Raw genomic sequence first — 51734 nt, forward strand, 5'->3', positions numbered from 1 at the left:
ACGTCCCGAATGGAGCGGCCGCGCCGCGCCGGATCCTCGATCACCGTCATGCCGATCGAGGTGGTGTTGACGCGCAGCGCCTTCGGCAGCAGCACGGTCTCGATCGGATAAGGCAGATGATAGTTCAGACCCGGCTGCACGGTGCGGACGTGCTTGCCGAAACGCATCACCACGCCGAGCTCTTCGGACTGCACGCGGAAGAAGCCCGACAGCAGCCAGAATGCGACGATCAGCAGGATGATCAGCGTGATGCCGATGCCGGAGAAATAACCGCCCGGCATGATCTGTTGGAGGCGGTCCTGGCCGCGCCGCAGAAGGTCTTCCAGATCCGGCGGCCTCGGCCCGACCGGTTGCGGGCCTGAGCCCCACGGTCCCTTTGGACCCGAGCCCCACGGGCCACCGCCCTGATTCTTCCACGGCATTCGACGTTCTCCTCGGCAGGGTGGAATTGCCACCGCCCGCTTTGTCCGGTCCGGCTTTATAGGGGACAGGCAAGTCCCTTACAACGCAGCCCTGACCGTCTTCCGAGCTATGCTCGGGCACGAAAAAGTCAATGTAAACATTGGCAAAAGCGGTTAATGGCCGCGCCGCCGACGATATGTCACATAGGACAGGTCGGCGCTGTCGTCGGGGCCGGCCGGATGGCGGATGCGTTCGACCTCGTTCCATTCCGCCTTGTCGATGTCGAAACGCGTGTCCCCTTCGGGGCGCGCGTGCACTTCGGTGATCTCGAGACGATCGGCACGACCGAGCCATTGCCGGTAGATCTCGGCGCCGCCGATCACCGCGATCTCAGTGATCGAACGCCGCAGAGCGTCGCCGCGCGCGACTGCCTCCGCATCCGCTGGCGATGTCGTGACGATGGCGCCATTGGCGCGATAGGCCGGATCGCGCGTGACCACGATATTGGTGCGGCCCGGCAGCGGCCGGCGCAGGGTCTCGAAGGTCTTGCGGCCCATGATCACAGGCTTGCCGATCGTCAGCGCCTTGAAGCGCGCCATATCGGACTTCAATCGCCACGGCATCGCATTGCCCGCGCCGATGACGCCATTCTCCGCGATGGCGACGACGAAGACGATCTCCATCAGGCAGAGCTCCCGGCAAGCTGGGTCAGCGCAGGCCCGGTGACCCGGCACAGCGTCCAGTCGTCCATCATGACCGCGCCGATCGATTTGTAGAACGCGATCGAGGGTGCGTTCCAGTCGAGGACCGCCCATTGCAGGCGCGACCAGCCGCTGTCGACGCATTCCCTGGCGAGATAGGCCAGCAGCGCCTTGCCGAGGCCCTTGCCCCGATGCGACGGCCGCACATAGAGATCTTCGAGATAGATGCCGTGACGGCCGCTGAAGGTGGAGAAATTGAGAAACCACACCGCGAAGCCGACCGGCTCACGGTTCCACTCCGCGATCGCGCAATAGAGCTGCGGCCTCTCGCCGAACAGCGCGTCGGCGATGTCAGCCTCGGTCGCTTCGACCTCGTGCGACAGCTTTTCGTACTCGGCGAGCTCGCGGATGAAGGAGAGAACGAGCCCGGCTTCCTCGGGCCGTGCACGGCGGATGGTGAGCGACATAGGGCGCTAGACCGCCACTTCCGCCTTGATGTGCGGATGCGGATCGTAGCCGACGAGCTCGAAGTCTTCGTAGCGGAAAGAGAAGATGTCCTTTACCTCAGGATTGATCCGCATCACCGGCAGCGCGCGCGGCGCGCGGCTGAGCTGCAGCCTCGCCTGCACCAGATGGTTGGAATAGAGATGAGTGTCGCCGAGCGAGTGCACGAAGTCGCCGGGCTTCAGGCCTGTGACCTGCGCGACCATCATGGTGAGCAGCGCGTAAGAGGCGATGTTGAAGGGCACGCCGAGAAACACGTCGGCCGACCGCTGATAGAGCTGGCAGGACAGCTTGCCGTTCGCGACATAGAACTGGAACAGCAGGTGGCAGGGCGGCAGCGCCATCTTCTCGACGTCGGCCGGATTCCAGGCGGTGACGATCAGGCGGCGGGAATCAGGCGTGCGCTTGATCATGTCGATGACATTGGCGATCTGGTCGATGCTGCGCCCGTCGGCCGTGGGCCAGGAGCGCCATTGATGGCCGTAGACCGGGCCGAGATCGCCATTGGCGTCCGCCCACTCGTCCCAAATGGTGACGCCGTTGTCGCGCAGATATTTGATGTTGGTGTCGCCCTTCAGGAACCAGAGCAGTTCATGCACGATCGCCTTCAGCGGCAGCCGCTTGGTCGTCAGCATCGGGAAGCCGGCCGACAAATTGAAGCGCATCTGGTGGCCGAACACCGAGAGCGTGCCGGTGCCGGTCCGGTCGGTCTTCTCGGCGCCGTCGGAAAGAATCCGCTCGAGCAGGTCCTGATACTGGTGCATGTTGCGACTGAGCCTTTGGGGAGGCGGCGAACTTAACGACACCCCCCGCGCTACGACAGCGGCGATTCGCTGTCGCCGTCGATTATACCCGGAAAAGTGAGTGTTCCCGGCACAAACAGCAAGGGGCGGAACTCAGCGTTCCGCCCCTCGCCTAGCGCCTTGATCGCCTTCGCTTAATTCGCCGGCTTGAGCACCGGGCTCCACTTCGCGATCTCGCTCTTGACGAGGGTCGCCAGCGCCTCCTGGGTTCGGTCCTTCGGCGCGGGGATGACGCTGCCGAGCTCGAGCAGGCGCTTCTTCACCGTCTCGTCGTCGAGCGCCTTGACGGCGGCGGCGTTCACGCTTGCCACGATCGCGGGCGAGGTTCCCTTGGGCGCGAACATCGCGTTCCAAGCCTGAGCCTGGAATGCCGGCAGGCCGGCTTCCGCCGTGGTCGGCACGTTCGGCAGCGACGGGTTTCGTTCGGCCGTGGCGATCGCATAGGCCTTGATGGTGCCGGCATTGATCTGCGGGACGGCGTTGACGATCTGGTCGCACATGTAGTCGACCTGACCCGCCACCAGCGCGTTCATCGCAGGTCCCGTGCCGTTGAACGGCACGCCGACGGGCTTGATGTCGAGGATGGAGTGGAGGAGTTCGCACGAGACGTGCGAAACCGAACCGACGCCTGCATGCGCGGCATTCACCTTCTCGGCATTCGCCTTCACATAGGTGACGAACTCCTTGAGATCCTTCGGCGGAAAGTCCTTGCGCGCCAGGATCAGAATCGGCGTGCCGGCCAGCAATGCGATCGGCTCGAAGTCCTTCTCGGGGTGATAGGCCAGCTTCGGATAGAGCGGCACGGAGGCGGCATGCGTGCCCATATGCCCGGTGATCAGCGTATAGCCATCGTTGGCCGCACGCGCGGCACGCGTCGTGGCGGTGGTGCCGCCGGCACCGACCACGTTCTCGATGATGATGCTCTGCCCCAGCGTTTGCGCCATGTGCCCGGTGACGATGCGTGAGATCACGTCAGTCGGCCCGCCGGCTGCGAACGGGACGATCACGGTAATGTTGCGCGTCGGATAGGTCTGCGCCTCAGCCGCTGCGATGAAGGCGCCCAGCGATGCTATCGCTGCTGCACATGCGCCTGTAAGCGCGCGAATGAACGTCATGGCGATCCTCCCTTTGGACACAATAAAATGCCGGCCCAAAGGCCGGCATTTCCATTTCACAAAGCCGTAACACAAGTCGATTCGACTTCCGAATGCGGCGCGCCGACGCAGGACCGAGCCGACTCGGCGCGCACGACCTCAGTTCTCGGACTCGGTGAACACCTCGTCGCGCTTGGCGCGCAATACAGGTAGCACCGTAAGGACGAGCAGGCTTGCCGCGACCGCAAGCAGCACCGCCGACAACGGGCGCGTCAGGAACACGCTCCAGTCGCCACGCGAGATCAGCAGCGCCCGGCGCAGGTTCTCCTCCATCAGCGGTCCTAGCACCATGCCGAGCAGCAACGGCGCCGGCTCGAAATCGTGCTTGATCAGCCAATAGCCGACGAGACCGAAGACGCCCGCGAGGATGACGTCGACCGGCGCGTTGTTCACCGAATAGATGCCGATCGCGCAGAAGATCACGATCGAGGGGAACATCAGCCGATAGGGCACGCGCAACAGCCGCACCCAGATTCCGACCAGCGGCAGGTTGATGATGATCAGCATCAGATTGCCGATCCACATCGAAGCGATCATGCCCCAGACCAGATCCGGCTGCTTCTGCATCACCTGCGGACCGGGCACGATGCCGTGGATGGTCATCGCGCCCACCATCAGCGCCATCACAGCGTTCGGCGGGATGCCGAGGGTGAGCAGCGGAATGAACGAGGTCTGTGCCGCGGCATTGTTGGCACTCTCCGGCCCCGCCACGCCCTCGATCGCGCCGCGGCCGAACCGGGACGGGGTCTTTGAGAGCTTCTTCTCGAGCGTGTAGGCCGCGAAGGACGCGATCACCGCGCCGCCGCCGGGCAGGATGCCGAGGATCGAGCCGAGCACGGTGCCGCGCAGGATCGGCGGCGTCGCATCGCCGAGGTCCTTCCTGGTGGGCATCAGTCCGGTGATCTTCTGCTGCACCAGATCGCGGTTCATCTCGGCGCCGTGGTCAAGGTTGCGGATGATCTCGGCAAAGCCGAATACGCCCATCGCCACGGTCGCAAAGCCGAGACCGTCGGCGAGCTCGGGAATGTTAAAGGCCATGCGCGAGGCGCCGGTCTCGATGTCCGAACCGACCATTGAGAGCAGCAGTCCGAACACGATCATCGCAATCGCCTTCAGCACCGAGCCCTTGGCCAGCACCACCGCGAAGATCAGGCCGAGCACCATCAGCGAGAAATATTCGGCCGGGCCGAACGCCAGCGCGAGTTTCGTCAGCGGTGCGCCGAGCAGTGCGATCAGGATGGTCGCAACGCAGCCGGCGAAGAACGAGCCGATCGCGGCGATCGCGAGCGCCGGACCGGCGCGGCCCTGCTTGGCCATCTGGTGACCGTCGATGGCGGTCACGACCGATGTCGCCTCACCGGGTATGTTGACCAGGATCGACGTGGTCGAGCCGCCATATTGCGCGCCGTAATAGATGCCGGCGAGCATGATCAGCGCGCCGACCGGCGGCAGCCCGAAAGTGATCGGCAGCAGCATCGCGACGGTGGCGATGGTGCCGATGCCAGGGAGAACGCCGACCAGCGTTCCGACCAGGGCGCCGATCAGGCACATCAACAGGTTGATCGGGGTGAACGCGACGGCGAAGCCGTGAGCAAGATTGGCAAAGATATCCATCACGCCCTCACTGGATCAGGAAACGCGGATACATCGGCATCGGCAGCCCGAGCACATAGGGAAACAGGATTGCGCAGCCGACCGTCAGGCAGGCGCCGACGATCACCGCTTCCAGCCAGCGCGTCTCGTGCGAGCCCGTCGCCGCGATCATGAAGCTCGAGAAGGCCGTGACAACGAGACCGAGGGACCGGATCGACAGGGCGAAGAACAGGATCGCCGCCACCACGAACAGCGGCCCGCGCCAGGAATAATGCGCAAGCGCCGGTCCCGCCGTGATCAGGCCGGTCAAGGCGATGCCGGCAGACAGGGCAACCAGCAGCCCGCCGAACATACGTGGCGCAGTGCCCGCACCGAAGGAGAAGCCACGCATGCCCTGCAAATCGCTCGATGCCCACAGCGCAAACAGGGCAACGGCCATCAGCACGACGCCGCCGACATAATCTTGCGCCGAGCGGATGGTCATAAACAGCGTGAGGATCGCCACCGCAAACAGCGGATAGGAATAGATCAGCGCCAGCAGCACCTCGGACGACATCTTCTTTGCGCCGCCGCCGAATGATCCGAAGAGGGCGCTCGGCGCGCCGGCCAGCAGCGCCGTCGCATGACCGGTGACGACCGCCGCCGGACCGCGGCCGGTCCCCCAGCCGAAAATCGTCCCGATCGACCAGATCAATTCGAAAATCTGCGGCGCAATCGCCAGCAGACAAAAGCCGAGCGCCACCCGGGTGTTTCGGGTGGCCGTCGCTGAGTGGCCCATCGTGTCGGCCATGCCTGTCTCCTCCGCGACCTGTAAGTCACGAGCACTGTTGTTCTAAATCGGCTGGAACTGGATACCCGCCCGGATCACTGCCTAGCGATTTTCATCAGACAATGCCAGCAAAACCCAACACGCCGCGGCAAGCAAAAGCCAGAGGGGATTGATGCGCGAGATGGACGCGACCACTGCAACCATCGCGGTCAGACGCAGTGCAGCAATTGCTGGATCGGCCCGATTAACGTCACGATAAGCGTTCGGACCTGGCAAGTCCTGCGAGGTCGGACCGGTGTCCTGGTCGGCCTCTGGTGCTTCGCCTCAACCGCGGTGCAGTGGGTCTCGCGCACTGCCGGCGCAGCGGCGACGGCGAAGAGCGAGATCGGGCCGAAGTGGAGATCAGCGCCTAGTCGGCTTGCGGCTCGTCACGCTGCTACTTTCCGCCGCAGGAAATTGAACGTCGCTGAGACTGACATTGTCCGTTCGCTGGAGCAGCAGCGTCATCATGCGCATGGCCGCAACGATCGGGACTGCCGGGCAGGAGATGCGCAAGGATTCGGCACATCGGGCTGGCGACCTCTGGCAAAGGCCAGAGCCGCGATAGGCCCGGCACTCCGAAGCCTATCCAAAGGGAACCGCGGGATCGCGCCTCCAACCCTCTGTTTTTCGAAAGCTTTGCCCCCTATATTGGGGGTGCCGGTTCGCCGGCTATGGAAATAAACGGTCGTCGCAATAAACCATTCGGACCCGGGGGCGGTACCCGGCGCCTCCACCAAAGCCCACCATCGGGCGTGCCCCGAAGCTGGGCTTTGGCGGGGGCGAAATAGGATCGACGAGGGCGTAAAGGGCGTACTTTTTCCCGGTATTGTTCCGCCGTTATCGGGCTACTGCAATAGTTGCCAACGACAACTTTGCTCCGGTTGCTCAGGCTGCGTAACGCAGTTTGAAAGACCACTCTAAAGTCCTAGCGGGTTAAGCTCCGCTAGGCGGGGTTCGGAGGCACCTGGCAACAGAAGCCTCCACTTTACTCTTTGATTCTTCCCCGGCGGGGACTCCTGCTCGCCCGTCAGGCGCGGTACTATTGCGACTTGGCGAGTCGGATCGGCAGGGTTCGGCTGCTTGGATGCAACAGGACCACCATGGCGACCGATCATATCCGATACGATGTGCTGGCCCGCGATGCGCTGCGCGGCGTGCTGCGGAAGGTGCTGACCGATGCCGCAGCCCATGGCCTGCCGGGCGAGCATCATTTCTTCATCACCTTCGTGTCCAAGGCCGAAGGCGTGAAGCTGTCGCCGCGGCTGCTCGCACAATATCCGGAGGAGATGACGATCATCCTCCAGCACCAGTTCTGGGACCTGACCGTGCTCGAGGACCGTTTCGAGGTCGGCCTGTCCTTTGGCGGCATTCCGGAGCGGCTCGTGGTGCCGTTCAGTGCCATCAAGAGCTTCCTCGATCCGTCCGTGAAGTTCGGCCTCCAGTTCGACACCTCCGACGTCGCCGAGGTCGCGCCGGACAATCTGCCGGCAGCGCCCGCGCCATCGGCCGTATCGGTCCCGACACCTGCCGCGGAGAAGCCGGAAGCTGCCGACGAGCCGCCGCCGCCGAGCCAGGGCGGCGCCGAGGTCGTGCGGCTCGATCGTTTCCGCAAGAAATGATCTAGGTTGGGCGCAGAGCCATCGCGCCCGGCCAACTGTCTATATAGAAGAGCACATGAACAGGCCGCGCGGCGTTTCGCGCGGCAGAATGGATGTGCTCATGGCCAAAGCGTCCCGCTCGAAGACTGACCACCCCGCAACCCGCACCGAGACCGACAGCTTCGGTCCCATCGAGGTCGCCGCCGACCGCTATTGGGGGGCGCAGACCGAGCGCTCGCGCCAGAATTTCCGCATCGGCACCGACCGCATGCCGATCTCACTCGTGCATGCACTCGGCATGGTCAAGCTCGCCGCCGCGCAGTCCAATCTCGAGCTCGGCCTGCTCGATCGGCGCCGTGCCAACGCCATCATCCGCGCTGCGCGCGAGGTGATCGAAGGCAGACTTGACGACCATTTTCCGCTTGTCGTGTGGCAGACCGGCTCGGGCACCCAGAGCAACATGAACCTCAACGAGGTGATTGCCAACCGCGCCAACGAGCTGCTCGGCGGCGAGCTCGGCGCCAAGAAGCCGGTGCATCCCAACGATCACGTCAACATGAGCCAGTCGTCGAACGACTCCTTCCCGACCGCAATGCACATCGCGGCGGCAAGCCGCATCAATGCCGATCTCGTCCCTGCCCTCGGCGAGCTGCTGCGCGCTCTGCGCAAGAAGGAGAGGGAGTTTTCGAAGATCGTGAAGATCGGCCGCACCCATACCCAGGATGCGACGCCGCTGACGCTCGGTCAGGAATTCTCCGGCTATGCCGCGCAGGTCGAAAGCGGCATCGCCCGGCTCAAGATCGCGGTGAAGGACCTCTATCCGCTGGCGCAGGGCGGCACAGCCGTCGGCACCGGCCTCAACTCGAAGCCGCGCTTTGCCAAGCTGTTCGCAAAGCACGTTGCCGGGATTACGAAGCTCCCCTTCACCAGCGCCGCCAACAAATTCGAGGCGCTGGCCTCGAACGATGCCTATGTGCTGGCGCACGGCGCCATCAATTCGGTCGCGACCGGCCTGTTCAAGATCGCCAATGACATCCGCCTGCTCGGCTCCGGCCCGCGCTCGGGCCTCGGCGAATTGATCCTGCCGGAGAACGAGCCCGGCTCCTCGATCATGCCGGGCAAGGTCAACCCGACCCAGTGCGAGGCGATGACTATGGTGTGCTGCCAAGTGTTCGGCAATCACACCGCGATCACGGTCGCCGGCAGCCAGGGTCATTTCGAGCTCAACGTCTACAAGCCGGTGCTGGCCTACAACATGCTGCATTCGATCCGCCTGATGGCGGATGCCGCGCGCTCCTTCACCGAGCATTGCGTCAGCGGCATCCGCGCCGACGAGAAGCGCATCAAGGAGCTGATGCAGCGCTCGCTGATGCTGGTGACGGCGCTGGCTCCGAAGATCGGCTACGACAACGCCGCCAAGGTGGCCAAGACGGCGCACGCCAACGGCACCACGCTGAAGGAGGAGGCGCTGCGGCTCGGCTTCGTCTCGGCCGACGAGTTCGACCGCCTGGTGCGCGCTGAGAAGATGATCAGCCCGGGATGATTCCGAATTCCGATAGCCATCCGTAATGATACGGACGCTCGGCGCCCAAAAATATGCGGTTTTGGGGGCGGGATTTGATTACCGTCAATGTTGCGGCGGGGCGGCGTGTTACGCAGCTCCACTGCCCTCGACGGGGCGAAATTCATCGTTTGATGGCCCAAGGGCCGATTGACGAGGACGAGCGAATGGCGATCAAGTCTTCTGCGGCGCAATGTGGCGCCCTGTTTCTGAATGTTTCATCCTGCCTGAAGAGGAGCGGATGATGGAGACGCGGCATGGGGAACGTCATCAACCTGAATCGTTTCAGGAAGCGCGTCGAGCGGGAAGCCTCGGCGAAGCAGGCGGACGCCAACCGGGCGAAGTTCGGGCGCACGAAGGCGGAACGGTCGTCCGAGGCGAAGCGGGCGGACCAGGCCAAGGAGAATCTGGACCAGCACCGGATCGATCGCGAGGAGCAGCCATGAAGTCGCCGGTCGTGAAACGATCGATCGTCGTCGCCGGCCACAAGACCAGCGTCAGCCTGGAAGAGGCGTTCTGGAACGGCATGAAAGAGATTTCCGGCCTGCGCAACATGACGTTGTCCGAGCTGGTCGGCGAGATCGACAACAACCGCCAGCAGGGCAATCTGTCGTCGGCGATCCGTCTGTTCGTCCTGGACTACTTCAAGAGCCGCGCCATGGCCGCCCAGCCGGACAAGGTCCCGGCCCAGTAGCCGTCGGGGGCGCCCGCGACGGCGCCCCGGCCTCTGCACTTTAAAATCGCTCTAAGGTGCATCTTCGGCGCGCGGGCACGCTTGACCTCAATGCCCGGCGTTGAAAATACAGGGCATGACCGATACCACTGATACGCGTTCGCACATGCCGCTGGGTCTGGCCCAGCGCGGCTATACCGGCGTCATCCAACACCTTGCCGCCAAAGAGGCTGGCTCGGCGCTTTCGGACGTCGAGCTCGAGAGCCGCCTGATCGAACTCGGCTTCGTCGAGGGCGCCCGGGTCGAGATCCTGCATGAGGGGTTGGTCGGGCGCGATCCGATCGCGGTGCGGGTCGATAGCACCACGATCGCGGTCCGCCGTCGCGAAGCCATGGCCATCATCGTCGCCTGACGCGCGACCGCAATCTGCCCCGCAGGCCCTTGATCCCATGGAAGCACCGCTGCTGCATCTCGCCCTGGTCGGCACGCCCAACAGCGGCAAGACCTCGCTGTTCAACGCGCTGACCGGCAGCCGGCAGAAGGTCGCGAACTATCCCGGCGTCACGGTCGAGCGCAAGGAAGGCTTCTTCGTCACCCCGCTCGGCCGCCAGGTCTCCGTGGTCGACCTGCCCGGCACCTATTCGCTGCGCGGCCGCAGCCCGGACGAAGAGATCACCCGCGACTTCGTGCTCGGCAAGGCCTCCGGCGAGACCCTGCCCGATCTCGTGCTGTGCGTCGCCGATTCCACCAATCTGCGCCTGACCATCCGCCTGCTGCTGGAGCTGAAGCGCACCGGGCGGCCGATGATCCTCGTGCTCAACATGTTCGACATCGCAAGCCGCCGCGGCATCACGGTCGACGTCAAGCGGCTCGCCAAGGAGCTCGGAGTGCCCGTGGTCACCTCGATCGCGGTGCGCAAGGGCGGCACGGCCGACCTGCTCAAGCTGACCGACGAGATTTCCGCAGCGCTCGCCGCCGAGCCGGTGGAGAACAGCTGGCGCGCGCTCGGCGTCTCCGAGCTGCGCGCCACCCAACGCGAGGCCGATCGCATCATCGCCGACTGCGTCAGCCTGCCTGCTCGCCCCGACACCTGGACCGCACGGATCGACGCGATCGTGCTGCATCCGGTCGGCGGGCTGATCGTGCTCGCGCTGATCCTGTTCGTGATGTTCCAGGCGGTGTTCGCCTGGGCGCAGCCGGCGATGGAGCTGCTAAAGTCCGGGTTCGACTCGCTCGGCGAGCTGGTGCAGGCCACCCTGCCCGACGGCTTGCTGCAAAGCTTCCTGCAGAACGGCGTGATCTCCGGCGTCGGCAGCGTCATCGTGTTCCTGCCGCAGATCATCCTCATCTTCCTGTTCATCCTGCTCCTGGAAGATTTCGGCTACATGGCGCGCGCGGCGTTCCTGATGGACCGCATCATGGGCGGCGCCGGCCTGCACGGCCGCGCCTTCATTCCGCTGTTGTCGAGCTTTGCCTGCGCCATTCCCGGCATCATGGCGACGCGCGTCATCGACAACAAGCGCGACCGGCTGACCACGATCCTGATCGCGCCGCTGATGACCTGCTCGGCGCGCATTCCGGTCTATACGCTGATCATCTCCGCCTTCATCCCGGCCAGAGACGTCTGGGGCTTCATCAACCTGCAGGGCCTCGTGATGTTCGGCCTCTATGCCGCCGGCATCATCAGCGCGCTGTTGGTCTCGTTCGTGATCAAGTTCTTCATGCTGCGCGACTTTGTGCCGGCGCCGTTCATGTTGGAGCTGCCGGACTACAAGATGCCGCGGCTGAAATCCATCGTGATCGGCATCTACACCCGCGCCAAGATGTTCTTGCAGCGCGCCGGCACCACGATCTTCTCGATGATGGTGCTGATCTGGTTCCTGGCCTCCTTCCCGCAGCCGCCCGCGGGCGCGACCGGGCCGGCCATCGAGTTCAGCCTGGCGGCGATGATCGGCAAGGCGCTCGAACCCCTGCTCGCCCCCGTCGGCTTCAACTGGCAGATCGCGGTGGCTCTGATCCCGGGCATGGCGGCGCGCGAGGTCGCGGTCGCGGCGCTCGGCACCGTCTATGCGATCGAGGGCGGCAGTGAAGCGGTCGAGCAGATCGGCCAGGTGCTGGCGACAAAATGGTCGCTCGCCACCGCGCTGTCGATGCTGGCCTGGTACATCTTCGCCCCGCAATGCGCCTCCACGCTCGCCGTGATCCGGCGCGAGACCGGCAGCTGGGCCTGGATGGGCGCCACCTTCGCCTACATGCTGGTGCTGGCCTATGCGGCGAGCCTCGTGACGTACAACGTCGCCGTCGCGCTGGGGGCGGGGTAGCCCTTCCAAAACGAAACCGCGAAAACAACCCCATGCACAGTAGACCGGGGGTCGTGAAATCAATGAGTTACGCGCAAGGCAACGATCCGGCCGTCGCCCGTTGACCCGTCGGGCAAAACAGGGGCATGATGTCACGATCAGCCCGCAGCGATAGCAGCATGAACGACGACACGCCTCGGAAGCGGCGATCTGTTGCCGTGGACCATTTCACCACCGACCGCCTGACTGCCGAGCGATTGCGCGAGGATCACCTCGCCGACCTCGTCGCGCTGCATCGCGACGCCGAGGTCTCCCGCTATCTCGGCGGGGTGCGGACGCCCGAGGTCACGAGGGCCTATCTCGCAACCAACATGGCCCATTGGGACCAGCACGGCTTCGGACTCTGGACGCTGCGAACGAAGGACGGGGCCTTCGCCGGACGGGCGGGCATTCGGCACATTCTCGTGGACGATGTCGACGAGGTCGAGATCGCCTACGCGTTCAAGCGCGAATTCTGGGGCCAAGGATTTGCCAGCGAGATCGCGACCGCGCTGACGGACCTCGGGCTGTCACAGCTCGCACTGCCGTCTCTCATCGGCATTGTGTATGTCGGGAACGGTGCATCGCGGCGCGTGCTGGAGAAGTCGAACTACCAGCTCGAGCGAAGCACGAACCGTCACGGCGAGGACGTCGTGATCTACCGCATCCGGCAGTGAGGGCAGCAACGGGATGGACCGCGAGCGGACCGTTTGTGTTCATTTTTGAACCGACACCATCCACGGGTCGGCACAGTCTGAGCGGCAACGAACCGGTCGCCGGACCGCCAGTCGGGCGGGAACTCATGCCCGGCCTAGGAGTTCCTTAGACGGACCTTTTCAGTCAAATCCGGCTCCCGGCATGCGCTTGGAGCGCATGGAGAGCTTTGGGAAGATACGCGTAAGGGGGGGGGTCATGACCGGTCAATCCGCGCCTGCTCCAGGCAGCGACCTCAAGGATTTGCCGAGAATTTCGACCGGCAGCGACGGTCTGGACGACATCCTCGGCGGTGGCTTGGACCCCAACCGAATGTATCTCTACGAGGGACGCCCCGGCACAGGCAAGACCACGATTGCGCTCCAATTCCTTCTTCGGGGCGTGCGCGACGGCGAACGCGTTCTCTACGTTTCGCTCTCCGAGACCAAGAGCGAGCTCACAGTGGTGGCACAGCGGCATGGCTGGTCGCTGGACGGCGTCGATATCTTCGAGCTCGTTCCGCCGGAAACGACGCTTGATCCCGAGCGGGAGCTGACGGTTTTTCATCCCGCCGAGATGGAGCTGAGCGAGACCACAGGTCTGATCTTCAAGGAGGTCGAACGGATCAACCCTACCCGCGTGGTGCTCGACAGCCTGTCCGAATTGCGCCTGCTGGCGCAGAACCCGCTCCGCTACAGGCGACAGGTTCTGGCCCTCAAGCACTTCTTCACCAATCGCAACTGCACCGTGGTTCTGCTCGACGATCTGTCGTCCTCCCAGGATGATCTGCAACTGCATTCGATCGCGCACGGCGTGGTGATGCTCGAGCAGCTGGCCATCGACTACGGTGCCGAGCGGCGGCGGCTTCGCGTGATCAAGATGCGCGGCATCCGTTTTCGCGGCGGCTTCCACGATTTTACGATCGCGCAAGGCGGCCTGCGCATCTTTCCGCGGCTCGTCGCGGCCGAGCATCACAGATCATTCGATGGCGACATGGTGTCCAGCGGCAACCCCGAGCTCGACCAGCTCCTCGGAGGCGGGCTCGAGCGCGGCACCAACGCGCTTTTCCTCGGCTCGGCCGGCGTCGGCAAATCGTCACTTGCGCTGACCTACGCCATCGCGGCGGCGCAACGCGGCGAGCACGCCGTGTTCTTCGCATTCGATGAAGGACGCGGAACGGTTGAGGCACGCGCCAGGACGCTTGGGCTGCCGCTGGACGAGCACCTCGCCTCCGGAAAGATCCGGTTTCAGCAGATCGATCCCGCCGAATTGTCGCCGGGTGAGTTCGCGGCAACGCTTCGCCGTAGCGTCGAGGTCGACAATGCCCGCATCATCGTCATCGACAGCTTGAACGGCTATCTGAACGCGATGCCGGACGAGCGCTTTCTCGTTCTGCAGATGCATGAACTGCTCAGCTATCTGGCCCAGCAGGGCGTGCTCACCATCCTCATCCTCGCCCAGCACGGGCTTGTCGGTCCCATGGATACGCCGCTCGACCTCAGCTATCTGAGCGATGCGGTCGTGATGCTGCGCTATTTCGAGTTCGCCGGAACGGTTCGCCGCGCCTTGTCGGTCGTCAAGAAGCGCAGCGGCGGCCACGAGCACGGCATCCGCGAATTCCGGCTCGGCGGCACCGGGATCAAGCTCGGCCCGCCACTCGTTGAATTCAGCGGCATCTTTTCCGGCAATCCGCGCTATACCGGCACGGCCCTCCCGGAAGGGCCGCTCGAATGAGCGCGCAGCGCGATCACCGCGTTCTCGTCTTCGCCCCGGTGGGCCGCGACGGGCCGGCATCGGCCGAACTTTTGCGCAACGCGAACCTCGAGGCGATCAGTTGCCGGGACTTGGCCGAACTCGTCACCGAAATGGCGGCAGGCGTTGGCACCGTATTTCTTGCCGAGGAAGGATTGTTCGGCAAGGACACCGCGGCGCTGGCACAATGGATCGCCGGTCAGCCGCCGTGGTCCGATCTGCCTTTCGTCGTTCTCACCAGCCACCGGGAGCAGCCCTCGGTCATCGCCTGGCGACGCAGTATCGTCGAGCTTCTGCGCAACGTTTCGCTGCTCGAACGGCCGGTTCAACCGATCACGCTGACCAGCACCATCCAATCCGCACTGCGGGCTCGGCGGCGTCAATACGAGATCCGGGCTCTGCTCGAGGCGCGCGAGCAGACGGCCCAGGAGCTCGAGAAGCTGGTGATCGAGCGGACGAAGGCGCTGGAGGAAGCCAACACGCAGCTTCGCCTCGAGATCGAAGAGCGAGCACGCGTGGAGGAAACGCTTCGGCAGGCTCAGAAGATCGAGGCCATCGGCCAGCTCACCGGCGGCGTCGCGCATGACTTCAACAATCTCTTGATGGTGATTTCCGGCGGCCTCGACATGCTCGAACGCCAGACCGATCCGACCCGGCGCCGCCGCCTGATGGACGGGATGATCCAGGCGGCGCAGCGCGGAGCGAGCCTGACCAAGCAGCTTCTGGCATTCTCACGGCGGCAGAAACTCCGGCCGGAGCCTGTCGACGTCGCCGCGCAGATCGGCGGCATGCGTGAACTGCTCGATCGCAGTCTCAGGGGCGACGTCCATGTCGAATTCGACTTTCCGGAGCAACTTTGGCCGGTGGAGGTCGATCCCGGCGAGCTCGAGCTGGTCATTCTCAACCTGGCCGTCAACGCCCGCGACGCCATGCCCAATGGCGGCACGATCATCGTGCGCGGCGAAAATCTACCCGACCTGAACGATGGGGAGATCGCCGGCGACTATGTCCGCTTGTCCGTCGTCGACACCGGTGTCGGCATGCCCCCGGAGATCATGTCGCGGGTGTTCGAGCCGTTCTTCACGACCAAAGACGTCGGCAAGGGGTCTGGACTAGGGCTCGCACAGGTCCATGGATTTGCGACGCAGTCGCGGGGCACGGTGCGAATTCAATCGAAGGTCGGCCGAGGCACGAGCATCGAGCTGTACCTGCCGCGATCCTTCGAGACTCCCTCCGACGAGCGACACCTCATCGACCTCACCAGGGTGCGCCCGAAAAAGAGCAATCAGGGGCAGATCCTGCTGGTGGAGGACGATAACGAGGTTGCCGCGCTGGTCAGCGAGATGCTCGGTCAGCTCGGCTACGAGGTCACACGCGCTTCCAGTGCCGCAGCAGCGCTCGGTGCCCTGGCGGACGGCCGTCCCATCGATCTGATCTTCTCCGACATCATGATGCCGGGCGGCATGAACGGGGTCGAGCTTGCGCGCGAGGTCAGGAAGAGACGAAGCGACATACCGATATTGCTGACCAGCGGATATGCCGAAGCCTCGGTCCATGAAGCGGAGAGCGCGGGTATCGAGATCCTGCCCAAGCCCTATCACATCGACGAGCTCGCCGCAGCCCTGGCCGCGGCGAAGTCAGGTCTTCGGCGCGATGCAGGCTCCAAACGCTCGAACTCCTGCTGAGAGCAATCGTGGATTACGCTGCGCGCCAGTCTGCGCGCGATCCCCGGAGCCTTACCGAAAATATCCCAGCACGAGATCGACATCCGCGCTGCGGGCCGCCGTGCCGTTCAGCTCGGCGTCGATGACGCGGCGGCAGGCGTCCACCGCGGCGTGGTCGCCGAGGTCGTTGGCGGCTTCCAGCACGAGCCAGGCGGCGTCCACCGAGGCCTTGTCCGGAGCTGCGCCGCCGAGATCGGTGGCGCCGGCATTGGCGAGATTCTTCTTGCGAACGGCGGTGCCGAATTGAGGTAACATTGCAGGTACTCCCCTCTCCTCAGTGGACCTGTCAGTGGACTTGAAGTTCGGGCTGACGGCCCGCATCGGCACCCGCGCCGGTCTTGCGCGACTGGTAGAACTTCAGAATGCTGCGCGACGTCTCGATCTTGAGCCGGCCGTACTCGCGCTCGTTGTCCTGGAGCTCGCGCGCCGTGATCAGATGATCCTTGGCGCCGAGGAACAACAGCGACATCGTCGTGTCCCAGGAGAAGTCGAGCGCCTTGCACAGCACCAGGATCATCTCGCGGTTGCGGTCCATCAGCGCGCGCTCGATCACGTCGACCGGCAGCGCCGACAGCAGCGACAGGCCGATCTGCACCTCGTCGAAGCGATGCTGGCGGGCATAGTTCGAGATCGAGTCCTGGTTGAGATTGCCCTGGCGATACTGCGTCGTGACCACGCGCTTGGCGACGAAATAGCTGCGCGAGGACGGGCCGAACTTGGACTGGAGATCGCCGGTGACCTCGGTGACCGAGCTCTGGATCTGCGACATCATCTCGGGCCGCTCGGTCTCGAGGCGGCGGCGGACGTCTTCGGAGGCTTTCGCGATCAGCTGCTGGAAGATGTGACGCGGCACGTCCTTGCGCAGGCCGAGCTGCTCGGCAAGGATCGAATCGCCCTCGGCGCGGCGGACCATGTGCAAGAGACCCGAGCCGGAGAAGCGCGCGCCCTCGTTCCTGGCGACCGAAGTCACGACCTCCTGGTTGCCGCGCTTGACCAGCACGTCGGTCACGGCTTCGCCGATCGACTGGCGCTGCGAGATCGCCAGCAGATGCGCCTGGCCCTTGGTCATGGCGCTCTGGACCAGCATCTTCTCGTCGATGCGGTTGGAATCGCGCAGCACGGGACCGGCCACCGCGATCTCGTCGTCGAGGGCGAGCCTTTCGATGACGTTGAGCGGGGCGTGATCGCAGGCCGACATCACTTCGGAGAGCTGCGCGCGCGCAGCCACCTCGATCTCGTCGGCGAGCCGGCCGATCACCTCGCCGAACATGCTGATCTCGTCGTCGCTGTAGCGGCCGGTGATCAGGATGTCGGTCGCATGCCATAATGCGCGTGACCGGCTTTCGTCGGTGCCGCGCGCGATCGCGTCGTCCAGATCCTGCAGAAGCGATTTCGCCCCGTTCATCTCGATCACCCCAGTTCTTGGCAGCCCGTTGGCGAGCCGTCCCGCCGCTCGCGGCGCGACGCCGAATTCCTCTGGGAACCCACGCTAGAGATGAAACGCGAGAATTCAGTAAAGTCGGCAAATCAGTTTTGCCGACGAAAATTCGTTCAAATGCGAGGGAATGGATTTACTGTTGTGCAAGAGCCGAGAAGCTTTGGGCACTGAAACCTCTCCGCGTCATGGCCGGGCTTGTCCCGGCCATCACGCCTTGCCGCATGGCACAAAGAACGTGGATGCCCGGGACAAGCCCGGGCATGACGAGCATCGGCAACGGAGCGCTTTAGATAGCGCCGTCTACGGATGCTGCGGCGTCAGCACCAGCGGCGGCTTCGGCCTGGGCTTGGCGGGCGGCGGGCCCGGGGCGGGCTTCACGTCGATGGCCGGAGGGAGCGGCGCGAGCTGCTGGCTCGCGAGCGGCGGGCTCGTCAGTGAAGGGCTTGTCAGTGAGGGGCTTGGCGCGGCGGGCGCGGCCTGCGGAGCTTTCGGGGTCGGCGCCACCCTGGGCTTTGCCGGCGCGCGGCGCGGGTCCTGGCCCGGCAGCGGCACGTTGGGTGGCGCCTGCTCGGTCGCTATCTCCGGGGACACCAGCGTCGGCAGCGCAGCGGTGGCCGGCGGCGGCTCGCCGCGCTCGATGGCGTCGAGCCGCCGCGTCTCGCGATCGATCGTGCGCACCGCAAGCCATGACGACAGCGGTGCGAGGTCGATGGTACGGCTCAGCCTGTCGGGCGGGCCTGCCGCAAACAGCTGGATCTCGGGCGGGGCGCCGGAAAGCCCCGTCATGATCGGCGTCAGGCTGGCGCGGATGTCGGCCTGGTCCGCCGGAATGTCGTAGCCGCCGGAGACGATAGCGCGGGCGTTCTTCGCTTCCAGCGGCGTTGCGCCGATGCGCAGGCGGCCGTCGCGGATCGTGAACGGAATCTGCGCCGAGGGCACCGCGATGCGCCCCGCCGACAGCGCGGGCTCGACGAGCTGCCGCAGCCGGTTGTCGTCATTGACCTGGCCGCCGTCGCTGGCGCGGATGGCGATCTCGAACGCACGCGGATTGAGGCCGGCGATCTCGGCGGATTCGAGCGTCACCGTGCCGTTGCCGGCGAGCGCACCGGTCAAGGCCGCGACGCTGCGGCCCTGGCTGGTCAGCGCCATCTGCACCGAGGCGCGCCCCTTGGGCAGGGCAAGGTCGCGATAGCGCAGCGCCGCCGCATCGACGTTGCTGAGCTCGATGCGCGCGTTCAGCGCAAGCCCACCCGCGCCATTGCGCGCGTCCAGGCTTGCGGACATGTCGCCGCCGCCGACGCCGCCCTTGAGCGCATCGAATGCGAGCGACTGGCCGTCGCTCCGGATCGTGCCGCCGAAGGGGCGCAGCTCGATGCCGCCGGGCAACGTTCCGCGCAAGGCCTGGAAGGCGATGCGGCCGCGCCAGCCGCTGACCAATCCTGCGCTGAGCGGCTCGCCGGACTCACGACCGGCTGCGCCGACGGCGATTGCGAGCGCCGGCGCCAGATCGAGCGAGTCGAGACCGACCTCGCCGTCGATGCTCTTGTCCTGATCGAGCGTCACCGAAACATGGCCGCGCAGATGCGAGCCCGCGGCATTGCCGTCGAGATCGCCGAAGGTCAGGCGATTGCCGGAGAGCGTGACGCGGGAGGACAGGCTGACGTTCTGCGCCGACGTGCCGGCCGGGCTGGTCCCGAGCAGCGGCGCCAGATTGGCGTTGCGCACGCGCAGGTTCACGCTCGCCTTCGGTTCGAACGATTTGGGCTCGAACGATTTGGGTTCGGACGGTTTGGACTCCGACCATTCGACGCTGCCTTGCGCGTCGGCATCGAGCCCGCCGCCGCTGAGCTTTGCGTTCAATTGCGAGGGACGGCGCCAGGCTCCGCTCAACCGTCCTTCGAATTGCGAGGCGCCCTCGCCCGCGGCCACGATGCGGTCGAGCCCCAGCAGTGCCAACAAGGCGCCGGCCTGCGGCGCCGCCACTTTCGCGTCCAGCGTGAAGTCGCTGTTGCGCAGGCGTTCGAGGTCGATACCGCCGATGGCGGCCGCCGGCGTCTGCGCGGCCAGGGTCGCCGTGGTCTTGAGCTGCGGTGCGTCGAGGTCGAGCACGAAGCGGGCATTGCTGCGATCGGCATGCTCGGCGTTCTTGTCGAGGCTGAGATCGAGCTTGAGACGGGTCGCGCCGGGCAAGGACGGGAGCGCATCGAGGCGCGCGCGCAGCGCGGGCGCGAACGGCTCGACCAGCGCGGTGAGCTCGCGCAGCGAATTGGCCGAGGATTTCAGCGCGAGCTTGCCGGTCGTCTTGGTGCGGTCGAAGCTGCCGCTCGCCTCCGAGGTCACGCCGCCGCCCTGGCCGAAGCGCAGCTGCTCCAGCGACAGCGACGCCGGGCTGTAGGCGAGCCTGGCTGCGAACGGCCGCAGCTCCTGGCCGGCGGAGATCGCGCGGCCAATATCGAGCGAGAGCTTTGCCTCTTCCGGCCATTCGCCTTGCGGCCCCGCCAGCGCGCGCACGAAGCTCGCGGCGGCATCGAGGTCGAGCCGGTCGGCCCTGAGGTCCGCATCGATCCGCGAGCCCTTGCTTGCGCCTGTCTGCACGAAGACGATGCGGCCTTCGACGGCGCCGCCGTCGATGTCGGCCTTCAGCCTGTCGATGGCCAGATGATTGGCGGCGATGGTGACGTCGCCGGCGAGACGCAGCGGCCGCGTGCTGCGGCGGGTGATCTCGCTGCGGCCCTGCAGCCAGGCCACCAGCGTGTCGGGATCGGAGGATTCGACGCTGAGCCGGCCGCTGAAACTGTCGGCGCCGGGAGCCGCGCCATTGAGCGAGACCTGCGTCATGCCGGGCGCGCGCAGCTCGAGCCGCCGGAAGATCCAGGACCGGCCGTCGGTCGCAAGCTCGGTCGCGATGTTCTGAAGCGGACGGCCGCCGAGCATGATCTGATCGGCATTGAACTCGATCTGGGCAGGGATTGGCACCTGCGGGATCGCCGCCAGCCCTGCGCGCAGCGCCGGCAGGACGCGCTGCGGATCGGCATCGTCCTTCGCAGTCAGCCTGTCGGCATCGACCTGCCGCGCCGACAGCACCGCGCGCAGCAAGGGCGATGCGCCAAACCTGAGATCGCCGACGCCGCCGAGCTTCAGCGCGGTGTCCTCCGGGCCGAAGCTCGCGTCGATCTGCTCGAATTTCGCGCCGGCCGGATCGGCCTTGAGCCTGGTCGCCAGCTTCCAGGGCGTCGGTCCCGCCTCGCCCGCCTTCCTGGCCGCGGGCACGGCGAGGGTCAGCGCGCCCTCGAATTTCGGCTGGCGATTGTCGAAGGCGAGCACGCCCTCAAGATCGGCGAGGATGGCGCGCTCGCCGGGATCGATGTTGAGGTGGAGACGGGTGGCGCTGCCGTCGGCGCTGGGGCCGGAGGAGACGCGGAACGGGTAGCGCACGCCGCGCGCGGTGAAGCTGCCGTCGCCCCGCACCGAGCCTGCGAGCGAGCGCACATCGCCGGAGAAGGCGATATCGTTCAATTCCAGCGTCGAGCGGCTGGCGGCATCGTGCAAGGCGATGCGGCCGGTGAGGTTCAGCCGCTCGATGGCGAGGGAGGCCAGGTTGAAGGTGCCGCTCGCGGTGGAGGGCAAATCGACCCGTCCGCGCGCGTCCAGACCAAGATCGACCGCCATGCCGCCGACCGAAAGCTCGGTGGCGCGCCATTCGCCGCGCATCAGGGAGCCGAGGCTGAACTCGACATCGAGCTTGTCGGCGCGCAGGCGGCCGAGATCGTTGTTGCCGCCGAAGGTGACGCCGCGCAGCCGCAGCGTCGGCGCCGGCAACAGCCGCGCATCGAGCTCGCCCGCCACCCGCACCGGCACGCCGATGATCTTGCCGGCCTCCGCCTCGAACTGGGGCCTGAACTGGTTCCAGTCGATGTAGTAGGGCCCGATCAGCGCGGCCAGCAGCGCAATGATGAAGGCAATCGCCAATCCGAGCAGCGTCGTCTGCACGGGTCTCCCCTCGGCCAAACCGGCCTGGGCCGAAGCTGAGAGCCTCAGGCGCGCCGGAACAGCCCCTTATATAGGGGGAAGTATGGCGAAGTCACAGCGACTGTTGCGCGCGGAGGTTAACGCGCAAGCCCCCTCACCAGCTCGCCGGCAGCCGCTTTAGCCCGCGCAGCACGAAGGTCGGCCGCCATTCCGGGGTCTCGATGTCGTCGATGCGCAAATCCGGCAGCCGCCGCAGCAGCGTGGCGATGGCGATCTCGGCCTCGATCCGCGCCAATTGGGCCCCCAGGCAGAAATGGATGCCGCCGCCGAACGACAGCGGCTTGACGTTCGCCCGGGTGACGTCCAGCCGGTCGGGCCTGTCGGGGTAGACCGCGCCATCGCGGTTGGCCGAGCCGAGCAGGCACAGCACGGTCTCGCCCTTGGGGATCGTCACGCCGCCGAGGTCCTCGATCTCCTCCAGCGTGACGCGCCCGGTCATCTGCACCGAGGAATCATAGCGCAGGAACTCCTCGATCGCGTTCGTCATCAGCTCCGGTTTCGCTTTCAGGAGCGCAAGCTGATCCGGGTTGCGGTGGAGCGCGAGCAGGCCGTTGCCGATCAGGTTGACCGTGGTCTCGTGGCCTGCGCCGAACAGCAGGATGATGTTGGCGGTCAGCTCCTCGTTGGTGAGCTTGTTGCCGTCCTCCTCGGCCTGCACCAGCTGGGTGATGAGGTCGTCGCCGGGATTCTTGCGGCGCAGCTCGAACAGCTGCTGGAAATACATCTGCGCCATCAAGTTGGCGGCGTTGCCCTGGCGGATCTCCTCCGGCGAGAGCGGCACGGGGTCGAGCAGCCGTCCGCCGTCGCGCGAGCTCTTGTAGAACACTTCGCGATGCTCCTCGGGGATGCCGAGCATGTCGCAGATGATGGTGACGGGCAGGCGGAAGGCGAAATCCTCGATCAGGTCCATGTGGCCGCGCTCGATCACGGCATCGATCGCCTGGTCGACGATCTCCTGGATCCGCGGCCGCATGTCCTCGACCCGGCGGGCGGTGAAGGCCTTCACGACCAGGCCGCGCAGGCGGGTGTGGTCCGGCGGATCGGCTTGCAGCATCCAGTAGCTCATGCTGCGAAACACCGGCTCCTTCATGATCTCCGGGCCGTAGCGGCGCGTGGTGCGCTCGACGAAATCCTTGCCGAAGCGCTTGTCACGCAGCACGAGACTGACCTCGGCGTGCCGGCTGGCGACGTACTGGCCGAAAGGCGTCACGTGGATCGGATCGACCGTGCGCAGCCGTTCATAGTGCGGATAGGGATCGCGGATGAAATCCGGCGAGAGCGGGTTGAACAGCGGTCCGCCAGCGGGTTGCACTTGCTCGTTCATGGTGACCTCGGATCGGTTGCCGCACGACACGCATACGCAAGGCTGCCCCATCGCCCGGCGTAACCATCCCTGTAAATTATCAACTCGATACATTGTTGTATCGAGTTGCATTCTGCCCTAAGCTGCGCCGATGTCAAGGGTGAGAACCAGGCCGACCAGGGACGACACACGCGAGGCGCTGTTCGAGGCGGCCGCGCGCGTGTTCGAGGCGGACGGCATCGGCGGCGCCAGCATCGAGGCGATCGCGGCGGCGGCGGGCTTCACCCGCGGCGCGTTCTATTCGAACTTCAAGAGCAAGGACGAATTGATCATCGCCATGCTCGAGGACCATGTCGCGCAGTCGATCCGGCGCAACATGGACATCCTGGCGCAGCACGACAATCTCGACGACTTCATCGCGGCGTTGAAGACGATGGACCGCAGCCGCCAGGATCCGCTCGGCCGCTCGCCCCTGCTGCACATGGAGATGATCCTGTTCGTGGCGCGGGCCGAAAAGCGCCGCCCGGAACTTGCCAAACGCCTGCGCGCGCGGCGCAGGCTGGTTGCCGACATCATCGAAGCGACATCGAAGAGCAACGGGCGCAACGTCAATCTGAACCCGCCCTGGATCGCCTCCGTCGTGCTCGCGCTGGAAGACGGCTTTCGCCTGCACCGGCTGATCGACCCCGAGACGACACCCGCCGACAGCTTTCTGCGCGCGATCACGGATTTGCGGCGGAGGACGGGATTGGCCTCAGCCTAGCGGCGCGGGCGGCGCAGCTGCGCCGATAGGCTGATCGTCAGCAGACCTGTTCGGTCAATCGATAACGCCTTGCTCGCAGATCGACCGACACAGCAAAGCGCCGCGATCGGAACAGAAGAATGGCCTCGCAACAAACAAACTGGCTTCGCTCCTTGCAAATGCATGAAACTCGTATATATTGAAGTCGTTCGATTAGCCGCTGTGCCTTGTTGAATGCGCCCGCGGGCTCCTTTTCCAAAGACATCGACGAAGTTGAAGGTAACCGCGCGATTGTCGCGCGGGATGCGCTCGCGCGCTTTGGAGAAGAAAATGACGACAGGTACGGTCAAGTGGTTCAACGGCCAAAAGGGCTTCGGTTTCATCCAGCCAAACGACGGTGGCAACGACGTGTTCGTTCACATCAGCGCCGTTGAAAGGGCTGGGCTTGCCGGTCTCGGCGAAGGCCAACAGGTCAACTTCGAGATCAAGACCGACAAGATGCGAGGCAAAGTCAGCGCCGAGAACCTCTCGCTGGCTTGAGATCGTTGCGCCGTTTCACGGATGTACTGAAACGGTCGCTTTGCCCGCTCAATCCCTGGATTGAGCGGGTTTAGTCTTTGCGGATCCGGGTGAACGATGAGCAGCAAGAAGCCGGCAGAGCCGTCACCCGAAAGCATTACACGTTCCGATCGCAAGCGCCTGGCCGCCGAAGAGGGCGCGCGGGCATTGGCGGACGTGGAAAGGCAAGCCATCGAGGTTCGCAAGAACATGGCGCGGCTCCGAGAGGCGCGCCAGGCGAGGGAAGCGGCCGATGAAGCTCTTCGATCGACTTTGCCGGCGCCCAAGCTCAAGAAGCGGACAAGGAAGTTGGCGCGATAGCCGTCTTCAACGCCGCCTGCGAAATCTGAAGTGCCGATCCCATGCCGGAGAGTGCAGATCGTGCCTCGCATAAAGCCAGATCACGGAACCATCACATTCTTTCTCGCGTCCGGCGCAAATCGGCAGATGTGCCGGCTTGCAACGACATTCAACACGCAGAAGCAGGCCTTCAGCTATCTACAGAAGCATCGCACGGAGTTCGAGCGCATGGCGCGGGCGCGCCTGGCTTCAGGAGAGCTCGAGGAAGGCATTGTCGTGCTTTCGATGCTCTAGCGAAGCCCGTTCTGCCGCCGGTCGCTGATGCGTTCCTACCGCTCAAAGGCGGCTACGCCGACTGCTTCACGGCAACCTTGTCCGCGACAAGGTCAAGCCGCCCCAGCATCGCCCTCGCCTGCTCGGCGCAATGCTCGATCAGCCAGCGCTCGAAGGCGACCGGCGGCAGGGGCGGCGCGTAAAGGAAGCCCTGGACGATGTCGCAGCCGAGCTCGGCCAGCGTGTTGCGCTGCCCCTCGGTCTCAACCCCCTCGGCGACCACGCTCATGCCGAGGCCCTGGCCGACGCGGACCACGGCGGTGGCGATCGCGAGCGCGCCCGCGTCCTGCTCGATGTCGCGCATGAAACTGCGATCGATCTTGAGCTCGCGGATCGGCAGATGCGCTAGCCGGCTGAGGCTGGAATAGCCGGTGCCGAAATCGTCCACCGAGAGGCCGACGCCGAGCTCGCGGATCGCGTTCATCGTCTCCAGCGCCGCGGCTCCGTCCTGCATGAACGCGCCTTCGGTGATCTCCAGCATCAGCGCATCCGGCGGCAGATCGTGCTCGGCCAGGATGTCCTTGAGCCGCGCGGCCAGCGTGACGTTGCGGAAATTGATCGGCGACAGATTGACCGAGACGCAGGGGATGTTGAGCCCGGCGCGGCGCCAGCTCGCCATCTGACGGCAGGCCTCGCGCACGGACCACATGCCGATCTGCTCGATCAGCCCGCATTCCTCGGCGAGCGGGATGAACTTTGCCGGCGAGACGTCGCCGAGCACGGCATCGCGCCAGCGCGCGAGCGCCTCGACGCCGTGGATCGCGCCGTCGCAGCTGCGGATCTGCGGCTGGTAGCTGAGGCTCAGCACAGCTTCCGCGACGGCGCGGCGCAACGCCGCGATCAGCGCCAGCCGCTGCTCCGCGAGCACGTTCATCTCGGCACTGAAGAGGCGATGCGTCGAGCGTCCGGCCTGCTTGGCCATGTACATGGCGGCGTCCGCCTGCTGCATCAATGTGTCGATGTCGGTGGCGTGATCGGGATAGAGGCTGATTCCGATGCTGGCGGACATCGGCATCAGCTTCGATCCGAGCCGCAACGGTGCGGACAGGGCCTCGGCGATCCCGGCCGCGATGCGCTCAGCGGCCTCGGCATTGCGTTGCGGCAGCAGGATGACGAACTCGTCGCCGCCGAGCCGTCCCAGCATGTCGTCGGGACCGATCTGCTCGCGCAGGCGCTGCGCGAGCAGGATCAAGAGCTCGTCGCCGGCGGCGTGGCCGAGCGTGTCGTTGACGTCCTTGAAATGATCGACGTCAAGGAAGGCGAGCGCGACATGGCCTCCGGTCGGACAGGCATTGATCGCGGTCGTGATCAGGTGGCGCAGCTGCGCGCGGTTCGGCAGGCCGGTGAGCATGTCGTGATAGGCGAGCCGCGCGATTTCGGCGCGCGCCTCCTTGCGCTCGATCGCGAACGCGCCGAGGTTGACGCAGGCGTCGACGATCTGGCGGTGCCATCGGCTCGGCGCCCGCGGCTCGCGATAATAGAAGCCGAAGGTGCCGATGACCCGACCGTCCTTGGCCTTGATCGGCGTCGACCAGCAGGCGCGCAAGCCCACTTCGAGCGGCCGCGCCTTGTAGGGCTGCCAGCGCGGATCGGCATCGATGTCGGCGACCAGAACCGGAATGCCGTAGAAGGCTCCGGTTCCGCACGTGCCGACCTCGGGACCGATCGCGATGCCGTCGAGCGAACGGGAATAGTCCTCGGGCAAGCTCGGGCCGCCCAGCGGATGGAGCAAGCCGGCGGCATCGACGTGCAGCAGCGAGCAGACGACGCCGGGCGCGATCTGCTCGACGCGGCGGCACAGCCGATCGGCAATCTCGGTGATCGGCGCCTCGTCGGCGAGCGCCGCCATGATCAGTTGCTGCAGCGAGCGCAGCTGCCGGGATTCGGTGATGTCCTCGAGCAGCGCAAAGATGTGCTTGACCCGGCCTTTCTTGTCGCGGAAGGCGTCGATCCGGGCAGAGACCCAGATCTCCTCACCATCCTTGTCGTAGACGAGCACCTCGGCCTCGTCGCGCTGACCGCCATGCATCAGCCGCTTGACGAGCTTCGCAATCGCCTTGCGATCGGTGTGGCGGCCGGCAATGAGCTCACCGGCGCGGCGGCCTTCGGCCTCCTCGCTGGTATAGCCGAACAGCGCCGTGAACGCGGAATTGACGTAGACGATGTTCTGCTCGACGTCGGTGATGATCACCACGCGGTTGGTCTGGTCGGAGACCGCGTGGAGAAGTGCGATCCTGGCGCGGCGTTCGGCATCGAGGGTGACGTCGCGCGCCAACACGATGTGATGGGTCGCGCCGTCGACCGTCGCCGACGACATCGCGATCTGCGCCTTGATACGGCTGCCGTCGTGCCGCACGAGGCTGATCTCCTCGCGGAAATCCGCGGTCGCACCGGCGCTTAGGCATTTGAGGGTGAGGACGGCGGCATCGCGGCCGAGCACCTCGGCGGCGGCGAGCTTCCAGATCCGTTCCGCGGCGGGGTTGAAGTGGGTGATGCGATGCGCCTCATCGACGATGACGATGCCATCGTCGGCGCGTTCGAGCGCGGCGCGCAGCACGTCAGGAATTTCAGTCGCAAGGTGATCGGAGGCGGGCATCGTCTGGACCAGCGGCATCGGGAAATGCGGCAATCGGCGAGAGGTTAACGCTCCGATGGTGTCCAAGACGTTTTTGCAATTCCGGCGCGCTGCGCCAAGACGCGGCATGATTAACGCTTCGCGAAAACGCCGAAGGTATCTTGAAGCGTACCGGACCTATTCGGATGCCGTTTTGAGCTTGTGCAGCCGGCCGGCCACGGCCCTCACCTTGCCCGGCGCCGCCCGCCAGATCGCAAGCGCCGACACCCCGCTCACGACCATGGCGAGGGCGAAAGCGAGCGTGTAGTCGCTGGCGCGATCATAGAGGACACCGGTCAGCCACGGTCCGGCCGCACCGCCCGCCAGCGCCGCGAGCATGATCGTGCCGAAGATGCTGCCCTGGTGCCTGCCCTGGAAGATCTCGAACACCACCGCGCCCATGATCGAGGTGAGACCGTAGCCGAGCGCGCCTTGCGTGAACACCATCAGATAAACCAGCCAGAGCGAAGCCTGATATTTCAGCGCGATCAGCGCGGCGAAGCAGATGACGAAACCCGCACAACTGATCGCCCACACCCACTCCCTGCCGATGCGGTCGGAGACGTGCCCCAGCACGATCTGGCCGGGAATGCCGAGCAGGCTGACCATTCCGAGCGCCCACACCGCAACGCCGGGGCTGAAGCCGACATCGAGCAGGAATTTGGTCTGGTGCACCTGCACCGCATACCAGATGTACAGGCCGCAGAAATAGCCGAGCCCGATCCACCAGAACCGCGCGGTCGCGACGGCGCGCCGCAGCGTCCAGTCGGTGTTGACCCAGACGTGATCGACGACGTTGGAGACCGGGCTTGCCGCGCCTGCGGCGGGGGCGGCATCGCCGTCCGGCTGGAGCCCGATGTCCTCCGGGCGCTTGTGCAGCAGCAGGTTGATCGGCGCCAGCGCGATCAGGACGAGCAGGCCCATCGCGGTGCAGGCGGTGCGCCAGCCGGTCTGCTCGATCATGTGCTGCACCCATGGCAGCAGCGTCACCGAGCCGATACCGACGCCGGCGAAAGCGATGCCGATGGCGAAGCCGCGCTTGCGGATGAACCAGTTCGGCAGGAACAGCGACTGGCCGGAATAGCCGAGACAGACGCTGCCGGCACCGACCATGACACCGATGGTGACATAGAGGTGCCACGGCGCGCTGGTCAGCGGCGCGAGCAAAAGGCCGCCGCCCATCAGCACGACCCCGAGCTCCATCACCGCCCGCGGACCCGCGCGGTCCATCAGGCGGCCGATCAGCGGGCTGACCACGCCCGACACAACGAAGCCGAAGGAGAAGGCGCCCGCCGTGACGCCGCGCTCCCAGCCGAACTCGGAGATGATGGGTGGAAAGAACAGCGAAAAGGCGGTGCGCGCGTTGACGCCGATCGCCATGGTGACGAAGGTCACGGCGACCACGATCCAGCCGTAGAAGAACGGAAGCCGCATGTTGTGTGCTTGTTTCATCCCTAGACGGTTCTTCGGACCATCCGGGGATGTCCGGGTCAAGCGCTTTTCGCGCATGCCTCTTGAGCGGGGCGCAGACGCTCCCGCAACGTCATGGCCGGGCTTGTCCCGGCCATCCACGTCTTGCGACGCAGGACGGAGAACGTGGATGCCCGGGACATAGGCGAGCGGAAGCGACGCCGTCCTTCGGACGGCTATGCCCGGGCATGACGACCTAAATACTGCTTGAGCGGCGCGCTCAGGCGGCGTCGAGCCGTGATGATTTGACCGGCGCGTCGAACAGGATCCGCTCGATCGGATGCGGCCGGCCGAACAGATAGCCTTGCGCGAAATTGACGCCGAGCGCCTTCAGCCGGTCGAACTCCTCGCGCGTCTCGACGCCTTCGGCCGTGACCGACATGTCCAGTCCGCGCGCCAGCGTCACGATCGAGGAGATGATGGCGGAAGAGCGCGGCTGCTGCGTCAGATTGCGAATGAACGACTTGTCGATCTTGATCTTGTCGAACGGGAACGCGGTCAGGTAGCTGAGCGAGGAATAGCCGGTGCCGAAATCATCGAGCGCGAGCTCGACCCCGAGCTGCTTCAGCCGCTCCATGAAGGCATGATTCTCGCTGCCGCGCTCCAGCAGCACGGATTCCGTGATCTCGATCTCGAGCCGCTGCGGCGGCAGGCCGGAATCGGCGAGCGCCGCGCAGATCATGTCGAACAGCTCGGCTTCCTTGAACTGGATCGGCGAAAGATTGACGGCGATCATGAGATCGGCAGGCCAGCCGGCTGCGTCCGCGCAGGCGCGCCGCAGCACGAATTCGCCGAGCGGCACGATCAGCCCGGTCTCCTCCGCAAGCGCAATGAACTGGTCCGGAGGGATCAGGCCGCGCGTCGGATGCCGCCAGCGCACCAGCGCCTCGAAGCCGCGTCGTTCGCCGCTGAGGGCGTCGACGAACGGCTGATAGTGCACCTCCAGCTGGCAGCGCGCGATGGCGTCGCGCAGATCTCCTTCCAGCGTATTGCGGGCCTCCAGCTCGGCCGACATCGCCTCATCATAAACAGTGAAGCAGTTGCGGCCGGCCGATTTCGAGCGATAGAGCGCGAGATCCGCTTTCTTCAGGAGCTGCTCCTGATCGCTGCCATGATCCGGTGCAATTGCGATGCCGATGCTGGTGCCGATCTCGACGCGGTGTCCGGGCAGCAGGAACGGCTCGCTCACGAGCTTGGCGATCCGCGCCGCCAGATCGGTCGAGCAGGCGCGCTGGTCCTCGCCGGCTTGCTGGATGATGGCAAATTCGTCGCCGCCGAGCCGCGCCAGCACGTCGTTGGCGCGCAGCGCGGATTTCAGCCGCTGCGCCACCTGGCGCAGCAGCGCATCGCCGGCCGCGTGGCCGAGGGAATCGTTGACGTTCTTGAAGCGATCGAGGTCGAGCATCAGGATCGCGAAGGGCTCGCCCCTCACGCTCAACTTGCCGTTCATCTCGTCGAGCCGGGTGAGGAAAAAGGCGCGGTTCGGCAATCCCGTGAGGATGTCGGTCTGGGCAAGCTCGAGCACGCGCCGGTTCGCCAGCGACAGCCGCCGCGAATTGCGGCTGGCGAGCATCAGATAGGTCGACAGCGACAGCGTCAGCAGCATGCCGACGACGAGGACCGCAACCGCGCGGTCGTAAGTCGTCGCCAGCGGACCGCCGGCGGTCGGAACCGCCCGCACCTGCCAATCGGTGTCGCCGATCTTGAGACTGCCCGACCAGTGCAGGGTCCGCGCGATGTCCCGCATCGACCGCAGCGCCGAGGCGGCCGACGCATAATCCGGCAGCATCTGCTCGAGGCTGACGATCTGCGCCGTGTACGGCGGGAAGACCGTCATGCTGACCGCGGGGCTGGCTCCGGTGGTCACGCGGATAGACTGGATCAGCAGCGGCAGGTCGAAGACGCCGACCACGACGCCGGCGATATTGCGGCGCCGGTCCGCGATCTCCTCGCGCGAGGTTCCCTTGGCGTAGACGGGAACGACGACGAGGACATAGGACGGCCGGTCGCTGTCCTTCGGCCCGAACAGGCGCGTGCGCATGGCTGCGACGCGATCGTTGTCGCGCGCGCGCTCCAGCACCGCCCGTCGCTCCGGAACGGTCGTGTAGTCCATGCCGTAAACCGACGAGGTCTTCGGCTGCGTCGAGTAGAACACCGGAAAATATTCGTCACTCTGCGGCGCGATGACGAAGCTCTCGCCCTGCAGCGCCTTGATGTGATAGCTCGACACACCGCCCCGGATCGCCGCGGCCTCGTAATCCGCGCGCTCCTTGCGGTTGATCCGCGGCAACCAGGAGATGCGCAGCATGCCGGGGTGACGCTCGAACAGGCGGGCGCTGAAGGTCTCGAATTCGCTGCGGGTGACTTCTTCGTTGGTCGATTCGAACAACGTGCGCAGCGCGAGAAGTCTCGATATGTACTCGTTCATGCCGTTCTGCAGGACGATCGCCTGGGTCTCGGCTGCGTTCTCGAACTCGATCCTGTTGACGCGATCTTCCCACCGCGCGACGGCGGCAGCGCCCACGATCGAGAACAGCAGGCCAACGCCGACCGCGACGAGCGCAGGACGATAGAGCCCGAGCAGCGGCGCGGCACGCCACCATCCGCCTCTACGTCTCCGATCCTGATCGTTCTGATCGCGACCGCCCATCTTGAAGCCGCCGTCCCCTGTCCGCGACGAACCGAACCTCTGGTTGAGGTGCCGGTGCCGCTATCGGAACAAGACGGCGGTTAAGAAGTGCACAATTTCGGAAACCAGTCGTACCGCAATGCGGAAATTAGTTAACGAAGTGCACGAGCGATCCCGGCTTTCTCGACATAAGTTGCCGGTTTTCCCCGGTGTAATACGGCCTCTCTGCGCCGTGGCGCTTAGCGAGCTATTCAGCCTCGCAAGGCTATGTTGCGCAAGGTTTCTTTCAAGGATCCGGCAAGCCTCCCGATGCATCGAATTCGATCAGCGAGATCCGTCGTTCTGACCATCGCGCTTCTGGCCGCGACCACGCTGGTTGCGAGGGGCAACGAGGCCGGCATCAGAGAGGATGCAATCCTGTTCGGCCAGGCCGCGGCGCTGGAAGGCCCGTCCTCCGCGCTGGGACAGCGCATGCGGCAAGGCATCGTCGCCGCATTCACCGAGGTCAATGCCAAGGGCGGCATTCACGGCCGCAAGCTCCAGCTCATCAGCCGCGACGACGGCTACGACCCCGACCGTTCGGTGGCGCAGACGCTGCATTTGATCAACGACGACAAGGTGTTCGCGCTGATCGGTGCGGTCGGCACGCCGACCGCGATGGCGACGATACCGATCACCAGCTCCAGGAACGTGCCCTTCATCGGCCCGTTCACCGGCGCCGAGTTCCTGCGCGATCTCGAGCTTCCGAACGTCGTCAACATCCGCGCCAGCTACGGCGCGGAGGCGGAAGCCTGGATCAAGCATCTCACCGAGGATCGCAAGTTCACCCGCATCGGCATCTTCTACCAGGACGATTCCTTCGGCCGCGACGGGCTTGTCGGCGTGAAGCGGGCGCTCGCCAAGCGCGGGCTCGAGCTCGCCGCCGAGGGCACTTACGAGCGCAACACCCGCGCGGTCGGCCAGGCCTGGCGCATGATCAAGCGCGCCGACCCAGAAGCCATCGTCATGGTCGGGACCTATGGTCCGTGCGCGGAGTTCATCAAGCTCGCCCGCCGCGGCGGCGCTCGTCCAACCTTCGTCAACATCTCCTTCGTCGGCGCCGTTGCGCTCGCCGCGGAACTCGGCCCTGAGGGCGACGGCGTCATCGTCTCGCAGGTGGTGCCGTTTCCCTGGGACCGCTCGCTCAAGCTCGTCGCCGACTACCAGGCGGCCCAGAAGGCGTTCGACCCGACGCTGACACCGGATTTCGTGTCGCTGGAAGGCTATCTGTCCGGCCGGCTTGCGGCCGCGGCGCTGGAAAAGGCCGGCCCCAATCCGACCCGCGCCAGCCTGCTGCGCGCCATCAACGATACCGGCCGTTTCGACATCAGCGGCAGCATCGTCACCGTCGGCACACGCATGCTCGACACGCCGCCGAAGGTGTTCCTGACCGTGATCCAGAAGGACGGGACGTTCAAGGCGGTGGACCGGCTCTAAGACCCTTCACGGCCGCCGCGTCCAGCGATCGGCGTTGACGGCGCCTTGCGGGATTTCTCCCCTCGCGATGGTCTCGACCTGTCGCACGGTCTCCAGCGACTGGTATTCGATGGCCTGCGGCGTCAGCCCGCCGACATGGGGCGTCGCGATGACATTCGGCAGCTTGGCAAGATCGGGCGTCGGCATCTGGTCCGGCGCGCGGCCGACATCCATGGCGGCGCCGGCGATGCGGCCCTCACGCAGCGCGCCTGCCAATGCGGCCTCGTCGACCAGATTGCCGCGCGAGAGATTGATGAAGACGGCGTGCTTCTGCATGCGCGCCAGCGCCGCCTCCCCGATCAGGTTTTCGGTCTGCTCGTTGGCGATGGCGAGGCAGACGACATAGTCCGATGCGGCGAGGAGCTCGTCGAGATCGACCTGCCGGATCGCGGCATCGCTGACGGTTACGAAGGGATCGGAGACCAATACCTCCATGCGCAGCACTTTTGCGATCTCGGCGAGGTAGCGCCCGATGCTGCCGTAGCCGATGATGCCGATCCGGCTGCCGGCGAGTTGGCGGCCCATCCGTGCTTCCGGCTTGCGGCCTGCCTGGTAATCTGCGGTGGTCCGCGACACGCCGCGGGAGAGATCGACCATGAAGCCGAGCGCGAGCTCGGCCACGGCCTGCACGAAGCCGGGCCCGGCGCGGGTCACGAGCACGCCGGCTTGCGAGGCCGCATCCACGGCGACATTGCGGATGTCGACGGCGCAGCGGACGAAGGCCCGCAGACGCGGCAATTGCGCAAAGATCTCGCCGCGCCCTTCGGTCATGCGGTCGGCGACGATGATGTCGGCGTCTTTGGCTGCGCGCACCAGGCCGGCGGCGTCCAGCGGCTCATCCTTCTCGTGCAGGATCACCTCGGCGGCCGCCCGCAGGCCGTTCAGGCTGCGATCGCCGTAATAATTGCGCCGCATCTCCGGGGTGTGCGCGAGCAGAACCTTCACGACAAGCCTCCCTCACTGGCAGAATGCCCGCGGCAGCGCGGTCGAAAGGTCTAGCACAGGGACGGCTGCGGCAGATACCCTGCCCCATTTTGCCGCGGCCCTTGAGTGATCCAGCGCACAGACGCCCTCATGGCGCGGACTTAGAAATAGTGCCATCATCGTGCGCATTGCCGTTGGAGGTGACATCATGCGCCGTCCAGTCTTTTCGAATTTGGTTCTTGCGTCCGGTCTTCTCGCACTCACCCAGTTGGTGACGCCCACGGACGCGGCCGCCGAAGCGCGGCTTGCGCTGGTGATCGGCCAATCGGCCTATCGCACCGTGCCGGAGCTGCCGAACGCCGCCAACGACGCCAAGGGCATGACGGAGCTGCTCGGCAGCGCGGGCTTCACCGTCACCACGGCGGCCAATCTGGCGCAGACCGAGATGCGCGCCGCGATCTCGGACTTCGCCGGCAAGGTCAGTGCCAGCGGCCCCGACACCGTCGCGCTGGTGTTCTATGCCGGCCACGGCCTTCAGATCGACGGCGAGAACTATCTGGTTCCTGTCGATCTCGATCCCAAGCGCGAGGCCGACATCCCGCTGCAGGGCGTGCGGCTGAACGACATGCTCAACACGCTCGGCGCGCTGCCGACGCGGGCGCGCATCTTCATGCTCGATGCCTGCCGCAACAACCCGTTCCCCGCGCTCCGCGGAGCCGGCCATGGCCTTGCGATCGTCGACACCAAGGCCGGCGCGCCCGGCTCATTCATCTCCTATTCGACCTCGCCCGGCGCCGAGGCCGAGGACGGCAACGGCCTCGACAGCCCCTACACGACGGCCGTGCTGACGGTCGCCAAGCAGCCGAACCTGCCGATCGAGGAGATGTTCAAGCGCATCCGTGTCGCGGTGGCGCAGTCGACCGACGGCCGGCAGATTCCCTGGGAAAGCTCCTCGCTGACCACCGATTTCAGGTTCTTCGGCGAGAGCGGCGGCAGTGCCCCTGCTCTTCCCGGAGCATCCGCCATGGCGCTCGCCGGCGGCACGCGCAGCGTCGCGGACTGGCGCAAGACGTTGCAGGGCAAGCCTGCCATGGTCGCCTATGAGCTCGTGATCACCGAGGACACCGTGGAGGCGTATCAGGCCTATATCGAGCTGTACGCCCAGGACACCCGTACGCCGCGCGTCCGCACCGTGCTGGAGCGGCGTCGCCAGATGCTGGCGTGGGAGCGTGCCACCGCGATCAACACCCGCGCCTCGTTCGAGGCATACCTCGCGAACTGGGACAACAGCGATCTCGCGGCAACCGCGCGCCGGCTGCTGCTGCGCGTGCAGAACCGCAACTACACCGTGCCCGTGGCCGCCGCGGCGACGCCCGTCGCGGTCGCGATGGCGCCGACCTGCCCGTGCTCGACGCCCGCGACCCCGGCAACGCCGGTCCCGCCCGTGATCAAGAAGCGCGTCGACGAGACCCCGCCGAAGCGCAAGGTGGTCGAGACGCCGCCCAAGCGACGGCCGCCGTCCGAGCAAGTGGTCTACGAGCGCGCGCCGCCGCCGGATCGCGGCCCGCCGCCGGAGGCCGTGATGCAGGGCATCGGCATCGGCGTGGGGATCGGCCTCGGCATGGGAATGGGCGGCCGCGGCGGCGACCATAACAGCGGTGGCTACCGCAGATACTGAGCCGGTCCGTCACCAGCAACATTCGGCTCGCGCCAATCGCGCGAGCCGAACTCATTGCGACAGAGCCGGATGGTCCCGGAGCACGGCTTCTCGAATCCAGCCTGCCTGGATCGCACGCGACAAGATCTGCGCCGTCTTGATGTCCTCAGCCTTCATGCAGAGATCCACGATGCGGCGCACGGCGTCGTCGCGCATCAGATCGTCGGAGATCTTCATCGCGATCTCCATGGCAGCGCGGGCTGCGCGCTCATAGCGCTCGCGCGTGCTGGTCGGCGCCGAAGCGCCGGCGGCTTCGGCAATCGCCCGCGCAGCCTGGCAGATGTTGCGAATCCGGTCGGCTGCGTCGATGTCGCCGAGCGGCCCCCCGATCGGCTCGTCCCAGACGTCTGCCGGCTCTCGCCTCGCGAACCACTTCATTGCCCCACCAATGGTCTTCAATTGCTCACGGCGTTCAGGACATGCGGCGCGGGCCGATCGCCTCGAACTGCGCCTTCTGCTCGTCGTTGAGCGTGGCGTAGAAATCATCGAGCGCCGCCCGGACCGACTTGATTCCGTCCAGCATGACATCGAGGCGCTTGCGGATCGCGGCCATGCGGGCCGGAGGCGTCATCACCTCATTGGGCTCGCAGGACGCCTTGAGCGACGTGCTAACTTTGGCGCTGGTGTCCTGGAGCACCTGGAGTGCCGCGCGCTGAGTGTCGTTCGGACGAAGCCGTTCTTCGATCGTGGCGCCGGGCCAATCGAACGCGGCGGACGGGCTGCAAGTCTGCACCGACGATCCGCCCGCATTGTTCGATGCCGCGGCACGACGTTGATCGTCGGCAAGCGCATTGAAGCGCGCCTTCTGCTCGTCGTTGAGCGAACCATAGAACTGGTCCAGCGCAGGCTGAACCAAATCGACGGCCTTCTGCATCGCCTCGACCCGCTGCTGCATGGCGGCGAGCCGGCCGGGCGCCGTCGCCGCGGCCTGCGTCGGACAGGAGGTGCGGATCAACGCTGCCGCGTCGACCGAGGCGTTGCCGAGCGCATCGAGAGCAGCGCCTTGCGCGTTCGTCGGCTGCACCGCGGCTGCGATCTGATCGATCGGCAGGCCGACGATGGCGCGGCGATCGCTGCCGCAGAGCTGATCGAGCGGCGCGCTGCGCGCCCGCCGCCGTCCCTGCGGCTGCTGTGGCAGATAAGCCGATAGCCGATCATAGCCATAGGGGCCGAAAATGCCGGCATAGATGTCCGGATAGCCGTAGCCCCAGAAGCCGAGCCCGTCGCCCCAGATCGTGTAATCGTAGAGATCGTTATAGGCGAACGGCCAGAACAGCGGCCCGACCCAGCCGTAGCCGCCGCCGGGATGTTGCCACCATCCGCTGCTTGCACCGCTCCAGCCGGCGAGTGCCGCCGCCGCGGCAATCTGCGCGCGGGCCGCCGGATTGCTGATCAGCCGGCCGTTGCGGAAGGCGCTGGCGTTCCAGGCGTTGCGGAAGTTCGCCGGCCGTATCGCGGCATTGCGGATCTGGCCGAAGCTCGGGCCGCCACGCCGGGCGCCGGTTGTGAACCGCGTGGCGCGATGATGCCCGCCATGCGCATGCCCGCCGCCGTGGCCGCGGAAATGGCCGCCGTGGTGACCGCCGCCGCGCCCGCCGCCATGCCCACCTCCATGGCCGCCGCCGTGTCCGCCCTTCGCGAACGCGGCCCCCGCAAGCATGCAGGCAAAGGCCACCGCGGCAATTCCCATGACCGGTCGCACCATCGCACCCTCCCGCGCAAAGCCCTGCCATTGAGCATCGGAAATTGGCGGGAATTGGAACCGGCAGGATTGCCGAAAGTTCCCGGTTCCGGAGGGCGCCGCCTTATGCCTCCGGCACGATCTTGCCGGGATTGAAGATGTTGAGCGGATCGAGTGCCTGCTTCAGCGCCCGCATCGCATCGAGCGCCTCGGGGCCGAGCTCGGCCTCGAGATATTTCTGCTTGCCTTGGCCGATGCCGTGTTCGCCGGTGCAGGTGCCGTCCATGGCCTGCGCACGCTCGACCAGACGATGCATGAACTCCTCGCCGCGCGCCATCTCGTTGGCGTCGTTGGTGTCGCACACCAGCGAGCAGTGGAAATTGCCGTCACCGACATGGCCGACGATCGGCGACAGCAAATTGAGGCGCTTGAGATCCTCCTCGGTCTCGCTGACGCAGTCGGCGAGCCGCGAGATCGGCACGCAGACGTCGGTCGCGACCACGCCGATGCTGTCGCCGGGCCGCAGCGCCTTCACCGACCAATAAGCATCGTGCCGCGCCTGCCACAGCTTGGTGCGGTCCTCCGGCTTAGTGGTCCAGGAGAAATCGCCCCCGCCGCAGTCCCTCGCGATCTCGCCGAACGCCTTGGATTGCTCGGCGACCTCGATCTCGCTGCCGTGGAATTCCATCAGCAGCAGCGGCGTCTCCGGCAGCGTCAGCTTGGAATAGGCGTTGCAGGCCTTGACCTGCGCGGCATTGAGCAGCTCGATGCGCGCGACGGGAATGCCGGTCTGGATCGCCAGGATCACGGCCTGGCAGGCGCCGTGCACGGTCTCGAACGACACCGCACCGGCCGCGATCGTCTCGGGGATGCCGCGAAGGCGGATCGTCAATTCCGAGATGATGCCGAGCGTGCCTTCGGCGCCGACGAACAGATGCGTGAGATCGTAGCCGGCGGACGATTTCTTGGCGCGCGTGCCCGTGGTGATGATCTCGCCGTCGCCGCGCACCACTTTCAGCGCCAGAACGCTGTCGCGCATGGTGCCGTAGCGCACCGCATTGGTGCCGGAGGCGCGGGTCGAGGCCATGCCGCCGAGCGAGGCATCCGCGCCGGGATCGATCGGGAAGAACAGGCCCTGGTCACGCAGATGCTCGTTGAGCGCCTTGCGGGTGACGCCGGGCTGGATCACGCAGTCGAGGTCTTCGGCATGCACCGCGAGCACCTTGTTCATGTCGCGCAGGTCGATCGAGATGCCGCCCGCGGGCGCGTTGACCTGCCCCTCCAGCGAGGTGCCGGTGCCGAAGGGAATGACGGGCACGCGATGTCTGGCGCAGATCCGCACCACGTCCTGGATGTCGGCGGTCTCCTGCGCCATCACCACGCCGTCGGGCGGCTGGTTGGGTATCCAGGTGGTGGTATGGCCGTGCTGCTCGCGCACGGCCTGCGAGGTGATGAGGCGGTTGCCGAAGCGCGCGGCAAGCTGCTCCAGCGCGCTTGCGAGGGCTTTCGGCTCCGGCCGCGGCGGATTATTGGTGATGGTCGTACCCACGGAATTCCTCCCGACGAGAAGAGACCGTGGCAAAGGACATATAACCGGTCAAGTCAAGGGACCGGACGCATAGCTTGGGAAGGACACATGCCGGAGATTGCCGCCACAGCGCCGAACGCAGAGCCGTTTCGCTCCTCGATCATGCAGGTCGAGCCGCAATGGATCGACTATAACGGCCATCTCAACATGGCCTATTACAACGTGATGTTCGATCGGGCGATCGACGAGTTCTGGCTCGAGCTCGGGATTGGCCCGGTCTACAAGACAGAGCGCCACGGCTCGACCTTCACCGCCGAATGCCACGTGCGCTATTTGCGGGAGATCCATCTCGGCGATCCCGTGCAGATCTTAGTCTGGCTGCTCGACGCCGATGAAAAGCGGCTGCACACATTCGAGGAGATGCGGCACGGCACCGAGGGCTGGCTGTCGGCGACGTCCGAGAACATGTCACTGCACATGGACATGAATGCGCGGCGCGTCGCGCCTTTTCCGACCGACATCCAGCAGCGCATTGCTGGAGTTGCCAAGTCCCACAGCGCCTTGACGCGACCCGAGGGCATCGGCCGGAGCGTGGCGATGCCCTCGAAGCGTTAGTGGCTCAGGCGCCGTCTGCCGCCTGTGGTTCACCTCTCCCCGTCGGAGAGAGGTGAACATCGCAGCTATATTCTGTTGCGGCCGCGGGCGAGGCCGACGACGGCCGAGACCAGGAACAGAACGACTGCGATGAAGAAGATGATCTTGGCGATCTCGATCGAAGCGCCGGCGACGCCGCCGAAGCCCAGGATGCCGGCGATCAGTGCGATAACCAGAAACGTCACAACCCAGCCTAGCATGGTCAAACCCTCGTCTTGATGTGTCTGCGATCGACGCGGCTGGCCGCGCCACCTGTCCTGACAATCTCGACGCGAGAACGATAGTTCCGGTCCCGGCGGGAGCGAAATTCGCTGGCTCAGCTGGAACAAATCGGCCTGCCGCGCACGTGGAAAACCCGGCCCGGCGCCCCATATAGGCACCAATCCCTGTTAAGAAGGCTCCCTTCCACCACCCCGCGGTGCCATCGTGGGGCCGATGATTCGCATGACCGAGCCGAGCAAGATCACAGCCGTACCCGACCACCAGCCCGCAGCCGGCGGCATCGCCGCGCGTGCGCGCGCCTCGGTGGGCCCGAAATACCTCGCCGGGCTCAATCCGGAGCAGCGCGAGGCAGTGGAGACGCTGGATGGCCCGGTCCTGGTGCTGGCCGGCGCCGGCACCGGCAAGACCCGCGTCCTGACCACGCGCATCGCGCACATCTTGAGCCAGGGCCGCGCCCGCCCGGCCGAGATCCTGTCGGTGACCTTCACCAATAAGGCCGCGCGCGAGATGAAGCACCGGCTCGGCCAAATGCTCGGCCACGCCGTCGAAGGCATGCCATGGCTCGGCACCTTCCACTCCATCGGCGGCCGCATCCTGCGCATCCATGCCGAGCTGGCGCAGCTCAAGTCGAACTTCACCGTGCTCGACGTCGACGACCAGGTCCGGCTGCTCAAGCAGCTGCTGCAGGCCGAGAACATCGACGAGAAACGCTGGCCGGCGCGGATGCTGGCCGGCCTGATCGACGGCTGGAAGAACCGCGGCCTGATGCCTTCACAGGTACCGTCGGGCGAAGCCGCGATGTTCGCCAATGGTAAGGGCGGCAAGCTCTATGCGAGCTACCAGGAGCGGCTGAAGATCCTGAACGCGGCCGATTTCGGCGATCTCCTGCTCGAGAACATCCGCATCTTCCGCGAGCACCCTGATATCCTCAGGCAGTACCAGCAGCGCTTCAAGTTCATCCTGGTCGACGAGTACCAGGATACGAACGTCGCGCAATATCTTTGGCTGCGGCTGCTGTCGCAGGCGCCTTCTTCCACCTCTCCCCGCTTGCGGGGAGAGGTGGCATCGCGAAGCGATGCGGGTGAGGGGGCCTCTCCAAGCACCGAGCTCGTGGAGACTCCCCCTCATCCCGGCCTTCTCCCCGAAAGCGGGGAGAAGGAGAAGACCAAAAATATCTGCTGCGTCGGTGACGACGACCAGTCGATCTACGGCTGGCGCGGTGCCGAGGTCGACAACATCCTGCGCTTCGAGCACGATTTCCCGGGCGCCAAGGTCATCCGCCTGGAGCGCAATTACCGCTCCACCGGCCACATCCTCGCCGCCGCCTCGCACCTGATCGCGCACAATGAAGGCCGGCTCGGCAAGACGCTGCGCACCGAGGATCAGGACGGCGAGAAGGTCACCGTCACGGGCTCATGGGATTCGGAAGAGGAAGCCCGCGGCATCGGCGAGGAGATCGAGCAGCTGCAGCGCCAGGGCGAGAAGCTCAACGAGATCGCCATCCTCGTGCGCGCCTCCTACCAGATGCGCGAATTCGAGGACCGTTTCGTCACGCTGGGCCTGCCCTATCGCGTCATCGGCGGCCCGCGCTTCTACGAGCGCGCCGAAATCCGCGACGCGCTGGCCTATTTGCGCGTCATCAATTCGCCGGCCGACGATCTCGCCTTCGAGCGTATCGTCAATACGCCGAAGCGCGGGCTTGGCGATGCCACCGTGCAGATGCTGCACGATCACGCCCGCAAGCGCCGCATTCCCCTGTTCGAGGCGGCGCGCGCGGTGGTCGAGACCGACGAGCTGAAGCCGAAGGCGCGCGGCTCGCTTCGCGATCTCATCGCCCAATTCGAGCGCTGGCGCGCGCAGCGCGAGGTCACCGCGCACACCGATCTCGCCCAGATCGTGCTCGACGAGAGCGGCTATACCGAGATGTGGCAGAAGGACCGCTCGGCGGACGCCGCGGGCCGGCTGGAGAACCTGAAAGAGCTGGTGCGCTCGATGGAGGAGTTCGAGAACCTGCAAGGGTTCCTGGAGCACATCTCGCTGGTGATGGACCGCGAGGGTGGCGCCGAGGACGACGCGGTGTCGCTGATGACGCTGCATTCGGCCAAGGGGCTCGAATTCGACAACGTGTTCCTGCCCGGCTGGGAGGAAGGCCTGTTCCCGAGCCAGCGCACCTTGGACGAACAGGGCCGCGCCGGCCTGGAAGAAGAGCGCCGGCTCGGCCATGTCGGTCTGACCCGCGCCCGCCGCCGCGCAAAGATCTATTTCGCGACCAATCGCCGGATCCATGGCACCTGGTCGACCACGATCCCGTCGCGCTTCCTCGACGAATTGCCGGCGGCCAATGTCGAGATCACGGAGTCCAAGGGCGGCTCTGGATGGGGCGGCAGCGGCGGCTACGGCGCCTCGCGCTTCGACGACATGGAGGCGTTCGGCTCCAGCTATTCGACCCCAGGCTGGCAGCGCGCGCAGGCGAACCGGAATCGCGGCGGCAGTCGCAATGGCGGCGGCCGAAGCGGCGGCTTCGAGGAAGAGGCCGCGACATTCTCGACCTCCTCGTCATCCGGTCCCGATTTCGGCAGCTTCGCCTCGCGCCGGCGCGGGCCCTTGACGATCGAAGGCGAGCTGGTCGCCAAATCGACCGGCACGACGTCCGAATTCTCGCTGGAAGACCGCGTCTTCCACCAGAAATTCGGCTATGGCCGCGTCACCAAGATCGACGGCAACAAGCTCACCATCGCCTTCGACAAGGCCGGCGAGAAGAAGGTCGTGGACAGTTTCGTGCAGCGGGCGTGAGACCCGATATATGGCTCAGTACGTTGCCATCATCGAGGATGCCGACCCGGACGAAACCGTGAGCTTGTGGTTTCCGGACCTGCCCGGTTGCATCTCCGGCGGCGACGACGTCGAGGAGGCCCTGGAGAATGCGCCCGAGGCGCTCGCATTCTATGCGCAGGAGCTGACCGCGGACGGGCGCCAGCTGCCCCCGCCGCGGACGCTGGACGAGCTCAAGGCCGATCCCGAGGTTGCCGAGGACCTCAGGAACCATACCGTCGCCCTGGTCGACTGGCCGCCCCTCGCTGAGGCCGAGTGAGGACTGTTCGCCGCACTGCGCAACTCTCGACAGTTCTCGCCCGAACGCCCCTTGACCGCCGCGAACTTCCCCGTATCAGATGCAACCCATGGTCCGGGGCTCCGTCACATTGATCGTGCTTGCATTGGGGATGCCGTCGCTTGCGGCGGCGGAGACCATGAGCTTTGGCGATTCGATCGGCAAGCTGGCGGCGAGCTGCGGGGCGGAAATCGTCGCCAATTGCCGCGGCGTCAACCCGGATTCGAACCGGCTGAAGGAATGCCTGTCGCGCAATCGCGACGTGCTCTCGCCGCAATGCACGAGCGACTATCTCGGCGTGTTCGACGCCATCCAGAAGCGCGTCGCCGCGCGCGTGACGGTAGCGAACGCCTGCCAGCGCGAGATCGTCAAGGTCTGCGGCGGCTCGACCAAGGAGACCAGCAAGTCGATCCCGTGCCTGGTCTCGACGCCCAAGGGCATCAGCAACAACTGCCTGAAGGCCGTTGACGACGCGGGGTATCGCTGATGCGCGCGACCGGGCTCGCTACCGCAGGACTGGGCTTGGCGCTGGGTCTCGCTTTGCTCGCGGGCCCCGCCGGCGCGCAGACGGCGGCGCCGACCCGCGACGACATTGTCGCGAAGCTGAACCATTTCGAAGAGGCCGCCGAGGTTGACCTGCCCGCGCTGAAGCAGCAGGTGATGGAGCGCGCCAAGACCAGGATCAAGAACGATCCGGGGCCGGTGAACCGGCCGCTGATCGCGCCGGAGCTCGCCAAGCTGCCCGCCTTCAATGCGCAGATCCAGTTCGACGCCGACACGCCGATCATCCAGCCGGCGTCCTACCAGACCGTTGGCCGCATTGCGGACGCGCTGGTTCATTCCTCGCTGCTGCCCTACACTTTCCTGATCGTCGGCCACGTCGAATCCAATTCGAAGACGCGCGAGGCCAATGCGATCCTGAGTCAGCGCCGGGCCGATGCAATCCGTGACGTCCTGGTGAACACCTTCAAGATCTCGACCAAGCGGCTGCATCCGATCGGCCTCGGCGAGGAGCAGTTTCTCGATCGGGCCAAGCCGACCTCCGCCGTCAACGGCCAGTTGCAGATCCTGACTTATGCCAAGCTGCCGGAAGAGACGCGTCCGGCTGCGACGCCAGCGCCTGCGGCGAAAAAGCCCGCCAAGAAGCGCTGAGCGAAGGCGGCTCCGCGGCTGACGGAACCCCTTGAAGTGCGGATTATTTTGCAGCCTGTCCCGGGCGCGCGCGCACGGTTTCACGCGACAAAAGTGCCGGTTTGTGCACCGCTCGGTCCAGTGCTATAGCCTCTATTCGCCCTTCCCGACCCCGTGCTGCATGAGACCGAAATGGGTGGCTTTTTCCAGCGCCAACTTGCCGTTTATGTCGAGTACCATCGCGATCCCCGCAACACGGCGATGCATGTGGTCGGCATCCTGCTGCTGTTCACCGGCGCCGTGCTGCCGCTGACGCTGGTCAAGCTTCCGCTGTTCGGATTCAACGTCAGCCTGGCGGTGGTCCTGGCTGTTCCGGTCTTGATTTATTGGCTGCTGCTCGACGCGGCGCTCGGGCTCGGCATTCTGGCCGTCTCCGTCGTGCTGTTTTCGGTTGCGACGACCATCGCGGCGCAAGTCGGCACCGCGACGATGTGGGCGATTTTCGCCACGCTGGTGGTGCTCGGCCTCGCCGCACAGGCCATCGGCCACAAGGTTTTTGAGGGGCGCGAGGCCTCGTTGTTCACGTTCCCCTCGCATCTTTTGCTTGGACCGATGTTCGTCATGGCAAAATTATTCATTGCACTGGGTTTCCGTCGCGACCTTGCCGCGATTCTGGCGCCTCTTCCGGCCAATTCCCTTTCAACCCGATAACGCTCGAAGCGAAACAGCAACCTTCTGCATGGCTCTCGTCCTGGTTACCGGTGGCAGTGGCTTCATCGGACATCACCTCGTAGAAGCGCTCCGCGCCCGTGGGCAGCGGGTCCGCGTTCTCGATGTCCGTGTGCCGAGCGCGGCGAACGCGGATGTCGAGCACGTCCACGGCTCGGTGCTGGACTGTACCGCGGTCGATGCGGCGATCGCCGGTTGCGATCAGGTCTATCACCTCGCCGGCCTGCCCGGCATGTGGGTCGCCAACAAGCAGGACTTTCACGAGGTCAATTGCCGCGGCACCGAGATCGTGCTGGCGGCGGCGATGAAGCGCGGCGTCTCGCGCTTCCTGCATTGCTCGACCGAATCGATCCTGTTCCCCTATTCCGACCTCAAGGGCGTTCCCGCCGAAGAGGCGCTGCAGCCGGCCGAGGCAATGCCCGGCGCCTACACCCGGTCGAAATCGCTCGCCGAGCATCATGCCGCCAAAGCGGCAGAAGCGGGCTTCCCGCTGGTGATCGGCACGCCGACCATGCCGATCGGCGCCGCCGACCAACATCTGACACCGCCGACCGCGATGCTCTGGTACTTCCTGCAGAAGAAGGTGCAGCCGCACCTCAACTTCCTGGTCAATCTGGTCGACGTCCGCGACGTCGCCATGGGCCTGGTCCTGACCATGGAACGCGGCCGCCTCGGGCAGCGCTACATCCTCGGCGGCGACTGCGTCCCGCTCGGCGACATCCTGCGCATGATGTCGACGATGAGCGGACGCCGGCAATTTCCCGTCGTCGTACCCGGCAAGATCGCCGAGCTCTCCGCGATCATGCTCGAATACATCGCCGACCACATCACGCGCCGGCCGCCCAACGGCACCGCCGAGGGCGTGCGGATCGCGCTCGCCGCGAGCGATCTTTCGATCGGCAAAGCCCGTACCGAACTCGGCTATTCGCCGCGTCCGATCGAGCCCGTCTTGCGCGAAACCATCACCCACCTGCTCGCCCGCAACGGCCAGCAGCCCTCCGGCGCCCTCAAGCATCACGCGCTGTCCTCGCGTGCGAGCTGACGCCGCTTCAAACGCAAAGAACCTTCATGTCTTTCGATTTCAGCAAGCTTCTCTCTGTCGCCTGGGGTGGCTGGACCACGACCTGGCCGACGCAACTGCTCGCCCTGATCTGGCTCGCTTTTCTGGTCAGCTGGGTCGGCGCCTCGTTCTGGCAGGGGCAGACCAAGAAGCAGGTCATGACGCTGGAGTCGCAGCGCTATCGCCTGCCGATCCTGGTTGGCGGCATCCTGTACACGCCGTTCATTGCGGAAGCCATGGGCTGGAAGCCGCTTTGGGTGCTCGGCAACACCGGCATCATCATCGCTGCGGTCCTCTCCGTCGCCGGCATCGCTTTCGCATGGTGGGGGCGGCTGCATCTCGGAAAATTCTGGTCCAACACCATCACCCAGAAGGAAGACCACCGCGTCATCGACACCGGGCCGTATGGCTTGGTGCGCCACCCCATCTACACCGGACTGATCTTCGGGATGCTGGTCACCGGCGTTGCGATCGGCTTGGTGACGACGATCCTCGGCGCGATCCTGATCTCGCTCGGCATGTGGCAGAAGGGCCGGATGGAAGAGGTGTTCCTGTCCAAGGAGCTCGGCGAACACGCTTATGGCGCCTATTGCCGCCGCGTTCCGATGATCATTCCGTTCACGTCGCCGCGGTGAGGGCGTCACTCTCCTGTCCGGACGCGCTGCGCTGCGTCCGGGGCACGAGTGCACGATCCGACTCGCCAAGGAACCACACCTCCGCTGGTCCGTTAGCCCTCGACATCTGTCAACGGCCGCAGAGCATCGAGCCATGTCGGACGCCTATGATTATTTTCGCGCACACGCGATCGCCGCCGTCCGCAAGGCGCGAGCGCTGCCCCCCGGGCGTACGAAGCAGAAGCAGCGCACGGTGGCGCGGGTCTATCATCTGCTCTCCAGGGAAGCGGCGCTGGCGCCGAACATCCGTCACTTGGATGATTTTCGCGTGGCACGACGGCTGGAGCGGCAGATCGGCCGTTGATCTTCGGGCCGACGCCGCGACCTGTCCCATGCAAATTCGATCGGCTGCCATTCCACGGGAATAGGCCCCTGCTGAGCTCCGCACAGGTTGACGTCGGCCCCGTCAGCCAGTTGGATGCGCGCGCAACCGGGGGCTTGTCATGACGTTTTCCAGCATCTTCGCGCAGTTCGTCGCCTTCATCGGCGGCATCGCGCTGCAATGGCGCAAGATGACGGGCACCGAGCCCGCGCCGGCCTGGGGCGAAAAGCCCGCCATTCCCGAAGCGAAACCGCAAGGCGCGATCCCCACCTTGAAGATGCCGACCGCACGCGGCTGGCGCGACGGACAGAAGCCGATCGCTGCACCCGGGCTCAAGGTCGATGCGTTCGCGACCGGTCTCGACCATCCGCGCTGGATCGAGGTGCTGCCCAATGGCGACGTGCTGATCGCGGAGGCAACGCAGATCGCGGGCGCCCCGCGCAGCGTGTTCCACTATGCGATGCAGGCGACGATGCGGCGCGCCGCCGCGCTCGGCGTCTCCGCCAACCGCATCACGCTGTTGCGCGACAAGGACTGCGACGGCGTTGCGGAGATTCGCGGCGCGTTCATGGAGAACCTCAGCCAGCCGTTCGGCATGGCACTGGTCGGCGACACTTTCTACGTCGGCAACACCGACGGCGTGATGGCTTTTCCTTACGTTGCCGACGCCGACCGCATCACAGCACCGGGCAAGCGGCTGACGACATTCAAGCCCGCCGGCCACTGGACGCGCAGCCTGCTCGCCAGTCCCGACGGCAAGAAGCTCTATGCCGGCGTCGGCTCGCTCAGCAACATCGCCGAGATGGGCATGGAGGTCGAGCAAGGTCGCGCCGCGGTCTACGAGCTCGATCTCGTCGCCGGCACGCCTCGCATCTTTGCGGCCGGCCTGCGCAATCCCGTGGGCCTTGCCTGGGAGCCGAATACGGAGGTGCTCTGGACCGTCGTCAACGAGCGCGACGGCCTCGGCGACGAGACGCCGCCCGACTATCTCACCTCCGTGCGCGACGGCGGCTTCTACGGCTGGCCCTATTGCTACTGGGGCAAGACGGTGGACGACCGCGTGCCGCAGGATCCGGCGATGGTTGCCAAGGCAATTCAACCGGACTATGCGCTCGGTGGCCACACCGCTTCGCTCGGCCTGTGCTGGATGCCCGCAGGCACCCTGCCCGGCTTCGGCGACGGCATGGTGATCGGCCAGCACGGCTCGTGGAATCGCAGCAAGCTGTCCGGCTACAAGCTGGTGTTCATCCCGTTCGCGAACGGCAAGCCGTCCGGCCCCTCGCGCGACATCCTGTCGGGCTTCCTGTCGCCGGACGAGAAGGAATCCTACGGCCGCCCGGTCGGCGTCGCGATCGGTCCCGACAGGAAATCGCTACTGATGGCCGACGACGTCGGCAACGTGATCTGGCGCGTGACGGGGGCGTAGGAGCTCACGTCCCCACGCACAGCGTGGCGCGCTGCTTGCGGAGCAGCGCGATCACCGACAACGCGGTGATCAGGCCGGTCTTGGGATTCTCGGACGGGATGTTCTCGATGCCCATCGAGAAGCGCGCTGAGTCCGCCTCGACCTCGATGCGGTGAACGTTGCGCGTCACGGTCGGGTCGGCCCAAACCTGGATCTCGGTGCGATCGGGCCCGATGCCCGCGAGCGACAACGCAACGGCGACATTGACGTTGGCCGGAAAGCCCTTTGCCGCTTCGCGCGCGCTGCCCTCGAACAGCTTCAGCGGTTCGCGCAGATTGTCGATGTCGATGTTGTTCTGAACGATGAACGGCGCGCCCTTCAAGCCGTCGATCGGCTTGCGGGTCACCATCTTCACGGAATGGATGGTGCCGATTGCGGCGGCGTTGACGGCATCGAGGCCGATCAGCGCGCCGGTCGGCACCAGGATACGGCCGCCATTGGCGCGGGCGAGATCGACCAGATCGAAATTGTCGAGCAAGCCGCCGACGCTGACCACGACCGCGGCCTTGCCGCGCTTCACCGCAGGCTCGACGATCGCACGCAGCTGGCTGCTCGGCGCGCATTCGACGACGATGTCGGCGGCCTTGCCGAGCTGGTCGAGCGGCAGGATTGTCGGTGGGCGACGCAAGCCGTCGATGAAGGCTTGATGCTTGGCGGGATCCCGCACGGCCACGGCCGCGAGCGACAGGCCCTCGATGCCCTGATCGAGCGCGGTCGCGATCTTGGTGCCGATCGAGCCCAGCCCGGCAATGGCCACCCGCAATTCGCCTGAAGCGGTCTGATCCGTCATCACCATCCCTCTGTCCTGGCCTCTGTCTTGGCCGATGTCATAGCCGCTCACGCCTCCCGCGCATAGCTGCGCAGGCGGGCTTCCAGAACCGCCAGCATGGCATCGCGGGCCGGATCGCGCGAGCCGCGCAGCCAGGCGGCGGCAAGCGGCAACCGGCCCACCGGCCCGCTCTGCCTCAGTCGAAGCGGCACGAAGCGCACACCGGTCACCGCCATCCGTGCGGTCCAGCGCGGCACGATCGCGACCCCGAGCTTCGTTGCCACGAGGTTGATGATGGTCTGCTTCTCGTCGGCGACCTGAACGATGCGCGGCGTCAGGCCGGCCTGTTCGAACAGCTTTATGGTGAGGTCGTGGCTGTGCGGCCGCGAGCGCCGGTCCGGCACCAGCATCGCCTCGTCGGCGATATCCGCCAGCGTGATCGCTTTGCGCCCGGCCAGCGCGTGCCGCCGCGGGAACGCAACGATCGCGCTCTCCTGGAGCAGGTCGCGGAATTCGAGCCGCTTGTCCGGCCGGTCAGGCGGACGGACGAAGGCGAGATCGAGCGCGCCGGTCAAAATCCTCGGCAGCAGCCGGACAGTCTTGTCTTCGAGGAGCTGCACCGCGATGTCAGGATGCCTGACGCGGAAATCGCGCAGGAGCGGCGGCAACAGTCCGGCCGCCGCGCTGTCGATAGCACCGACCCGCAGCCGCCGCGCGGTCCCCGCGCGCGAGCGATTGCGCAGGTTGCTCTCGACCGCCTCGACCTTGGCGAGGATGGTGCGGGCATCGCGCAGCAGCGTCGTGCCGTCCTCGGTGAGCGACACCACGCGCGTGGTCCGCGCGAACAGCCGAGTGCCCAGGTCTTCCTCCAGCAGCCGGATCTGCCGGCCGAGCGCGGAGGGCAGCATCTGAAGCTGCTGCGCCGCGCGGCCGAAATGCAGCTGCTCGGCCGTCGCCACGAAGCATCGGAGCTGATGCAATTCCATTCGCCGTCCTCTCGCCTCGCCCGACCGCGCTTGAGACTTGCGCGAGGTCGTCATGCCCGGGCTTGTCCTGGGCATCCACGTTCTTGGGCCGCGGGGAAAGGCGTGGATGGCCGGGTCAAGCCCGGCCATGACGCCGTGGCGACCTCCCGATGATTATATCATTTTTTTGTATAAACCAGCGCCGATTGAGTTTGCCCGGCACTCCCGTCTAGATTCGCCAGCGACGCCGACGGCCGGATATGCCGGCGCGGTCTCTCAAACGGAGCCTTCCCATGCGCACCCATTCGATCGCAGCCATCCCCGCCGACGGCATCGGCCCCGAGGTGATCTCGGCCGGCGTCCGCGTGCTGGAGGCTCTCGCAAAACGCAGCGGCGATCTCGCCTTCAACGTCAAGACGTTCGACTGGGGCTCGGATTATTACAAGAAGCACGGCGTGATGATGCCGGCGGACGGCCTCAGCGAGCTGAAGAAGTTCGACGCGATCTATTTCGGCGCGGTCGGCGCCCCCGACGTGCCCGACCACATCACGCTGTGGGGCCTGCGCCTGCCGATCTGCCAGGGTTTTGACCAATACGCCAATGTGCGGCCGACCAAGATCCTGCCGGGCGTCGCCTCGCCGCTGCGCAATGTCGGCGTCGGCGATCTCGACTGGGTGATCGTGCGCGAGAACTCGGAAGGCGAATATGCCGGCATGGGCGGCCGCGCCCACAAGGGCCTGCCGGAAGAGGTCGGCACCGAAGTCGCCGTCTTCACCCGCGTCGGCGTCACGCGGATCATGCGCTATGCGTTCCAGCTCGCGCGGTCGCGCCCGCGCAAGCTGCTGACCGTCGTGACCAAGTCGAACGCGCAGCGCCACGGCATGGTGATGTGGGACGAGATCGCGGCCGAGGTCGCCGGCGAATTCCCTGACGTGACCTGGGACAAGATGCTGGTCGACGCCATGACGGTGCGCATGACGCTGCATCCGAAGAGCCTCGACACCATCGTCGCAACCAATCTCCACGCCGACATCCTCTCCGATCTCGCCGGCGCGCTGGCGGGAAGCCTCGGCGTCGCCCCGACCGGAAACATCGATCCGCAGCGCCGCTTCCCCTCGATGTTCGAGCCGATCCACGGCTCGGCGTTCGACATCACCGGCAAGGGCATCGCCAACCCGGTCGCGACGTTCTGGACCGGCGCGCAGATGCTCGAGCATCTCGGCGAGAAGGATGCCGCCTTACGGCTGATGGCCGCCGTCGAGCGTGTCTGCGCCGCGGGCGTGCTGACGCCGGATGTCGGAGGCAAGGCGACCACGAAGGAGGTCACGGACGCCGTGATCGATGCGATCCACGGATCGAATGTTTAGTCTTATCGGATCGAGTGTCGCCAAGGACTCGCTGCACCTCTCCCACTTGCGGGGAGGGCGACGCGCTCGGCAGCGCAATTGCGCGCCAGAGCGCGGCGGGTGGGGGCTCTCTTCTCTGGGGTCCTCGATCGAGGAGAGACCCCCTCCCCAACCCCCCCCCCCAAGCGGGAGAGGGAGC

47 protein-coding genes and 1 other RNA gene (1 of these 48 cut by a window edge) are annotated in these 51734 nt (G+C 65.8%); 27 read left to right on the forward strand and 21 right to left on the reverse strand.

Translation table 11 applies throughout. The features are described 5' to 3' along the window. From hflK to I6F24_RS33775, 7 genes are all read right to left on the reverse strand, one after another. Nucleotides 1-422: the start of an FtsH protease activity modulator HflK gene (gene hflK, locus I6F24_RS33745; RefSeq protein ID WP_036024980.1), read on the reverse strand. 715 nt of this gene lie to the left of the window's left edge; the window shows 422 of its 1137 coding nt (coding positions 1-422); the start codon lies at nt 420-422; the stop codon falls past the left edge of the window. Between the two features lie 153 nt (nt 423-575). After that, the gene (locus I6F24_RS33750; protein ID WP_225150308.1) at nt 576-1085 is read right to left on the reverse strand and encodes a dihydrofolate reductase; all 510 of its coding nucleotides are present in this window, start codon (nt 1083-1085) and stop codon (nt 576-578) included. Beyond that, on the reverse strand, nt 1085-1570 hold the full coding sequence (locus I6F24_RS33755) for a GNAT family N-acetyltransferase (RefSeq protein WP_036006580.1): 486 nt from the start codon (nt 1568-1570) through the stop codon (nt 1085-1087). The genes I6F24_RS33750 and I6F24_RS33755 overlap by 1 nt, the downstream gene beginning before the upstream one ends. 6 nt (nt 1571-1576) lie before the next feature. Then, nucleotides 1577-2371 carry a thymidylate synthase gene (locus I6F24_RS33760; RefSeq protein WP_225150306.1) on the reverse strand — a complete coding sequence of 265 codons (795 nt, stop codon included), beginning with the start codon at nt 2369-2371 and terminating at the stop codon, nt 1577-1579. Nucleotides 2372-2544: 173 nt separating this feature from the next. Then, on the reverse strand, nt 2545-3525 hold the full coding sequence (locus tag I6F24_RS33765; protein ID WP_225150304.1) for a tripartite tricarboxylate transporter substrate binding protein BugD: 981 nt from the start codon (nt 3523-3525) through the stop codon (nt 2545-2547). Between the two features lie 138 nt (nt 3526-3663). Further along, nucleotides 3664-5178, reverse strand: a complete 1515-nt coding sequence (locus I6F24_RS33770) for a tripartite tricarboxylate transporter permease (protein WP_036006571.1) — start codon at nt 5176-5178, stop codon at nt 3664-3666. Nucleotides 5179-5185: 7 nt separating this feature from the next. Then, a complete protein-coding gene (locus tag I6F24_RS33775) occupies nt 5186-5947 on the reverse strand; it encodes a tripartite tricarboxylate transporter TctB family protein (RefSeq protein ID WP_036024976.1) in 762 nt (253 codons plus the stop codon). A gap of 638 nt (nt 5948-6585) precedes the next feature. Between I6F24_RS33775 and ssrA the strand changes: the two genes are divergently transcribed. The 10 genes from ssrA to I6F24_RS33825 all read left to right on the forward strand — a co-directional run bounded on the left by ssrA (nt 6586) and on the right by I6F24_RS33825 (nt 16269). Further along, nucleotides 6586-6953, forward strand: a transfer-messenger RNA (tmRNA) gene (gene ssrA, locus I6F24_RS33780). Nucleotides 6954-7068: 115 nt separating this feature from the next. Further along, the gene (locus I6F24_RS33785) at nt 7069-7587 is read left to right on the forward strand and encodes a ClpXP protease specificity-enhancing factor SspB (protein WP_225141597.1); all 519 of its coding nucleotides are present in this window, start codon (nt 7069-7071) and stop codon (nt 7585-7587) included. 88 nt (nt 7588-7675) lie between these two features. Continuing rightward, nucleotides 7676-9109: a class II fumarate hydratase gene (gene fumC / locus I6F24_RS33790; protein WP_225150692.1), complete on the forward strand. Its 1434-nt coding sequence runs from the start codon at nt 7676-7678 to the stop codon at nt 9107-9109. A gap of 275 nt (nt 9110-9384) precedes the next feature. Further along, on the forward strand, nt 9385-9573 hold the full coding sequence (locus I6F24_RS33795) for a DUF4169 family protein (protein ID WP_036006566.1): 189 nt from the start codon (nt 9385-9387) through the stop codon (nt 9571-9573). After that, on the forward strand, nt 9570-9821 hold the full coding sequence (locus I6F24_RS33800) for a ribbon-helix-helix domain-containing protein (protein WP_025038043.1): 252 nt from the start codon (nt 9570-9572) through the stop codon (nt 9819-9821). Before I6F24_RS33795 ends, I6F24_RS33800 begins: the two co-directional genes overlap by 4 nt. A gap of 115 nt (nt 9822-9936) precedes the next feature. After that, entirely contained in the window at nt 9937-10212 is a 276-nt protein-coding gene (locus I6F24_RS33805; RefSeq protein ID WP_036006563.1) for a FeoA family protein, read from the forward strand. 37 nt (nt 10213-10249) lie between these two features. After that, on the forward strand, nt 10250-12121 hold the full coding sequence (locus I6F24_RS33810) for a ferrous iron transporter B (RefSeq protein WP_036024973.1): 1872 nt from the start codon (nt 10250-10252) through the stop codon (nt 12119-12121). A gap of 197 nt (nt 12122-12318) precedes the next feature. Further along, nucleotides 12319-12816, forward strand: coding sequence for a GNAT family N-acetyltransferase (locus I6F24_RS33815; protein ID WP_036024971.1), 498 nt, complete (start codon nt 12319-12321; stop codon nt 12814-12816). 235 nt (nt 12817-13051) lie between these two features. Next, nucleotides 13052-14566 carry an ATPase domain-containing protein gene (locus I6F24_RS33820; protein ID WP_036024970.1) on the forward strand — a complete coding sequence of 505 codons (1515 nt, stop codon included), beginning with the start codon at nt 13052-13054 and terminating at the stop codon, nt 14564-14566. Then, the gene (locus I6F24_RS33825) at nt 14563-16269 is read left to right on the forward strand and encodes an ATP-binding protein (protein WP_036024968.1); all 1707 of its coding nucleotides are present in this window, start codon (nt 14563-14565) and stop codon (nt 16267-16269) included. Before I6F24_RS33820 ends, I6F24_RS33825 begins: the two co-directional genes overlap by 4 nt. A 51-nt stretch (nt 16270-16320) precedes the next feature. Here I6F24_RS33825 and I6F24_RS33830 read toward each other — a convergent pair whose 3' ends face one another. The 4 genes from I6F24_RS33830 to I6F24_RS33845 form a co-directional block, all read right to left on the reverse strand. Next, nucleotides 16321-16563, reverse strand: a complete 243-nt coding sequence (locus I6F24_RS33830; RefSeq protein WP_036024966.1) for a hypothetical protein — start codon at nt 16561-16563, stop codon at nt 16321-16323. A gap of 31 nt (nt 16564-16594) precedes the next feature. Further along, nucleotides 16595-17713, reverse strand: a complete 1119-nt coding sequence (locus I6F24_RS33835) for a DUF2336 domain-containing protein (protein ID WP_036006551.1) — start codon at nt 17711-17713, stop codon at nt 16595-16597. Nucleotides 17714-18046: 333 nt separating this feature from the next. After that, nucleotides 18047-21736, reverse strand: coding sequence for an AsmA-like C-terminal region-containing protein (locus I6F24_RS33840; protein WP_225150302.1), 3690 nt, complete (start codon nt 21734-21736; stop codon nt 18047-18049). Nucleotides 21737-21869: 133 nt separating this feature from the next. Then, a complete protein-coding gene (locus I6F24_RS33845) occupies nt 21870-23099 on the reverse strand; it encodes a cytochrome P450 (protein WP_109144942.1) in 1230 nt (409 codons plus the stop codon). A gap of 130 nt (nt 23100-23229) precedes the next feature. On the opposite strand from I6F24_RS33845, the gene I6F24_RS33850 reads away from it, so the two are divergent. The 4 genes from I6F24_RS33850 (at nt 23230) to I6F24_RS33865 (ending at nt 24972) form a co-directional block, all read left to right on the forward strand. Beyond that, complete coding sequence (locus I6F24_RS33850; protein ID WP_109144943.1) at nt 23230-23841, forward strand: TetR/AcrR family transcriptional regulator; 612 nt, start codon at nt 23230-23232, stop codon at nt 23839-23841. Between the two features lie 309 nt (nt 23842-24150). After that, on the forward strand, nt 24151-24360 hold the full coding sequence (locus I6F24_RS33855; protein WP_109145937.1) for a cold-shock protein: 210 nt from the start codon (nt 24151-24153) through the stop codon (nt 24358-24360). A gap of 96 nt (nt 24361-24456) precedes the next feature. Beyond that, nucleotides 24457-24699: a transcriptional regulator gene (locus I6F24_RS33860; RefSeq protein ID WP_109144944.1), complete on the forward strand. Its 243-nt coding sequence runs from the start codon at nt 24457-24459 to the stop codon at nt 24697-24699. 51 nt (nt 24700-24750) lie between these two features. Beyond that, nucleotides 24751-24972: a hypothetical protein gene (locus tag I6F24_RS33865; RefSeq protein WP_036006506.1), complete on the forward strand. Its 222-nt coding sequence runs from the start codon at nt 24751-24753 to the stop codon at nt 24970-24972. A 52-nt stretch (nt 24973-25024) separates the two neighbouring features. On the opposite strand, the gene I6F24_RS33870 is transcribed toward I6F24_RS33865, so the two are convergent. The 3 genes from I6F24_RS33870 to I6F24_RS33880 form a co-directional block, all read right to left on the reverse strand. After that, nucleotides 25025-27625 (reverse strand): EAL domain-containing protein, encoded by a 2601-nt coding sequence (locus I6F24_RS33870; RefSeq protein ID WP_225150300.1) that lies wholly within the window; start codon nt 27623-27625, stop codon nt 25025-25027. Nucleotides 27626-27763: 138 nt separating this feature from the next. Then, nucleotides 27764-29059 (reverse strand): MFS transporter, encoded by a 1296-nt coding sequence (locus I6F24_RS33875; RefSeq protein ID WP_225150690.1) that lies wholly within the window; start codon nt 29057-29059, stop codon nt 27764-27766. Nucleotides 29060-29315: 256 nt separating this feature from the next. Further along, entirely contained in the window at nt 29316-31745 is a 2430-nt protein-coding gene (locus tag I6F24_RS33880) for an EAL domain-containing protein (RefSeq protein ID WP_225150298.1), read from the reverse strand. A gap of 288 nt (nt 31746-32033) precedes the next feature. On the opposite strand from I6F24_RS33880, the gene I6F24_RS33885 reads away from it, so the two are divergent. Next, the gene (locus tag I6F24_RS33885) at nt 32034-33200 is read left to right on the forward strand and encodes an ABC transporter substrate-binding protein (RefSeq protein ID WP_225150296.1); all 1167 of its coding nucleotides are present in this window, start codon (nt 32034-32036) and stop codon (nt 33198-33200) included. A gap of 6 nt (nt 33201-33206) precedes the next feature. On the opposite strand, the gene I6F24_RS33890 is transcribed toward I6F24_RS33885, so the two are convergent. After that, a complete protein-coding gene (locus I6F24_RS33890; protein WP_225150295.1) occupies nt 33207-34184 on the reverse strand; it encodes a hydroxyacid dehydrogenase in 978 nt (325 codons plus the stop codon). Nucleotides 34185-34371: 187 nt separating this feature from the next. Between I6F24_RS33890 and I6F24_RS33895 the strand changes: the two genes are divergently transcribed. After that, nucleotides 34372-35841 (forward strand): caspase family protein, encoded by a 1470-nt coding sequence (locus tag I6F24_RS33895; RefSeq protein ID WP_225150293.1) that lies wholly within the window; start codon nt 34372-34374, stop codon nt 35839-35841. Nucleotides 35842-35892: 51 nt separating this feature from the next. Here the strand turns inward: I6F24_RS33895 and I6F24_RS33900 are convergent, their stop codons facing one another. The 3 genes from I6F24_RS33900 to I6F24_RS33910 all read right to left on the reverse strand — a co-directional run bounded on the left by I6F24_RS33900 (nt 35893) and on the right by I6F24_RS33910 (nt 39110). Beyond that, a complete protein-coding gene (locus I6F24_RS33900) occupies nt 35893-36258 on the reverse strand; it encodes a hypothetical protein (protein ID WP_036006488.1) in 366 nt (121 codons plus the stop codon). Between the two features lie 34 nt (nt 36259-36292). Beyond that, a complete protein-coding gene (locus tag I6F24_RS33905; protein WP_225150291.1) occupies nt 36293-37585 on the reverse strand; it encodes a Spy/CpxP family protein refolding chaperone in 1293 nt (430 codons plus the stop codon). A 100-nt stretch (nt 37586-37685) separates the two neighbouring features. Next, the gene (locus I6F24_RS33910; protein ID WP_225150290.1) at nt 37686-39110 is read right to left on the reverse strand and encodes an FAD-linked oxidase C-terminal domain-containing protein; all 1425 of its coding nucleotides are present in this window, start codon (nt 39108-39110) and stop codon (nt 37686-37688) included. A gap of 87 nt (nt 39111-39197) precedes the next feature. Between I6F24_RS33910 and I6F24_RS33915 the strand changes: the two genes are divergently transcribed. After that, a complete protein-coding gene (locus tag I6F24_RS33915; RefSeq protein WP_225150288.1) occupies nt 39198-39704 on the forward strand; it encodes a thioesterase family protein in 507 nt (168 codons plus the stop codon). Nucleotides 39705-39769: 65 nt separating this feature from the next. Here I6F24_RS33915 and I6F24_RS33920 read toward each other — a convergent pair whose 3' ends face one another. Beyond that, nucleotides 39770-39943: a DUF1328 domain-containing protein gene (locus tag I6F24_RS33920; protein WP_036006471.1), complete on the reverse strand. Its 174-nt coding sequence runs from the start codon at nt 39941-39943 to the stop codon at nt 39770-39772. 235 nt (nt 39944-40178) lie between these two features. Between I6F24_RS33920 and I6F24_RS33925 the strand changes: the two genes are divergently transcribed. From I6F24_RS33925 to I6F24_RS33965, 9 genes are all read left to right on the forward strand, one after another. Continuing rightward, nucleotides 40179-42758 (forward strand): UvrD-helicase domain-containing protein, encoded by a 2580-nt coding sequence (locus I6F24_RS33925; RefSeq protein WP_225150286.1) that lies wholly within the window; start codon nt 40179-40181, stop codon nt 42756-42758. Between the two features lie 10 nt (nt 42759-42768). Beyond that, complete coding sequence (locus tag I6F24_RS33930; protein ID WP_036024931.1) at nt 42769-43056, forward strand: type II toxin-antitoxin system HicB family antitoxin; 288 nt, start codon at nt 42769-42771, stop codon at nt 43054-43056. Nucleotides 43057-43144: 88 nt separating this feature from the next. Then, nucleotides 43145-43561 (forward strand): hypothetical protein, encoded by a 417-nt coding sequence (locus I6F24_RS33935; RefSeq protein WP_036006450.1) that lies wholly within the window; start codon nt 43145-43147, stop codon nt 43559-43561. Beyond that, complete coding sequence (locus tag I6F24_RS33940; RefSeq protein WP_036006447.1) at nt 43561-44226, forward strand: OmpA family protein; 666 nt, start codon at nt 43561-43563, stop codon at nt 44224-44226. The genes I6F24_RS33935 and I6F24_RS33940 overlap by 1 nt, the downstream gene beginning before the upstream one ends. Nucleotides 44227-44397: 171 nt before the next feature. Next, nucleotides 44398-44916 carry an Mpo1-like protein gene (locus tag I6F24_RS33945; protein WP_036006444.1) on the forward strand — a complete coding sequence of 173 codons (519 nt, stop codon included), beginning with the start codon at nt 44398-44400 and terminating at the stop codon, nt 44914-44916. 28 nt (nt 44917-44944) lie between these two features. Beyond that, nucleotides 44945-45976, forward strand: coding sequence for an NAD-dependent epimerase/dehydratase family protein (locus tag I6F24_RS33950; RefSeq protein WP_225150284.1), 1032 nt, complete (start codon nt 44945-44947; stop codon nt 45974-45976). Between the two features lie 26 nt (nt 45977-46002). Then, nucleotides 46003-46629 (forward strand): isoprenylcysteine carboxylmethyltransferase family protein, encoded by a 627-nt coding sequence (locus I6F24_RS33955; protein ID WP_225150282.1) that lies wholly within the window; start codon nt 46003-46005, stop codon nt 46627-46629. Nucleotides 46630-46762: 133 nt separating this feature from the next. Further along, nucleotides 46763-46972 (forward strand): hypothetical protein, encoded by a 210-nt coding sequence (locus I6F24_RS33960; RefSeq protein WP_157284748.1) that lies wholly within the window; start codon nt 46763-46765, stop codon nt 46970-46972. A 139-nt stretch (nt 46973-47111) separates the two neighbouring features. Next, nucleotides 47112-48416: a sorbosone dehydrogenase family protein gene (locus I6F24_RS33965; protein WP_225150281.1), complete on the forward strand. Its 1305-nt coding sequence runs from the start codon at nt 47112-47114 to the stop codon at nt 48414-48416. A gap of 4 nt (nt 48417-48420) precedes the next feature. Here the strand turns inward: I6F24_RS33965 and I6F24_RS33970 are convergent, their stop codons facing one another. Both I6F24_RS33970 and I6F24_RS33975 read right to left on the reverse strand, forming a co-directional pair. Continuing rightward, nucleotides 48421-49245 (reverse strand): aspartate dehydrogenase, encoded by an 825-nt coding sequence (locus I6F24_RS33970; RefSeq protein WP_036006458.1) that lies wholly within the window; start codon nt 49243-49245, stop codon nt 48421-48423. A gap of 47 nt (nt 49246-49292) precedes the next feature. Then, nucleotides 49293-50210, reverse strand: a complete 918-nt coding sequence (locus I6F24_RS33975; protein ID WP_225150279.1) for a LysR family transcriptional regulator — start codon at nt 50208-50210, stop codon at nt 49293-49295. A gap of 272 nt (nt 50211-50482) precedes the next feature. On the opposite strand from I6F24_RS33975, the gene I6F24_RS33980 reads away from it, so the two are divergent. Next, nucleotides 50483-51556: a tartrate dehydrogenase gene (locus I6F24_RS33980; RefSeq protein ID WP_036006429.1), complete on the forward strand. Its 1074-nt coding sequence runs from the start codon at nt 50483-50485 to the stop codon at nt 51554-51556. The last annotated feature ends 178 nt before the right edge of the window (nt 51557-51734 follow it).

The organism is Bradyrhizobium sp. BRP23, assembly GCF_020194135.1.
Taxonomy (GTDB): Bacteria; Pseudomonadota; Alphaproteobacteria; order Rhizobiales; family Xanthobacteraceae; genus Bradyrhizobium; species Bradyrhizobium yuanmingense.

Bases quoted from the DNA above. Each gene is read 5' to 3' on its own strand.
- I6F24_RS33750 (WP_225150308.1), bottom strand. From the start codon at position 1,085: ATGGAGATCGTCTTCGTCGTCGCCATCGCGGAGAATGGCGTCATCGGC.
- I6F24_RS33755 (WP_036006580.1), bottom strand. From the start codon at position 1,570: ATGTCGCTCACCATCCGCCGTGCACGGCCCGAGGAAGCCGGGCTCGTT.
- I6F24_RS33760 (WP_225150306.1), bottom strand. From the start codon at position 2,371: ATGCACCAGTATCAGGACCTGCTCGAGCGGATTCTTTCCGACGGCGCC.
- I6F24_RS33765 (WP_225150304.1), bottom strand. From the start codon at position 3,525: ATGACGTTCATTCGCGCGCTTACAGGCGCATGTGCAGCAGCGATAGCA.
- I6F24_RS33770 (WP_036006571.1), bottom strand. From the start codon at position 5,178: ATGGATATCTTTGCCAATCTTGCTCACGGCTTCGCCGTCGCGTTCACC.
- I6F24_RS33775 (WP_036024976.1), bottom strand. From the start codon at position 5,947: ATGGCCGACACGATGGGCCACTCAGCGACGGCCACCCGAAACACCCGG.
- I6F24_RS33785 (WP_225141597.1), top strand. From the start codon at position 7,069: ATGGCGACCGATCATATCCGATACGATGTGCTGGCCCGCGATGCGCTG.
- fumC (WP_225150692.1), top strand. From the start codon at position 7,676: ATGGATGTGCTCATGGCCAAAGCGTCCCGCTCGAAGACTGACCACCCC.
- I6F24_RS33795 (WP_036006566.1), top strand. From the start codon at position 9,385: ATGGGGAACGTCATCAACCTGAATCGTTTCAGGAAGCGCGTCGAGCGG.
- I6F24_RS33800 (WP_025038043.1), top strand. From the start codon at position 9,570: ATGAAGTCGCCGGTCGTGAAACGATCGATCGTCGTCGCCGGCCACAAG.
- I6F24_RS33805 (WP_036006563.1), top strand. From the start codon at position 9,937: ATGACCGATACCACTGATACGCGTTCGCACATGCCGCTGGGTCTGGCC.
- I6F24_RS33810 (WP_036024973.1), top strand. From the start codon at position 10,250: ATGGAAGCACCGCTGCTGCATCTCGCCCTGGTCGGCACGCCCAACAGC.
- I6F24_RS33820 (WP_036024970.1), top strand. From the start codon at position 13,052: ATGACCGGTCAATCCGCGCCTGCTCCAGGCAGCGACCTCAAGGATTTG.
- I6F24_RS33825 (WP_036024968.1), top strand. From the start codon at position 14,563: ATGAGCGCGCAGCGCGATCACCGCGTTCTCGTCTTCGCCCCGGTGGGC.
- I6F24_RS33830 (WP_036024966.1), bottom strand. From the start codon at position 16,563: ATGTTACCTCAATTCGGCACCGCCGTTCGCAAGAAGAATCTCGCCAAT.
- I6F24_RS33835 (WP_036006551.1), bottom strand. From the start codon at position 17,713: ATGAACGGGGCGAAATCGCTTCTGCAGGATCTGGACGACGCGATCGCG.
- I6F24_RS33845 (WP_109144942.1), bottom strand. From the start codon at position 23,099: ATGAACGAGCAAGTGCAACCCGCTGGCGGACCGCTGTTCAACCCGCTC.
- I6F24_RS33850 (WP_109144943.1), top strand. From the start codon at position 23,230: ATGTCAAGGGTGAGAACCAGGCCGACCAGGGACGACACACGCGAGGCG.
- I6F24_RS33855 (WP_109145937.1), top strand. From the start codon at position 24,151: ATGACGACAGGTACGGTCAAGTGGTTCAACGGCCAAAAGGGCTTCGGT.
- I6F24_RS33860 (WP_109144944.1), top strand. From the start codon at position 24,457: ATGAGCAGCAAGAAGCCGGCAGAGCCGTCACCCGAAAGCATTACACGT.
- I6F24_RS33870 (WP_225150300.1), bottom strand. From the start codon at position 27,625: ATGCCGCTGGTCCAGACGATGCCCGCCTCCGATCACCTTGCGACTGAA.
- I6F24_RS33875 (WP_225150690.1), bottom strand. From the start codon at position 29,059: ATGCGGCTTCCGTTCTTCTACGGCTGGATCGTGGTCGCCGTGACCTTC.
- I6F24_RS33880 (WP_225150298.1), bottom strand. From the start codon at position 31,745: ATGGGCGGTCGCGATCAGAACGATCAGGATCGGAGACGTAGAGGCGGA.
- I6F24_RS33885 (WP_225150296.1), top strand. From the start codon at position 32,034: ATGCATCGAATTCGATCAGCGAGATCCGTCGTTCTGACCATCGCGCTT.
- I6F24_RS33895 (WP_225150293.1), top strand. From the start codon at position 34,372: ATGCGCCGTCCAGTCTTTTCGAATTTGGTTCTTGCGTCCGGTCTTCTC.
- I6F24_RS33900 (WP_036006488.1), bottom strand. From the start codon at position 36,258: ATGAAGTGGTTCGCGAGGCGAGAGCCGGCAGACGTCTGGGACGAGCCG.
- I6F24_RS33905 (WP_225150291.1), bottom strand. From the start codon at position 37,585: ATGGTGCGACCGGTCATGGGAATTGCCGCGGTGGCCTTTGCCTGCATG.
- I6F24_RS33915 (WP_225150288.1), top strand. From the start codon at position 39,198: ATGCCGGAGATTGCCGCCACAGCGCCGAACGCAGAGCCGTTTCGCTCC.
- I6F24_RS33920 (WP_036006471.1), bottom strand. From the start codon at position 39,943: ATGCTAGGCTGGGTTGTGACGTTTCTGGTTATCGCACTGATCGCCGGC.
- I6F24_RS33925 (WP_225150286.1), top strand. From the start codon at position 40,179: ATGATTCGCATGACCGAGCCGAGCAAGATCACAGCCGTACCCGACCAC.
- I6F24_RS33930 (WP_036024931.1), top strand. From the start codon at position 42,769: ATGGCTCAGTACGTTGCCATCATCGAGGATGCCGACCCGGACGAAACC.
- I6F24_RS33935 (WP_036006450.1), top strand. From the start codon at position 43,145: ATGGTCCGGGGCTCCGTCACATTGATCGTGCTTGCATTGGGGATGCCG.
- I6F24_RS33940 (WP_036006447.1), top strand. From the start codon at position 43,561: ATGCGCGCGACCGGGCTCGCTACCGCAGGACTGGGCTTGGCGCTGGGT.
- I6F24_RS33945 (WP_036006444.1), top strand. From the start codon at position 44,398: ATGGGTGGCTTTTTCCAGCGCCAACTTGCCGTTTATGTCGAGTACCAT.
- I6F24_RS33950 (WP_225150284.1), top strand. From the start codon at position 44,945: ATGGCTCTCGTCCTGGTTACCGGTGGCAGTGGCTTCATCGGACATCAC.
- I6F24_RS33955 (WP_225150282.1), top strand. From the start codon at position 46,003: ATGTCTTTCGATTTCAGCAAGCTTCTCTCTGTCGCCTGGGGTGGCTGG.
- I6F24_RS33960 (WP_157284748.1), top strand. From the start codon at position 46,763: ATGTCGGACGCCTATGATTATTTTCGCGCACACGCGATCGCCGCCGTC.
- I6F24_RS33965 (WP_225150281.1), top strand. From the start codon at position 47,112: ATGACGTTTTCCAGCATCTTCGCGCAGTTCGTCGCCTTCATCGGCGGC.
- I6F24_RS33970 (WP_036006458.1), bottom strand. From the start codon at position 49,245: ATGACGGATCAGACCGCTTCAGGCGAATTGCGGGTGGCCATTGCCGGG.
- I6F24_RS33975 (WP_225150279.1), bottom strand. From the start codon at position 50,210: ATGGAATTGCATCAGCTCCGATGCTTCGTGGCGACGGCCGAGCAGCTG.
- I6F24_RS33980 (WP_036006429.1), top strand. From the start codon at position 50,483: ATGCGCACCCATTCGATCGCAGCCATCCCCGCCGACGGCATCGGCCCC.